Below are 44,794 nucleotides of genomic sequence, written 5' to 3'. Positions count from 1 at the left end.
CCTATGAAGTGATAAAAGAATAAATAGAGGCAATAATATGAAAGTTAAAACTACTATCGCAACCATGAGCATTTTATCTGCATTGTCATTTGGTGTTTTTGCAGCTGATTCTATTAGTGAAAATCAAGCAGCTAACTTACAGCCGATGGGGACTATTACCGTCAGCGGCCTGAATGGTGCACCTTCTGATATTCGCCAGGCGCTGTCTGAGAAAGCCGATGCAATGGGCGCTAAAGCTTACAAAGTGATTGAAGCTCGCGAAGAGAACAACTGGCATGCTACTGCTGAGATCTACAAGTAAGTTTAATTCTAAGAAATAAAAGTAAATGCCCCGTAATAAGGGGCATACTTTCGTAACCTGGTGGTTTATCCAATCTACTGAATATTCGCTTTCAGCATATTGAATAGAGTATCTCTTACAACAAGTTCGTGAGTTAAATCAGCACAACAACAGAATAATCCCTCGTCGTCTATCCGACGAACCCTTTTACCCCCGCTATGCGGGGGCTTTTTTTATCTGCTCTACTCTTGAGACTCAGCCTCATGTTCTGCTTTTTTACTCAAAGCACTCAATAGCTTATCGTGAATACCGCCAAAACCGCCGTTACTCATCACCAGGATGTGATCCCCTGGTTGAGCTGTTTTGACCACCATATCAACTAATGTATCGATATCAGCACTCCAATGCGCTGGCTGAATACAAGCTTCGGCAACTTCGACGACTTGCCATGGGATATGCTGTGGCTGGAACAGGAATACTTCATCAGCACGGCCTAATGAAGGAGCCAGTTCATTTCTACACATCCCTAACTTCATAGTGTTAGAACGCGGCTCCAGTACGGCCAGAATTCGCGCTGTTCCGCCAACCTTGCTGCGCAGTGCTGCCAGTGTCGCAAGTATTGCTGTTGGATGATGAGCAAAATCATCATAAACCGTGACACCATGAGCTTCACCGCGTAATTCCAACCGGCGACGGGCATTAATAAAATCCCCCAGCGCCCGACATGCATCTGCCGGTAGCACGCCCACATGGCGGGCAGCAGCAATGGCCATTAAGCCATTATGCATATTATGCTCTCCCACCAATGACCAACTCACTTCACCGACTAATTCATTGTCGAGGAACACTTCATAGACACTGGCATCTACTGCAACTTTACGTGCAAACCAGCTGCCTGTTTCACCCACCAGTTCCTGTTCGCTCCAGCAGCCCATCGCCATCACTTGTTTTAAGTGATTATCATTATCTGGAACAATAATCTTGCCCGTACCTGGAACTAAGCGCACCAGATGATGAAATTGCTTCTGGATGGCTTTAAGGTCATCAAAGATATCAGCATGATCAAACTCAAGATTATTCATCACCAACGTTCTTGGGCTGTAATGAACAAATTTGGAGCGCTTATCAAAGAAGGCGCAATCATATTCATCAGCTTCGATGACAAAGAATGGGCTATTCCCTAAGCGGGCTGAAACATCGAAATTACCCGGTACGCCCCCAATCACAAAACCCGGCTCATAGCCGCAAGCTTCCAGTATCCAGGCCACCATTCCGGCAGTTGTAGTCTTACCGTGGGTACCGGCGATTGCCAATACCCAGCGCTCCGGCAACACATGGTCATGCAGCCATTGTGGGCCAGACACATACGGAATACCTTGCTCTAATACTGCTTCAACACAAGGATTACCACGGGTCATGGCATTGCCGATAATGACGAGATCCGGTTTTGGATCTAATTGAGCAGGATCATACCCTTGGATCAAATCGATCCCTTGGTTCTCCAGCAGTGTGCTCATCGGCGGATACACGTTAGCATCCGATCCCGTCACTTCATGACCTAATGAACGGGCGAGCATCGCCAGGCCGCCCATGAAAGTGCCGCAGATACCTAATATGTGAATGCGCATAAATTTTCCGTATTAATAGCTTCGAGTTTGTCACCATTCTACCGCTCAGAATCAAAGAGAAGAAATGGAATTGCCTATGAATAATTCTTACCTTTGGGCTACACTGCTGCCATTAAGTGAGTTGTTCGTTAATAAATCGATATTTAACCGTAGATTCAGGGATTGTGTCATGAAAACGTTAGGCGAATTCATCGTTGAGAAACAGCTAGACTTCTCTCACGCCACCGGCGAATTAACTGCATTACTTTCAGCAATCAAACTCGGCGCAAAAATCATTCATCGCGACATCAACAAAGCAGGTCTGGTTGATATTTTAGGTGCGAGCGGTGTTTCAAATATTCAAGGCGAAGACCAGATGAAACTCGATCTGTTTGCCAATGAAAAATTGAAAGCCGCCCTAAAAGCGCGTGGCGAAGTAGCCGGTATCGCCTCAGAAGAAGAAGATGACATTGTTATCTTTGATGGTGGCCGCGCAGAAAATGCCAAATATGTGGTTCTGATGGATCCGCTGGATGGTTCTTCAAACATTGACGTGAATGTGTCCGTCGGTACTATTTTCTCCATCTATCGTCGCATCACCCCATTTGGCACACCAATTACTGAAGCAGACTTCCTGCAACCAGGCACCAAGCAAGTTGCGGCAGGCTATGTGGTGTACGGCTCGTCAACCATGTTGGTGTATACCACCGGTTATGGCGTCCATACCTTCACTTATGATCCATCGCTGGGCGTTTTCTGTTTGTCCGGCGAAAAAGTGCGTTATCCCGCAACCGGTTGCATGTATTCCATCAACGAAGGGAATTACATTAAATTCCCATTGGGTGTGAAGAAATACATCAAGTATTGCCAGGAGCAGGATGAAGCCACCCAGCGCCCATACACTTCGCGCTATATTGGCTCACTGGTTGCCGATTTCCATCGTAACTTGTTGAAAGGGGGGATTTATATCTACCCAAGCACCGCCAGCCATCCGCAAGGTAAATTGCGTTTGCTGTATGAGTGCAATCCAATGGCGTTCCTGGCAGAACAAGCCGGTGGGAAAGCCACTGATGGGGTTAATCGCATTCTGGATATCGTGCCGGAGAAACTGCACCAGCGCGCACCTTTCTTCGTCGGCACTAAATCCATGGTTGAAGATGCAGAAGGCTTTATCGCCAAATTCCCGGATGAAGAAGCTAAGTAACTATCGCTAATATTAGAAAGCAGCGGCCCACTAAGCCGCTGTTTTTTTATGCTACGACCGCCAGCTCATCACCTTGTAATTTAAATACTGCCATACTGGCTGACAGCGCATCGGCTTGTTCCTCTAGTGAACGCGTTGCCGCAGCCGCTTGCTCCACTAATGTGGCATTCTGCTGCGCCACCTGATCCATCTGAGCAATAGCGACATTCACTTGCTCAATTCCGCTACTTTGCTCATAAGAAGCAGCTGAGATTTCGCGCATCAATGCAGTTACGCGGTTCACTTCATCGGCAATCTCATGCATGGTTTTCCCTGCGGATTCAGCCATATCCGCCCCTTCCCGCACTCGATTTTGCGATTCAACAATCAAGTCTTTAATTTCTTTTGCTGATTGTGCGCTACGCTGAGCCAGATTGCGCACCTCGCCCGCCACCACCGCGAAACCACGGCCTTGCTCTCCGGCTCTGGCAGCTTCAACTGCCGCGTTAAGCGCTAAGATGTTGGTCTGAAACGCAATGCCGTCAATCACAGCAATAATATCGGAGATACGGCGTGAACTGGTGGTAATCGCCTGCATTTTATCAACCACATGGCTGACGACTTTACTGCCTTTACTGGCGATATCCGACACACTCATCGCCAGGCGATTGGCTTGATCCGAGTTTTCAGCATTCATTTTCACCGTCGAGGTCAACTGTTCCATACTGGCCGCCGTCTGTTCCAATGAAGATGCAGATTCTTCAGTGCGTTCCGCCAAATGGTTATTCCCAGCGGCTAATTCTCGCGATCCAATGCCAATTTGACCACCAACATCGCGCACATTACTGACAGAGGCCACCAGCGATTGCTGCATGGTTTGCAGCGCTCTTGCCAGCCGGGCCAATTCCGTATTGCCCTCACTGTTGATATTGTGAGTTAAATCGCCATCAGCTATATATTCCAACTGATGAATTGATTGCTCCAATGGCTGCAAAATGATGTATTTAAGCGCAAACCATGCCAACACCGCAGAAATTAAGGTGATTATGCCCGCAGCCACAATGATGGCTAATTTAATTTTGGCGGCACTATTGGCTTTATCAATTTGTAACTGGCCAGCATTCAACGCATAACTGCGAAAGGTTGCGACATCATTATTAAATGCTTTGCTGATATCGGTAATGCTCTTTTCCAGCACCTCGTAATACTCGTCAGCGTAACCGGCCTTAATGGCCGTCAACATGGGTATAACGCCCTTATCAACATAATTTTTATAACTTTTTTGGATATTAGTCGCCAGCTCCTGTCCATCTCCGCGCTCAGATACCGCGCTGACAAACCGTGCCATCTCCTTTTGCGATAATGCCAGTGACTCCTCGGCCTGCTTTGCAGTTTGCAAAGACTCATCAATCAAGCCTATCTCTAATTGATGAATGGCTAATGCCGCCTCAGTTCTGGCACTTAATGTGGCAGTAAAGCTATTTGATAATGATCCCAGCTCCTCCCCTTGGATTTGATTTATGGCCTGTAATGCACGTGAGCTTTCCTGGATTGAATTAATGCCAATTACACTGACAATTAATAAAATCAATGACATAAGGCTTAGCTGGGCAATAAGCCCATTCTTAATGGTAATCTTTTTTAACATCGGTTTTTTCCGGTTGTGTGCAAATGGTTAAGATTACAAAGTGTTAGCAGTACAGCGGACGGTCTTATTATTTGATTAAGTTATCGGCGCTAAGAGAGTCGTCTTGAACCATCACCGGAAAAACAGCTTAAAATAGATACATTTAGATAATGACAGTATTTTATCTCCCTGGAATAGCCTTGATTCAGGCAATCTCACCATCATCAAGCAGTGAAAAGGACAGGAATTCAGATAAGACTTGGCTATAATAGCCAGCACTCCATTTCTGGTTTGATAAAAGGAAACCGACATGAGCTTGAACCAAGTACCCGCAGGTAAAGACCTGCCAGAAGATATCTATGTTGTGATCGAAATCCCGGCAAACGCGGATCCGATCAAATACGAAATCGATAAAGAGACTGGATCTCTGTTTGTAGACCGCTTCATGTCTACTGCGATGTTTTATCCGTGCAACTACGGTTACATCAACAATACCTTGTCATTAGATGGGGACCCGGTTGATGTGCTGGTACCAACGCCATATCCGTTGCAGCCAGGCTCAGTGATTCGTTGCCGCCCAGTTGGCGTGTTGAAAATGACTGACGAAGCAGGCGAAGATGCCAAGCTGGTCGCGGTTCCACACAGCAAACTGACCAAAGAATACGATCACGTTAAGGACGTGCAAGATCTGCCAGAGCTGCTGAAAGCTCAGATCAAGCACTTCTTTGAGCATTACAAAGATCTGGAAACGGGCAAATGGGTGAAAGTTGACGGTTGGGAAGATGCCGCTGCCGCTAAAGCCGAAATCCTGTCCTCTTTCGAACGCGCTAAGAAGTAATTTTCTGTTTTATATAACAAAAAATACATAGCAAAAACACCGCCATTGTGCGGTGTTCAGACTGCTGACAAACCCTAAGGACTCGATCTTGCAAGGTGAAGGCAGGTAGAAGAGTAAAGCGTCCGCGCCAAGGACGGCGCGGCTCGAGCCCCCAGGGATGGGTTTACGGCGTCTTTACGATCTGCCTGTCTTCACCACTACAGGCACTTTGTCATTAACCTCAAACACCGCCATTGTGCGGTGTTTTTTTGCTTATCTAGCTTTGCGGCTTATCATTTTCTTCATGGCGCTTAAGCCAATCACCACTGTAAATCCGTGGTAATCCTTCAACCGGTAAACGGTAAAGATATATCCAGGCACTGCCGTAAGGCGTCTGGATCAATTCACGCCGATAATCCTTGGTATTACTTTTCAGTTCATCTAACTCATTCATAATAGATGAGTTAATCCGATAAACTTCACAATGCACAGTGCCATCTCCGGGAACCACTGCCGGATAATGACCTAAGTTGTACATATCAAAGCCTTCCAGGTCATGTTCGCCCAACAACTGGGCGTCCGTCATCCAGTGACTGTTACCTTGCTTGCGCCGTAAACTACCGTAGACAATAATTCGCATTGTTAGAACTCAAACTGATAAAGCACATCTAATGCCTGATCAATACCAGACACCGCTTCCAGATACAACCTGGGCATCAACCGATAACGTAATGTTAACGTAGCCAGCGAATCAAATATACCCACACCGTATTTTACTTGCAGATCTTTGGTGACATAGCCGCTCACCACTACTTGCGAGCTATCACCAACCCCTTGAGTATCCAGTGCCAGATTGCTGACGCCAAATGCCTCGCCGATTTTACCCACAAGTTTACCACTTTGCGCAACCCCCATACCGACCAGCATTGAGGTCATCAGACCGCTGTCTGCTCCTGAATTGCCCAACCCTTGTCCACGTAACAAGTAAGATAGTGCTTCTTGCTGTGACATCGCCGGATCTGAGAATATTTCCAGCCGTGGTGAATCCGCCATGCCAGTCACACGCACACCAGCGGTCACACCATCGGCAGTCGCATCAGGATTTCGGATAGCTTCAATATTGAGTAATGGCTGATCCGGTGGCCCGGAGAACAGCAATACACCTTTGTTAACAACCAGATCCTGCCCATAAGCGCGGAAGCTACCGGATGGGATATTAATTTGCCCATTCAAACCCAAGCCGCGCTGGTCTTGTATCATTTTTAAATCGCCCTGCAAGCGCGCTTTCAGGCCAAATGCATTCAGGCGAACATCATTGCCAACATGAATCACCAAGTTGCTGTTAATTGGAATCCCGGCCGAGCGCGGTGAAATAGGCTGCAAATCATTATTGAGCATCACTTCATCCGGCGAGACACCGACGGCACTTTCCGGCACTTCTTGCACCGTAATACGCGCCCACGGGATGTCCACCGAGCCATTAAGACTAAACAATTGCGGCGTGGCTTCAAAAACAATGTCCGGAGAAACATCAATCCGCACCATTGGTGGGACAGTGACCCGCAATTTATTACCTTTTGCTGCAATTCTGGCTCGCCAGGCATTGATATCACGCCAATCGGCATCACCGGACAGATTAAGTTGCCCTTGCGAGGTGCGAATTAGCCCCTCTAGTGTCGAGGTCATACCGTCGAAATTCATCACCAGACGCCCTTCGGTGATATCAAATGGCATCCAACTACCATCGACATCCACATTGTCCAGCGCCAGCCGCCCAAAGACCAACGGGCTTTTCGCATTACCGCCTAAACGGAGATTGGCATTTAATAAGCCAGAAGCTTTTTCACCATCACTCAGGATGGGATTGATCATTGCCAACGAGAAATTACTGATAGCAATGTTACCGGATAGATTACGTCGCCCCTCAGGGTCAGCCACCTGCACCTGCCCAGAGAATTGACCATTATTTACCAGTTTAATCAACCAGTCGGCCCGCACCTGCCCATTCGCCAAACCGCCATTTAAATTCAGTGTTTCAAAGGCGATCGGCAGTGGATTACCCTGTACCATTTGTTGGACTTTGACGCCATTGCCACTGAGTGATACCCGCACATCTGGCAAGCTACCACCGGCTTTCCAACTCACATCGGCCCGCCCTGTAAACACACCACTCATGGTGGTATCCGGGCCAAGGAACGGTTTTATCATCGCTAAATCAAAGCGATTAAGTACCACACTCGCCTGTCCACTCGGGCCTGCTTCAATCGCACGCGGTACACAAAGTTCCGCATTTGGATTAAGCCAGCAATGCGGCCCGATAGTGACCCGCTCAAGTGTATTTTGATAATCCAATGCGATGGCACGGCTTAAACGCCATTCACCTACCGGGGTATCAAAGCGCGTGTTATTGAGCGTTCCGCGCCAGCGCTCTTGCTGCCGGTCGAAGCTTCCCTCCAGCGCCAACTGGCCGGAAACCGGTTCACCCTGCATATTCAGGCGCAACTGATGCTGTTTTTCACTGCCACGGGCATCTAACGTTAGGAGGCTGACCACCAGATCGGCTTGCTTGAGCTGCTCGACCCTAATGGCTAGCTGACCTTGAATTTGATCTGTCGAGCGAACATCACCATCAATCTTGACCCGATTAATGGTCAATTCTTGCCATTGCAGGCGGCTCGCGGTGAGAGCGGCCAACAGTTGTGGCGCTTTAAGGTTACCGCGTAATTTCAGTGTGCCTTTGACAATGCCGCCCAACCCCGGCAACGCACCATCAAGCTGCGGCGCATCGACATTGGCATCAAGCAGCCAGTTGTCATTTAAATCACCTTTGACATCCAGCTTATTACGGCCTAATGCCAGATTGATACCCGGAATATGCCACTGTCCTGCTGCATTGCCGGTCAATGAACCGCGAGCAGTAACGCGATTCTGTTTCACATTGCCGTCCAACGTCAGCTCCGGCACTTGTAATTGCCAACTGCCGCCATGAATACTGCCGCGAGTCACAATCTTGCCATCCAGTTTTGCCGGCCACTCCGGCCACTGTTTGGCGGTATTAATCCCTGACAGAGTTAATACCGAGTTCCAACTGATCGCCTTGCTCCAATCCACCACACCGGTCAGATCGGTATTACCTTGCAGCGCTGCCAGACGCAAACGCGTCAGATTAAATTGCTCAACATTCCCTTTACCGTCCAATGTGAAGATAGCGGGCGGCAAGTCAGTACCTTTAAAGTCCGAGCGGATTGAGAGTGCGTAATCTGTCGCCTGCCCATTAAGCCGCATTCTGAGATTATCGAGTTGAAATTGAGGTTCGCCGCTCAGTGGCCAGCGCAGTTGCTGGCTTTGCAGGGTCAGTGCCATTGGCAACCCCGCCTGTGCCAACGCGGTTTCGGCTTCCAATTGCGCGCTCACCGGGCCGGACAAATTAAGTGCGACGTTGAGCTGTTCACGTAACGCGCCCCCCACCGTCAGCTTCACTTTTTCACCCTTCAGTGGCTCAATGTTCAACGCACTGTTGACGGTGATACTCAGTGGCCACGTATCTGCCAGCGTCGCCTCACCACGGGCAGACAACCCGCCTTGTGGCGATTTGATATCAAGTGTATCCAGTGTTATGCGGTTTTCTTGAGTGCTGGCTTGCAGTAACAGACTGGTGATAAGCACATCGGTGTCACCGGTTAGCCGCAGTTGTTGCCCTGAAATCTCTTTAATCTGTATATCCAGCGGCAAACGGAAATCGGGCAAATCGGGTAATAGTGGCTTGGCAAATAGCTCTTTTAAGGTTTCACCCAGCGGGGTTTCGGCTGGCGCGGGGGCCGCCGCTTGTTGTTCAACCGCTTCTTTGACGGCGATGGCGGTTTCCACTGCGGGCTTCGCCGCATCAGGGACGATAGCGGGCACTGTTTTCGGTAATGCAATCAATAACCCACTGATTTTAGTCGGCATCAAGTTCAATGCACGCTGCTGCCAATGCGCGCCAGTGCGGAATTCATTTAGCGAAATCGCCGTATCATCAATAGTGACTTTGACATTATTCAGCGATAGCAGACGTAAGGTGATGGGATACGGAGTGCTCAATTCGCCCATGGGTTCCGTGCTGGCAGATGCCGGGGCGGCAGGTGCCATGGCTTTGGTATCCACCACCACATCCACATCTTGTGCCGTCAGCGCATTAACACAGAGTTCACTGCGTTTCAGACATGATAGCTGCAATGACAGATGAAACTGCCCCGCTTTCACGGTAACACCCGGCATTTGGTATTGGATGCCTTTAAGTGTCAGATCACGCCAACCACCGCTGACACTGGCTATATCCAGGCCTGGCACCCAACGCGCGGCACTGTTGATCACAAAATGCAAACCACTGGTGGTGCCAAGTAAGCCCGCCAGAGTCCCCACCAACAACAGGATAATGAGCAAAAATGCGATACTGAGTCGCTTTACCCACCGCAGTTTCTTTACCGGTATCGGCTTCTCTGCCGGCACCTGTTCCTCTATTTGCGTCGGTTCTTTTATTTGCGTCGGTTCTTTTATGCGAGTCATAGTTCAGGCCCCAAACCGATGTAAAATTGCACGCCATGTGCTTCGTTATCACCAATAGGCTTCGCGATATCCAGTTTAATCGGGCCGACCGGGGAAGCCCAACGCACGCCAAAACCAGCGCCAGTTTTTAAATCACTTTTGCGAATATCATTTACCGCTTCACCGGTATCGACGAACACCGCCCCCCACCAGCGGCCAGTGACGTTATATTGGTATTCGAAAGAACCGGTCGCTAATTTAGAAGCACCCGTTAACTTACCTTCGCTGTCACGCGGCGAAATATCACGGAATTTATAGCCTCGAATACTGCGATCCCCACCGGCGAAGAAGCGCAGTGACGGCGGCACACGGTCAAAGTCATTGGTTTCAATCCAGCCTAAATTGCCGCGTACCACAAAGCGGTTCTTCTCACCCAAAGTGCGTATCCACACGTTTTGTGCCTGGAATATACCGAAATCAACATCAGAACCCCAGGTGGTATCGGACCAATCAATGGAATAGCGTTGGCTATCCCCCCAAACTGGCATAGCTCCACCACGCTGGCGGGTACGGTTGATACTCACCCCCGGATACAACAGCATCGTGGTGTCAGTCACACTGCCCTGAGTAAAGTGATCCAGACTCCAGCGCAGGTTGATCGCGCGCTGCCAACCGCTGGATAAATCCCAGAAACGAGCAACGTTGAGTGTCGTGGTATCTGATTTGGTGTCATTAAGATCAGTGCGTCTAAACCCACCCTGTAGCAGGTAATACTGCTCAAGTGGGTTTTTTAGCAGCGGAATGCGATAGCTGAAATCCAGTGTCTGCTCAGGAGCTGAGAGTGTGGTGCTCGTCGTCAGGCTGTGCCCGTAGGAGTTAACCCAAGGTTTACGCCAACTCGCCGTCAGGCGCGGGCCGACATCCGTGGCATAACCGCCCCCCAGCTCAACGGTATTCTCTGTTCGTGGGGTCACAACAGCATCAAGCGGCAATATTTTGGTTTTTTTCGCATCACGAAAATCGGGCGAAACCACCACGGAGTTAAACCAGTTGGTGGCGGACAGGCGGCGGTTCAACTCGGCCAACTCATCAGAGGTGTACAGCTCACCCTCATGAAATGGCACCAGATTTTGCAGATAGTCCTCACGGATTTGTGAGCCTTGGAAGATGACTTTACCAAAGCGGTAGCGCTCGCCGCTGTCGAAATCGATATCCCAGAATGCTTCGCGCAGTTCAGCAGCAACGCCCAACTGACTTTTGATCATATTGGCGTCGAAATAACCGCGGCGTAAAGCCAGGCCGGTCAGTGAACTTTTGAAATTATCAAAATCGCCATGATTGAGAATAGAGCCAATTTTAGGCGTATCCCGACGTACCAATGCCAGATAATCGGGATCGGTTTTCGCCCCACCTTGCAGCACGATATCCACACCAGCAATCAAAACCGGCTCTCCGGGAACCACTTTGGCGATTAACACCGAACGGGCGGGAGCTGGACGCTCTTGTAAATCAAAAGTGATGGTGGGATCGTAATAACCCAAAGCACGCAGCCCCTGACGGATGGCTTCATCCACCCTGGAACGAAATCGCCCATCAGCCGAGACTTCATCAGTGCCAATTGTCGATAAACGTGCCCTGACATTTCTTTCTAAATCCCCGCTAAGACCCTCAACCTGCAACCGCACATTGGCGGCATAGGCGACAGGTGTAGCGAGCAATACACATAAAAAACACAGAATAGGGTATCGTGGCACGCGTACTCCTAATAAATTCTACTTTCCTGTAAAAACGATCTTACGGGCCATTCAAAAAAGTGGACTCAAACACACTATCATCCCGCGTACAAAGACCGATTTAAGCTCATTACCCCTAAAACTCTACCTTAAGCCGCTACATTTAGGCGGAATGGGTCTTATTGTGTGCAAACTCGCAATCAGATACAACTGTCTATCACCATTCACTGTAAACATCTTGTTAGCAATTTACTGTAAACTTAGGATTCACTGTCAACATCGGAGTCTATTGTGGTGCAAAATTTTGATAAAACTGCCGTCATTGATGCGGCGAATGCTTTGCCGGGCCGACTGACACCGATGCCGGTCGCAACTCTCCATGTGGTGAATGGGCATTCCATGACACATGTCCCTGAAGGTATGGACGTTGCTATCTTCGCCATGGGCTGCTTCTGGGGTGTCGAGCGCCTGTTTTGGCAACAATCGGGCGTGTATAGCACCGCCGCGGGTTACAGTGGTGGATACACACCCAACCCAACCTACCATGAAGTGTGTAGTGGTCGCACCGCACACGCAGAAGTAGTTCGAGTTGTGTTTGATCCTGCCATCATTAGTTATCAGCAACTATTGCAGATTTTCTGGGAAAATCACGATCCCGCTCAGGGAATGCGTCAAGGTGGAGATGTCGGAACGCAATATCGTTCAGCTATTTACGTGTTGACCCCCGAGCAGGAAACACAAGCGCAAGAGAGTAAAACTCTGTTCCAACAGGCCATGACAAAAGCAGGTGACAACCGAGCTATCACCAGTGAGATTGCCGTTGCTCTACCGTTTTACTATGCCGAAGATGACCACCAGCAATATCTGTACAAAAACCCACATGGATATTGTGGCTTGGGCGGTATCGGCGTTTGTATGCCTCCTAATTTGTAAGGCTGGCGGCGCTCTCACCGCTGCTGCTATACTACTTCGGGCTGTTCATTTTCAGCCCGATAGCGACTTTCTGCCGTTATCTAGAAACTAATTGAATTAACCGAAATAACAGTATGGCCCTTCCTTACGATCGCCGGCGCTATCGTCGGTACGACACGGACAGATTATGTTAAACAGTATTTTACTGATTCTATTTTTAATCGCAGTGAGTGCCTTCTTCTCGTTATCCGAGATTTCCCTGGCAGCATCGCGCAAAATTAAGTTAAAACTTCTGGCAGATGAAGGCGATATCAACGCCTTACGAGTGCTTAAATTACAAGAAACTCCGGGGATTTTCTTCACCGTAGTACAGATTGGGCTGAATGCCGTCGCCATCCTCGGTGGTATTGTCGGTGACGCCGCGTTCTCGCCCTCTTTCAGGGTGATATTCGAACGCTTTATGTCGCCTGAGCTTGCCGATCAAGTCAGTTTCATTTGCTCATTTGTCCTGGTAACCAGCTTATTTATTCTGTTTGCAGATTTAACTCCGAAGCGCATCGGTATGATTTCACCTGAAGCAGTTGCTGTGCGGATCGTCAACCCGATGCGCTTCTGCCTGATGATTTGTCGTCCATTAGTTTGGTTCTTCAATGGGATGGCAAACCTGATCTTCCGCCTATTCAAGCTACCAATGGTTCGCAATGATGACATCACATCAGATGATATCTACGCTGTCGTGGAAGCGGGTGCATTAGCAGGGGTACTACGCAAGCAAGAACACGAGCTGATTGAAAACGTTTTTGAGCTGGAGTCCCGCACCGTCCCCTCTTCCATGACGTCACGCGAAAGTGTGATTTATTTTGATCTACGGGAAAGTGAAGACAGCATTAAAGAGAAAATTTCGACCCATCCGCATTCAAAATTCCTGGTCTGCGATGGTCATATTGATCAAGTGGTGGGTTATGTTGATTCCAAAGACTTGTTGAACCGGGTCTTGGGTAACCAGAGTCTGGTGCTAAGCAGTGGCGTACAAATACGCTCAGCGTTGATTGTGCCGGATACCCTGACCCTCTCTGAAGCGCTGGAAAGCTTTAAAACTGCCGGTGAAGACTTCGCGGTTATCCTCAACGAATATGCTTTGGTCGTTGGGATAATTACGCTGAATGACGTAATGACCACGCTGATGGGTGATTTAGTCGGTCAGGGGCAGGAAGAACAGATTGTCGCCCGTGATGAAAGCTCATGGCTGATTGAGGGCGGTACGCCAATTGAAGACGTCATGCGCGTGCTGCATATCGACGAATTCCCGCAATCGGGCAATTATGAAACTATCGGCGGCTTTATGATGTATATGCTGCGCAAAATTCCAAAGCGCACCGATTTCGTCAAATATGCCGGTTACAAGTTTGAAGTAGTGGACATCGATAGCTACAAAATCGATCAGCTACTGGTGACCAAACTCAGTGACCAGCCAGCACCGATATTGCCAAAAGCACCACATGAAAGCAGTGACGCATAACGGCTAATTTATGATGACTGAAACATTAGCGGCCCCGATTTAGGGGCCGCAATTAATTCGATCCGGGGGTGTCGCTAGATTTCAGTTTGCAAACGCATCACTTGCCGGTTAACTTCCGACATCACCTCGAAATGGCGTTTATCCCTAACTTTCGGGATTAAAATTTTGCCCTTATCAAACTCAAAAGCCCCCATATCCTTGATATACAACCGACCACGAAATAGCGTTTTGACATACATCGCGATTTTTGCCGGATTGTAACGTTGGAAGATCCTCATTGTTTTACTTTCCTCCCATAGCACTAATACGTACCCTCTGACGCCTTAGCGACCAAGATCACAGGTAGCGTAAGTTAATTGCAGAGTAATAGACCTAGAGTATGACGTTAAGTTCCCACAAAAATAGTCATTGATGCTGTATTTACATAATATTACAGTGTGATTAAGAGAAAATGAGAGTTTGTAACAGAATAACCATCTGGTAACTGTTGGAAATAATTATTTTAGACAAACAGGACAGACCTCTGATCTGCACCTATTATTGGGAAACTTGCCTGCTATCAGGGCTAAGTCATCATTCATAAGATCCACAAGGACATCCCATGATAAAAAATAGCCTGCTTATACTGTCACTGCTGTTAACCCCCTTGATGGCTAGCGCGCTCACCATTCAAGTTGGCCAGCGGGTTCCGCCAGTAGGTGTCAGCGATAAAGGTGAATTAAACTACGATAAGGCTACTGATCAGTTTAGCTATAAAAACTGGAATAGCTCGCAATTGCCCGGCAAAGTGCGAGTTGTCCAGCATATTGCTGGCCGCACATCAGCAAAAGAACTGAATGCGCCGTTGGTGGAAGCTATTAAACACGCCAATTTGCCACACGAACATTACCAAACGACGACAATCGTCAATACCGATGACGCCATCTTCGGCACCGCGGTATTTGTGCGTAATAGCATTGAAAGCAATAAGCGGGAATTTCCCTGGTCGCAATTTGTGGTCGACAGCAATGGGAATGCCAAACAGGCCTGGGGTTTAGCCGAGAAAGGATCCGCTATTGTGGTGCTGGATGAGCAAGGAAACGTTAAATTTGTCAAAGACGGTGCACTGACCGCAGAAGAAGTGCAGCAGGTCATCGACCAACTGCACCAGCTTGTGAAACAGTAAAACTAGAACAGAGACACCCTAAAGCCGGGGTTCAGGAAAGATTCACGTGGGATATAAGAAAGTGGTTTACCCTGCCAATCGTGAACTTGTGCCCCGGCAGCTATAGCGACAGCATGTCCAGCGGCGGTGTCCCACACATTGGTTGGCCCAAAGCGAGGATATAGTTGCGCTTTTCCTTCGGCGACCAGACAAAACTTGAGTGATGAACCAACAGCTACCGTCTGATGCTCGCCCAATTGCGCCAAATAATCTTCCAACTCAGCATCACTGTGGGAGCGACTGACGACCACCAGCGGCGGAACGGCATCACGCACCTCAATTTGCATGCGCCGGCCACACTCTTCTTTCCATGCATGGCCGTTTTCCGCGCTATACATCACTTCGCTCGCCGGAGCATAAACTACTCCCAATACCGGTACCCCTTGGTCAATCAGGGCGATATTGACGGTGAATTCACCATTGCGGCTCAAAAATTCTTTGGTGCCATCCAGCGGATCAACCAGCCAATAGCGCTGCCAGTGCTGGCGTACAGCCCAAGTCGGTGGATCCTCTTCAGATAACAGAGGAATCTCTGGGGTCAATGCCGCCAACCCGGTTTTGATAATTTGATGGGCTGCAAGATCCGCCGCTGTAACGGGGGAATCATCTTTTTTGTGGGCCACATCAAGGGGCTTCTCGCCCTGATAGACCGCCATAATCGCCACGCCTGCCTCGCGGGCCAACTGGCAAATTTGCTCTAACATCATCCACCCCTTGGTTTTATGAGTCATGTCGAATATTGATAGTGATTGTTCAATCAATAAGGGTTCCTGGAACTTGTCACTCACGCTATATTCATTTTAGAACGCAAAGCTAAAATAAAAATTAATCATCGCAACGCGTAATACCTGTTTGGCAGACTAATTATTTTCCTGCCAAATAGCCACCTTTGTCGGGTAACTCTCAATAAAATCAGGGAAATTAGCCTGCTGCAACTGTGAGCATCTCCGCGTTATCCAAAACTATTTTCTGCCAAACTTCACACTTTGCTATGGCGACCTATTAAATTTACATATTCTTTTGCGATACAGGTCGAATTGTTTTCTTAATGGAAAAACCACGATGGAGAAAGCCATGTTTAAGCGTCCGCTGACGTTATCCCTACTTGCCAGCCTGATTGCTCTCACAACCTCAACCGCGCAGGCCGCGACCGTTGATTTGCGAGTACTGGAAACCACCGACCTGCACAGCAATATGATGGATTTCGATTATTACAAAGACAAACCTACGGAGAAGTTCGGTCTGGTTCGTACGGCGAGCCTGATTGAAGCTGCTCGCCAACAAGCTACTAACAGTGTGTTGGTGGATAATGGCGACCTGATTCAGGGCAGCCCACTGGGTGACTATATGGCTGCCAAAGGGCTAAAAGCCGGTGAGATTCACCCTGTTTATAAGGCGATGAACACACTGGATTATGCTGTGGGTAACATCGGCAACCATGAATTTAATTATGGTCTGGATTATCTAAAAAAATCACTGGCGGGGGCTAAATTCCCCTATGTGAATGCTAACGTTATTGATGTCAAAACCGGTAAGCCACTGTTTCAGCCATATTTAATTGTTGATACCCCAGTAAAAGATCGCGACGGGAAAAGTCATAATCTGCGCATCGGCTACATTGGTTTTGTCCCCCCGCAAGTCATGATATGGGACAAAGCCAACCTTACCGGCAAAGTTACCGTCGATGACATCACCGCAACCGCTAAAAAGTGGGTACCGGAAATGCGTAAGCAAGGTGCCGACTTAGTGGTCGCCATTCCCCATTCCGGCCTTTCCAGTGACCCTTACAAAACTATGGCGGAAAACTCGGTTTACTACCTCAGTCAGGTGCCGGGAATTGATGCCATTATGTTTGGTCATGCCCACGCCGTTTTCCCAGGTAAAGACTTTGCCACTATCAAAGGTGCGGATATCGCACAGGGGACATTAAACGGCATTCCGGCAGTGATGCCAGGCCAGTGGGGTGACCATCTGGGAGTGGTTGATTTTGTGTTGAATAATGACCAAGGCCAATGGCAGGTAACTCAGGCCAAGGCCGAAGCCCGCCCTATCTTTGATAAAGCGACACAGAAATCGCTGGCCGCCGAAAATGCAAACCTGGTGAAAGTGTTAGCGGCCGATCACCAAGGCACTCGTGATTTTGTCAGCCAGCCGATCGGCAAAGCATCGGATAATATGTATAGCTATCTGTCGCTGATCCAAGACGATCCGACAGTACAAATTGTCAATAATGCCCAACGCGCCTATACCGAGCACTTTATTCAGGGCGATCCTGACTTGGCCGATTTACCGGTACTTTCTGCCGCAGCGCCATTTAAAGCTGGCGGCCGCAAAAATGACCCTGCCAGTTTTGTCGAAGTGGAAAAAGGCGAACTGACCTTCCGCAACGCCGCCGATCTCTATCTTTACCCGAACACATTGGTGGTAGTGAAAGCCAGTGGCGCGGATGTTAAGCAGTGGCTGGAGTGCTCCGCCGCACAATTTAATCAAATTGATGTGAACAGCAGTAAACCGCAATCACTAATTAACTGGGATGGTTTCCGTACTTATAATTTCGATGTTATCGATGGGGTTAACTATGAAATTGATGTCAGCCAGCCTGCTCGCTATGACGGCGAATGCGCGCTGATTAATGACAAAGCTGAGCGCATCAAAAACCTGACGTTTAATGGCAAACCTATTGATCCGAAAGCCACATTCCTGATTGCCACCAACAACTACCGCGCCTATAGCGGCAAATTTGCTGGTACCGGTGATAATCATATTGCATTCGCTTCTCCAGATGAAAACCGGGCAGTTCTGTCAGCTTATATCAGCGCGGAAACCAAAAAGCATGGGCAGGTGACCCCGCAAGCGGATAACAACTGGCGTCTGGCGACGCTGAATAGTCAGCAGCCACTGGATATTCGTTTTGAAACCTCACCAAGTGCCAAAGCAGCTGAATTTATTAAACAAAAAGCGCAATACCCAATGAAAGCAATGGGTACTGACGAGATTGGTTTCGAAGTCTACAAAATAGATTTACAGCAGAAATAGTCTCAGGCAAAGCGCTCAGATTGACGGTAACTCCTTCACTCACAGAGCTATCAGCAGTTTGTCATTAACTATTTGTCATTAACCAAAGGGCGACATCATGTCGCCCTTTGCTGTCACTGCACACGGAAATTACAGAATTTCCAACAGTTCCACTTCAAACATTAATGCGCTGAATGGTGGGATAGTCGCACCAGCACCACGCTCGCCGTAAGCCAGGTTATGCGGGATGTACAACTTCCACTTAGAGCCAACTGGCATCATGGACAGAGCTTCAATCCAGCCCGGAATAACACCGCTAACTGGGAACTCTGCGGGTTGGCCGCGTTCAACGGAGCTATCAAATACCGTGCCATTCACCAGGCTGCCAGTATAGTGTACCCGCACACGGTCTTGACGGGATGGGATCGGGCCATCACCCGCCTGTAATACAGAGAATTGCAGGCCAGATTCAGTGGTGGTGACATCATCGCGCTTGGCATTTTCTTCCAGGAATTTTTTCCCTTCTTTTACCAAATCCTGTTGACGCTCAACACGCACTTTATCAGCTTTTTCATGCACTTCCTGTAGCGCGCGATGTATCACATCAACAGGAACAGTAGGTGTATTCCCCTCTATTGCGTCACACAAACCTGCCAATAGTGCTTCTGGCCGTAAACCTTCCAGCCCGGACTCTTGCAATTGTTGCCCGATTTGTAAACCAATTCCGTAGCTTGCTTGCGCTTCAACGCTATCAAAAGAAGGGGTTGTCATGGATTTTCCTTTAGTCGCTAATCATGTCAAAGCCGCCAGCATAACAGCAGCAGGGGAGCGCGGTAAAATCTTGCTTCGCGAATGATGACTTTTGTCGTAGAAAAAGAAACAATAGCAGCAGGCTAACGGGGAATACCCCGTTTAGGTATCATAATATTCTGTCTTTTGGTATCAATCAGATAGCAGCTTAACCCAACTTCAAGCAAGAAGGGTTATACTTAGAAGCCTATGGGTAAAGTGCCATTTTATTATTTATGTAGTTTTACGTAGTTGAAGAGAGGTCACCATGGGCAGAATCGCGCCCAGGAGAAGGAAAAGCACTCGGGTTTATCAGCCACTGCTGCACACCTGGCTAAGTATCAGGCAAAGGATATTGCCGGATACTAAAAATGCTGATGATCACAATCTGATGTCTGAAGTCAGTGCGTCTGAACACATTTCTCCTGCCGAGGAGATCGCCTCTACTGAAAATAATGTGTCCCCTGAAACTGCCGCTACCGCCGCACAGGAAAAAGGGATTAAACGGCTACTACTGAAAATCTGGCACTTGCCGGACAGTTTTGAGTGGATGGAGCCATTACCTCTCTTTCACCGTCGCTGGGTCATTATCGCAACCACGGTATTGCTGCTGGCACTGTTGTGGCCGGTTTCCCGTGATAATACCAATAACGCATTCCCGGTGAGTGCACCGTCCACTGACGTGCCACTACAGGCCCAATTACAGGGCAATCTTGATGCTCCGCCACCTCCAACGGTGGCACCTCCAGTTGCACCTGAGGCGACGCCGCCGTTACAGGGAAATTGGCAGAGTTATCAAATTCAAGCAGGGAAAACGCTGGCACAGCTATTTCGCGATAATAATTTGCCGGTAAATGAAGTTTTTGCCATGGCGCAAGCCGAAGGTAATGATAAACCGCTCAGTAACCTTAAAGCCGGTCAGGAAGTCAAAATCATGCTGGATGCACAAGGCGTGGTTGCCGCTTTAGCTATTGAAACCACCAACAGTACGGAAGTGCTGTTTACCCGCCAAAGCGATGGCAGCTATCGTCGCATGCACTAATGGTAGCCATCATAACCACTTCTATCTAACGCCTTATTTTCTTTGATATTGTCATCTTACCTCCCCTCGAATTAAGTTGTTTTGGATGGTTTACGCCATCCACTAGCAGACGGCTATATTCAAAAATAGAGGGGATGATAATGAAATATAAATTACCTTTTGTGTTGTTACTAATGCCCTTTGGTGCATTCGCAACACAGCATTGCCCAGCCATTGATACTATCAAGCACAACAATGGAGTCTATACCGCAACCACTGCTGGTGTGGGTGAGTGGATCGGCGCCGTGCAAGGAGAGATTCCCCAGGACAGCGCGATTAAGAGTTTCAATGAAGCTATTTTGGTTCTCAATAGTGATGGCGGGGAAGATAATATTATTGATCAGGGGCGTTTCCAGAAATGTACCTATAACTTGCAAGCCGAAGGTAAGTTAATGGATATGTACTTCGATAACCAAACCTGGCGGGCATCTATCAGTGGAAAACCACATTGGCGGTATCAGCAAACTACTTTTCTTGAGATTTATAGCTGTTCGGGCGTGGCACCTGAACTGTGTGCATTTGATATTATGTTGCCAGCGGCACCCTAATGCCTTTTATCCCTTGACCAAAAAGCAAAACGCCAGCACAAGGCTGGCGTTTTAACAGGTTGACAGCAGCGTAACTTACGCTTCTGGAACCACAATCACGTTCAGTTTAGCGAATACGTCGCTGTGTACCTGGAAGTGAACTTCATGATCACCTGTGGTACGCAGAACGCCATTCGGCAGACGAACTTCGCTCTTGGCTACTTCAACGCCAGCTGCAGTAACTGCATCAGCGATGTCGCGAGTACCGATAGAGCCGAACAGTTTGCCTTCATCACCAGCTTTAGAAGCAATGGTGACGCTGACCAGTTCGTTAATTTTGGTTGCGCGAGCTTCAGCAGCAGCCAGAACGCCAGCCAATTTGGCTTCCAATTCTGCACGGCGTGCTTCAAAGAACTCTACGTTTTTCTTAGTTGCCGGAACAGCTTTACCTTGTGGAACCAGGAAGTTACGAGCGTAGCCCGCTTTAACGTTCACTTGGTCACCCAGGCTGCCCAGGTTTGCTACTTTATCAAGCAGAATAACTTGCATTACCTTATCCTCTCAAAGTCGTTAATGGACAGTGGCCGATTACTGATGACGATCAGTGTACGGCAACAAAGACAGGTAGCGTGCGCGCTTGATACAACGGGCGAGCTGACGCTGGTATTTTGCGCGAGTACCGGTAATACGGCTCGGGACAATTTTACCACTTTCAGTGATATAGTTTTTCAGCGTAGCGATATCTTTATAATCAATCTCTACAACGCCTTCCGCGGTAAAACGGCAGAACTTGCGACGACGGAAATAACGTGCCATTTGGCTAGTCTCCAGAATCTATAAATTCAATCTGCTCGGCATGCAGAACCAATTTGTTTAGCCCATTGCGGCCTTGATGGCAGCTAATGAAGCCTTCAACGGTTAACTGACTGCCGACCGTTATACTGTGAGTTAATGCTTGTGACTTTTGCCCGCTGACGATGATGGGCATTCTGCACCATGTTTGTCGGCTAAATCCGGCTTCCTGCTGTGTTGATCGGTGCTCAAGCACAAATTGACAATGCGGAATTCCAGAAGGACTTACTTTTCGAACCGGTGTCTTGCACACAGTGCCAGAGAGTACCAGACGATTAGTGGTCACCACGGCAATTACTCTTCAGAATCCCCAGCTTCAGAATCATCATTGGCTTCTGACGCGAAGTCGTGACGCTCACGGCGTTCGTCTTTCGCTTTAACCATTGGTGATGCTTCAGTTACCGCGTGCTTAACGCGCATAACCATGCTACGGATAACGGCGTCGTTGAAGCGGAAGTTTGTTTCCAGCTCATCGATCGCTTCCTGCGGCGCTTCAACGTTCAGCAGAACGTAGTGAGCTTTATGCAGTTTATTGATCGGGTAAGCCAGTTGACGGCGGCCCCAGTCTTCCAGACGGTGGATCGTACCAGCAGCATTAGTGATAGTTGCACTATAGCGCTCGATCATGCCCGGAACCTGTTCGCTTTGGTCAGGATGGACCATAAAAACGATTTCGTAATGACGCATCGATTATTGCTCCTTACGGATTATTCAGCCTCCTGATAGGGTCAACCGCGGCCCATGGAGGCAAGGAACGTATTTGTGTGCGGCTGAAAAATGACGCGTAACTATACTTGCGGGCGGTTTGAAACTCAAGGACTACCGGGGATTTATTCTTATTCTAACCATTACTCAACTAAAACCGCACTTTTTGTTCATTAAATAACCAATGGATGTAGATCCATTAGTCTACTAAATATTTCAATCAAATCATTAGCTCAACATAAATATCATTCACTTTTTTTGACAAAGTGAATCAATTGCCACGTATTTTTAAATGAACAAAAGCGACTAGAATTATTTACATCCACCGCAAAACAAGCGGCGCAGCTAACTGAAAGTTATTCAAAGTAAATAAATAAGATTTTGGAGTCACCTATGAAACATACACTTACCATCGCAGCCGCACTCGGCTTGGTATTATCAACCAGCACGTTTGCCGCCACAGAAATAACCGCTCAACAAGCTATGCAGCAACAGCGCGTCAGTATCGGTGCTCTGTCACTAGGTCACAATGTCATTTCTCCTGATGATGCCACTGCACAAATCAGTAAATTAGCTGATGAACGCGGTGCCACCTCTTATCAGATAATAGCGATGCATGAACCCGGCGATAACAGTTCGATGCACGTTAATGCCGTTCTCTATCGCTAAGACTCAATAGATAAATATAACACCAGAGAAACACCAATAAAAAAGAGAATGCTCATACCCATTCCCCCGCTTGTCGGGGTTTTTTTTATAGATATTGACTGAAAAAGAGTGTTCCTGCGCTCAACGCCGTTGGCGTAATCTTATGTCCAATCCCCGGCTCAGTAAGATAGGTGAGATGGCTATCACGTCTACTGACTCGCAATGCCTGAACCAAGCGCACACTCTCCGCCGCAGGTACCACATCATCCGCTTCGCCATGCCAAACCAATAAAGGCCGCTCGGCAATTTTTTCCAACTGGTGGGAAAGGTCGTAATCTGCCAGCGGTGCCAGACGACGTTCAAACTCAGCCGGGCTAAGCTCCCGCCCAGCGTCCAAAGGGGGAAACAGCGAATGCGCCAGCGAAGTAAAGTAGCCTGACCCCATAAAATCAGCAGCAACACTGATCCATGGGTAGCGAGCAAACGCACCTAACGCAGTCATCCCGCCCATTGATGCGCCCGCAACCCCCATTCGATCACCGTCAATCAATCCGGCCTGTTGATAATGCTGCTGAAGTCCGGGTAGCTCATCAATATTCGATTTGAGGATTTCCCAAAAGTGGGACAGTCGCTGAGTTTCATTGCCCGTAAAACGCGCACCATGCATATCGGCATCTGGCGCTATGGTGCGAAAACCGGCTTGGGCGAAAGCATAGGCGAAATAGGAATAGACTTCTTTTGACGAGGTGTAGCCATGGTAAAAGAAAATGGTCGGCAGCGGCTGCTGACGCTGACCCGCTGGGGCCGCATGGATGACTTCAATCCCATTAATGTTTTCCAGCGCCATCTCAATCATGGTGAGAATCCTTTGTTTATCAGGCAGCGAACAGGCTTATAACAGAGAGATGCAGTGTGCCAAAATGAAGATATAAAGTCTTAAATCAATTTCTTCCAAGATATTCCCTCATACTTGGGGTTGCAGCGTTACACTTGAGAAATAATGGGTTTAGCAGTGATGTCGTCGCTGATAAAGAGGCAAAAATGAATATAAAACGCGCAATGGTGTTCTTTTTGATCACACTGGGACTCTCAGCTTGCAGTGCTTTTCAGGTAACTCCGGTTCCGCCACCTGTGGCTCAGCCCTATGCCCAGGAAATCACCCGTGCACAGAGCCTTAATTTACAGAAAGTGGGCACCGTTTCAGCTCAAGTATTCGGCAGCCCAATGGATATCGAAGCTGAAATTAAACGCAGGGCCGATGCCAGTGGCGCGCCCTACTATTTGATTATCATGATGTCTGACAGTATTTATCCAGGTATTTGGTATGCCAACGCGCTGTTGTATAAATAACTAGCTGTATAAATGATTAGTTGTATAAATGATTTCGAGCTTATTTCATGCCGCTACCGCGACTGAGTAGCAGCGCGCAAACAGCTTCAGGTACCATGTACTGATCCCGATGATCGAGCGTCATACGGCACCAGGCATCGGCCAATGGCGGCGAGGCAAACCGCAGCAATTGAGAGGCACAACACAAGTCAAACAGTTGCTGCGTTATCGCCCGCCCTTGCTCTTCCTTGGGATTTTTCAGCCGCTGCTGCAATTGTCGCCATGCCCGGTCAAACAACCGATTTTGCCCTCGCACCGGATAAAACTCTTGCTGAAGCATTTCTATCGCGGAGGGGAGTTTGCGGAAGGTGCGCAGCACATCAAGGCACATAATATTGCCGGAGCCTTCCCAAATGCTGTTGACCGGCATTTCACGGTAAATCCGTGGCAGCTCACTTTGTTCGCAATAGCCAATCCCACCGAGGACTTCCATCGCCTCGGCGACAAACCCGCTGCCCAGCCCACAGACACGATATTTTGCCGCTGGCGTCAGCAGCCGACTGAACACCTGCTCATGAACCTCGCCGGTTTTTTCCCATGCACTGGCCAACCGCATCAATAACGCGGTATGGCCTTCTAAACGCAATGCCATACGGCTTAACACTTGCCGCATCAAAGGCTGGTCAACGAGTGCTTTACCAAAGGCTTGTCGCTGCCAGGCATGGTACAGCGCGACGGAGAAGGCTCTTCTCATCAGGCCATGACTGCCGAGCGCACAATCAAAACGAGTATACCCGCCCATTTTCAGGATTTGGCGAATGCCGTCACCTTCATCGCCCAATAACCACGCGGTCGCATTATCAAATTCAACTTCACTGCTGGCATTGGAACGATTACCGAGCTTCTCTTTCAAGCGCTCTAAGCGAATGGCGTTATAGCTGCCGTCTGGCAATATTTTAGGTAGGAAAAAACAAGATAGCCCCCCTTCGGCTTGGGCCAACACCAGATGCGCGTCACTTTGTGGTACCGAGAAAAACCATTTGTGCCCGACCAGACGATAAGCCTCACCATTGCCGCGAGCCTCCAGTGGCTCTGCCCTGGTGGAGTTACTTAACACATCGGAGCCGCCCTGTTTTTCAGTCATGCCCATGCCAATCAATAAACCACGTTTCTGGCTACCGACGACTTGATGCGAGTCAAAGCGGTCTGAGAGCAGTGTCGGTATCCAGCTTTGGAATAACGGCGGAAGTGTTTTTTGCAGCAGCGGAATGGCACCAAACGTCATGGTTATTGGACATAATGTCCCCGCTTCTACCTGAGCATGCAGGATGAAACGCGCCGCTCTGGCGACAAAAGAGCCTATCCGCGCATCTTCCTGCCAGGGCAAATTATGCACCCGATGATTAACCAACTCTTGCATTAACACATACCAGGCAGGATGAAAACGCACCTGATCTAATCGTTGCCCGGCGGCATCATAGCGCAATAACTCTGGTGGATTGGCGTTTGCCAGCCGCCCTAATTCCAGTGACTCCTGGGAGCCAAGTTGAAGTCCAATCCGAGCAAGATCCTCTCCATCCCAGCCAGCATGTTCCCGCATCACTGCTTCCCGCAAGGCCATATCAGACAGATATAAATTACTGTTAGATAACGGTTCTGGCTGGTTAAAAACCAAATGAGTCTGCCACTCCATACCTTCCTCCATTTCGGTACTTATTGCGAAATCGGCATTCATAAATCAGGGTTAAGTATGGTGCAGGCGGGGTTTTTTGCTGACAGACTCATCACAAACAGCGATTAATCCACTCTATATCGCTGATAGTGATGCGAAATTCTCTGTGTGAAAAATAAAAAACAAAAAGCCAACATCCGGAAATGTTGGCTTCAGACTGCTGACAAACTCCAACGACGCGATCTTGCAAGGTGAGGACAGGGAGAAGAGTAAAGCGTCCGCGCCAGGGAAGGCGCGGCTCGAGCCCCCAGGGAAGGGTTTACGGCGTCTTTACGATCTGCCTGTTTTCACCGATACGGGCACTTTGTCATTAACTTCAATATTAAATTTTTAGCGCTCGCTGACGTACCGCTTCAAACAAACACACACCGGTCGCAACCGACACATTGAGTGAAGAAACACTCCCGGCCATCGGAATGCTGATCAGTTCATCACAGTGTTCGCGGGTCAAACGGCGCATACCTTCGCCCTCAGCTCCCATCACTAATGCCATCGGGCCGGTCATTTTGCTTTGATACAATGTATGGTCTGCTTCACCGGCAGTCCCGACAATCCAGACATTGTGTTCTTGTAACACTCGCAATGTACGCGCCAGATTAGTGACTTTAATCAATGGCACGTTTTCAGCAGCACCACTGGCGACTTTCTTGGCGATGGCATTCAGCTGCGCCGAGCGATCCCGTGGCACGATAACCGCATGGACGCCCGCAGCATCTGCACTGCGCAAACACGCGCCCAGATTATGGGGATCAGTAACGCCATCGAGCACCAACAGGAAGGGGGTTTCTACACTTTCCAGCAATGCTGGCAAGTCATTTTCCTGATACTGACGCCCTTCACGGACTCGCGCCACGATACCCTGATGGACACCACCTTCAACCTGTGAATCCAGCCACTGGCGGCTGGCAACCTGAATCACCAAACCGGCAGCTTCCAGTTCGGCAATCAAGGGCTGTAGGCGACGATCGTCACGACCTTTCAGAATAAAAACTTCCAGAAAACGTTGTGGATCATTGTCTAACAAGGCTTTAACGGAGTGAATGCCGTAAATAATTTCGCTCATGATGCTCTTTTATAAATAATTAAATATAAATGAATGCGGGCGACCAGGGCCGCCCGACAATCAACAGGCCATTATTGGTCACTGCTGGTTTTTTTCTTCGCGCGCTTAGCCTTGGTGGCAGCAGCAATTTTCTTGGTCTTGGCGGATGCTCTTTTCGCTTTAGCTTTGGCCTTTTTCTCGGCCAACACTTTGTCATCTAACTTAGCGGCGGCATCTGCCGGACGGAAAGCACTATCTGGCTCAAAGTTTGCCGGTTTTTTAGCGCGACGAGGGCGTTTCTGCCCGCTTCCTGCTGGCGCGCTATCACGCCGTGATGAACTCGATGAACTACCACGACCACCACGGCCAGTGGAGGTATCGCGCATCGTGCGCTGACCATCGGCTTTCTTGGCTTTATCACGCGCCGTTTTGCCTTCACCACGCGGTTTACGGGTACTGGAAACCAGAGCAAAATCAATTTTGCGCTCATCCATGTGTACCGCCTCAACCCGGATTTCCACGGTATCACCCAACCGGTAAACCTGACCTGAGGATTCACCGATCAAACGCTGACCAATGTTATCGTAACGGTAGTAGTCATTATCCAAACTGGAGACATGTACCAAACCATCAATAAACAAGTCATCCAGACGGACGAAGAAACCAAAGCCAGTGACGCTGGCAATAATCCCGGTGAAGACTTTCCCCACCTGATCCTGCATAAAATCACACTTCAGCCAGTCTGCGACATTACGAGTCGCTTCATCAGCACGGCGTTCAGTCATTGAGCAATGTTCGCCCAATTGCAGCATATCTTCGTACTCACTGTGCCAGCCGCCGGTTGGTGTCCAGCGCTCTTTCACATTACCGTGCTCTTTGGCAAGCTGGTACTTAATAGCCCGGTGCATGGCCAAATCGGGGTAACGGCGAATAGGTGAGGTAAAATGACCATAAGACGCCAACGCCAAACCAAAGTGACCACGGTTTTCCGGATCGTAAATCGCCTGTTTCATCGAACGCAGCAACATGGTTTGCAGCATTTCATGATCCGGACGATCCGCAACTTCATCCATCAGCACCGCATAATCTTTTGGCTGTGGTTTCAAACCACCACCCAGTGTCAGACCCAGCTCACTGAGCACACTACGCAGCGCTGAAATATGATCATCACTTGGGCGGTCATGCACGCGGAATAGCGCCGGTTCGTTATGTTTTTCCACAAACCGCGCGGCGGCGATATTCGCCAGAATCATGCACTCTTCAATCAACTTATGCGCATCATTACGCACTGTCGACTCAATACGCTCGATACGCCGTTCAGCGTTAAAGATAAACTTGGCTTCTTCGGTTTCGAATGCAATACCACCACGCTCAGCACGAGCCTGATCCAGCGCCTTGTACATGGTATGCAGTTCTAACAGATGCGGCACCAGCGGCTTATATTGCTCGCGCAGTGATTCTTCACCATCAATGATTCGCCATACTTTGGTGTAGGTCAGACGCGCGTGGGAGCTCATCACCGCTTCGTAGAACTTATACGACGACAGTTTACCCTGTGCGGAGATAGTCATCTCACACACCATACACAGGCGATCTACCTGTGGATTCAGGGAGCAAAGGCCATTTGACAGCACTTCCGGCAGCATCGGGACAACTTGTGACGGGAAGTAAACCGAGTTACCACGACTGCGAGCTTCATCATCCAGTGCAGTGCGCGGGCGCACATAATAACTGACATCCGCAATCGCCACCCACAAACGCCAGCCACCACCGCGTTTTTTCTCGCAGTAAACAGCATCATCGAAGTCGCGGGCATCTTCACCATCAATAGTCACTAAGGGCAGATTGCGTAAATCCACTCGCCCTTTTTTCGCTTCTTCCGGCACTTGCTCTTTCAGGTCAGCAACTTGTTTTTCAACTTGTGGCGGCCAGGTATGCGGGATCTCATGAGTGCGCAGCGCGATATCTACCGCCATGCTGGTACCCATGTTCTCACCGAGCACTTCAACAATCTTACCCACCGCTTTAGTACGACGGGTCGGACGCTGGGTCAACTCGACCACCACCATATACCCCATACGCGCGCCATTGATGGCATCAGGTGGGATCAGAATATCAAAACTCAAGCGGCCATCATCCGGCACCACAAAACCCGTACCCGCATCAGTAAAATAGCGCCCGACAATCTGGCTGGTTTTCGGTACTAACACGCGCACGATACGCGCTTCACGCCGACCTTTGCGGTCAGCGCCAACAGGTTGGGCCAATACCACATCGCCATGAATCGCGGTTTTCATTTGCTCGGCTGAGAGGTACAGGTCGTCTTTACTGCCTTCGACCCGTAAGAAACCAAAGCCATCACGATGACCAATAACAGTCCCGCGCAATAAGTCCAGGCGCTCCGGCAAGGCGTAGCACTGACGACGGGTAAAGACCAATTGCCCATCGCGCTCCATGGCGCGCAGACGGCGACGCAGCGCTTCTAGTTGTTCTTCACCTGATAAATTAAGTTCATTTGCCAACTCTTCACGGCTGGCTGGTGTTTCGCGCTTCGCGAGATGAGCCAAAATGAATTCCCGGCTAGGGATGGGTGACTCATATTTTTCTGCTTCTCGTTCCAAGAATGGATCTTGTGACATTGCGGTTCCTCCGTTGTCAGCAGCAGCTTGCTATACGTGTTTTATTATAAGAATTACTCAACAAGTAATAGCTTGTAGAGCGGGGTATTATCTTGAACCATATCGGCTAAAGTATAGTTATCCAGCTCGTTAAGGAAACTTTGTACCGCCTGATTAAGCACTTGTTTCAAGCGGCAAGCGGGGGTTATATGGCAAAAATCACTACTGCAATTGACCAGAGAAAGTGGTTCTAACTGGCGCACAACGTCACCAATTCGAATTTGGTCAGCCGGTTTACCTAACCGTATGCCGCCATTCTTCCCCCGTACAGCGGTTACCAACCCGACACGACTCAACTGATTGATTATTTTAACCATATGATTGCGAGACACGCCATAGACCTCGGTCACCTGAGAAATGCTGGTCATTTGGCCTTCAGGTAGCGAGGCCATATAAGTAAGCGCCCGCAAACCATAATCAGTAAAACTTGTTAACTGCACGTATACCCCTGAGTATCAGTTTACCCGGCTTAAACCCATCTAAGATGACACGTTTTGGATAGGTTAATAAGTGCGATTCTAAGTGCTATTTAGAAACTTATAGATGAATGATAAACCAGCCACAAAGCTTGCGACTAATCATTTAGATAAAGGGCGGGTTTTTTGATGTAAAAATGGCTGGCCGAAGATAACTTTCAGGTGAATCTGAGACAATGAACCGGACATAAGCCCGGTTCATTAGCGTCTGAATTCTGATTATTTAGCTATTTGCTAATGAATCATGCATCAAATGGGTCGCGCAGGATCATGGTTTCTTCACGATCCGGGCCGGTAGAAATAATATCAACCGGAACACCTGTCAGCTCTTCTACACGCTTGATGTAGTTCAGTGCTGCCTGTGGCAACTTGCTGTGTTCTTTTACGCCAAAGGTCGTTTCTGACCAACCTGGCATAGTTTCGTAGATTGGCTCGATACCTTCCCAGCCTTCAGCAGCCAGTGGAGTGGTTTTAACTTCGCGGCCATCTGGCATGCGGTAGCCAACACACAACTTCACTTCTTTCAGGCCATCCAGCACGTCCAGTTTGGTCATGCAGAAGCCAGACAAGGAGTTGATCTGCACAGCACGACGCACTGCAACGATATCCAACCAACCGGTACGACGGCTACGGCCAGTGGTCGCGCCATATTCGTTACCTTGCTTACGCAGGAACTCACCTGTTTCATCGAACAGCTCGGTCGGGAATGGACCTGCACCAACACGAGTGGAGTAGGCTTTCACGATACCCAGTACGTAATCGACATAACGTGGACCCAGGCCAGAGCCTGTCGCAACGCCACCAGCGGTGGTGTTAGATGAAGTCACGTACGGATAAGTACCGTGGTCGATGTCCAGTAAGGTGCCTTGAGCGCCTTCGAACATGACGAGTTCACCTTTCTTACGCGCATCGTCCAGCAATTCAGAAACATCAACTACCATCGCGGTCAGAATATCGGCGATAGACAATACATAATCCAGTACTGTTTGATAGTTAACCGCTTCTTCTTTGTAGTAGTGCACCAACTGGAAGTTATGGTAATCCACAATTTCTTTCAATTTGGTTGCGAAGGTTTCTTTGTCGAATAAATCACCGACGCGTAGACCACGGCGGGCAACTTTATCTTCATAGGCAGGGCCGATACCACGACCGGTAGTACCGATTGCTTTTGCACCACGGGCTTTTTCACGCGCATTATCCAAAGCCACATGATACGGCAGGATTAATGGGCATGCTTCGGAGAGTAACAGTCGCTTACGTACCGGCACACCTTTATCTTCAAGCGCTTTCATCTCTTTCATAAAGGCGTCAGGTGCCAGTACAACACCGTTGCCGATGATGCTGGTCACGTTTTCACGCAGAATGCCTGAGGGAATTAAATGAAGAACGGTTTTCTCACCGTTGATAACCAAAGTGTGGCCAGCGTTGTGACCACCTTGATAGCGCACAACATATTTAGCCCGTTCAGTCAGCAGGTCAACGACCTTGCCCTTACCTTCGTCACCCCATTGGGTGCCCAGTACGACGACGTTCTTACCCATCTCAAAAATCACCAGGTTGCTTAAAAAAGGATTCTAACATCTCACTCGGCTGCTTTCAGTACTTTTTAACACATAACTGCACAATTTTTGTGCTTACATTTAGCCACCCATGCGGCTACGCAACATGTAGTAGATAACGACGCCCGCAACCACTAATCCTCCGCCAAAACGACGTAAAGTGGCATCCGGTAATTGGGTCATTGCCAGAATCATTTTGCGCCAGGCTTTGGGGTAAAGCATCGGGCCAAGCCCTTCCAACACCAAAACCAACCCCAATGCTAACAAGATCGTTGAATTCATCATCTGTCTCAATCAAATGAAAAGGACTGCCCCAAATAGAAAAGGCCCGCGTGAACGGGCCTTGCTGTTACGGTCAAAACGAGCTGTCACAGCAGTCGTTATGGACGTTTGCTTGAGTTATCCGGCGATTTCATATAGCGGAAGAAATCACTATCCGGGCTCAGAACCATCACATCATTGCCACTGCTGAAGCTGTTTTCATACGCACGTAAGCTACGAATGAATGCATAGAAGTCAGGGTCTTTACTGAATGCATCAGCAAACAGACGAGCCGCTTCGGCATCACCGCCACCACGAGTAATACGCGCCTGACGCTCTGCTTCTGCCAAGGTACGAGTCACTTCATAGTCAGCTGTTGCACGCAACTTCTCTGCCTCTTCCTGACCTTGTGAACGGTGGCGACGGGCTACCGCTTCACGTTCAGCACGCATACGCTGGAAGATAGCGTCAGAGACTTCAGCCGGTAAGTTGATTTGCTTGATTCGCACATCAACAACTTCAATCCCCAGTGCCGCCATGCTGTTCGGGTTAACCGCTGGCTGTTTGCCACGGGTTTCCTGTTCAACACGCGCTGCCGCAGAGGCAATAGCATCATCTGCTTCGGTAGTCACGGCTTCATCATCCACACTACCGGTGTTCAGCGCATCACGAACATCTGAAGTCAGACGACCACGAGAGTCGGTTACGATGTCGCGTACATTCAGACGACCAATCTCAGAACGCAAACGGTCACTGAATTTACGTTTCAACAGCACTTCAGCCTGAGAGACATCACCACCGCCGGTGGCCAGATAGTAACGGCTGAAATCGCTGATACGCCATTTCAAATATGAGTCAACAATCAGGTCTTTCTTCTCGTTGGTCACGAAACGGTCGGCCTGGTTGTCCATGGTTTGAATACGGGCATCCAACGTCTTCACTGTTTCGATAAATGGTATCTTGAAGTGTAAGCCTGGTGCATATACCAAAGGCTTGTTATCACTATCACGTAATACCTTGCCAAAGCGCAGCACGATCCCGCGTTGACCTTCTTGTACTACAAACAGCGAAGCGTAGAGTGCGACTAACACCACAACGACGATAAGTAAAAAAGACTTACGCATTGGTTATTCTCTCCCTACGCGAGTGGAAGTATCACGCTGAGCATTCGCCCGGCGCTGATCCATGATAGAGCCACTGGTTGAACTGGTATTCGAGTTACTTGCACCAGATTCCTGGCTGCTATTAGCAGCAGAAGGTGAAGTCAAGCGAATCAGGCTGCTGTCCTTGCTACCCTCTGATTTATCTGCACCTTGACCGCGCATCAGCTGATCCAGTGGCAGCACCATCAGGCTATTGCCTTTATCATTAGCCAATACTTTGCGGGTATGACCAAGGACTCTTTCCATGGTTTCGATGTACAGGCGTTCACGGGTAATTTCCGGTGCAGCCTTATACTCAGGTAACAATTTCGCAAACCCAGCAACCTCACCTTGCGCTTCCAACACTTTACGCGCGGCATAAGCACGGGCATCTTCTAACAGACGCTGCGCCTGACCATTCGCACGAGGCTGGACTTCGTTGGTGTACGCTTCTGCTTCACGAATATATTGTTGTTCGTTTTCACGAGCAGCAATCGCATCATCAAATGCCGCTTTAACTTCTTCCGGCGGACGTGCTGCCTGGAAGTTAACGTCCAGCAGGGTGATCCCCATGTTGTATGGACGAATAGTTTCTTCCAGTACACGCTGAGTATCGCTACGAACGATAGTACGGCCTTCGGTGAGGATTTTGTCCATGGTGTATTTACCAATAACACCACGTACTGCGCTGTCAGTTGCCTGACGCAAACTGTCATCCGGATTAGTCACGCTAAACAGGTAAGCGGCCGGATCAGTCACGCGGTACTGCACGTTCATTTCGATGCGAACGACGTTTTCATCAGAGGTCAACATAACACCAGATGCCGCCAATTCACGTACAGATTCGACGTTAACCGGGGTGACTTCATCAATAAAGGTCGGTTTCCAGTTCAAACCAGGCTGTACAATGTGGCTTAATTTACCCAAGCGAGTCACAACACCACGCTCAGCTTCTTTAATTGTATAGAAACCACTTGCCGCCCAGATAACCACAACTGCAACCACAGCGATACCAACGATACGACCACTGAAACCAGGGCCTTTTGACGCACCATTGTTATCATTACCGCCGTTACCGTTGCCGCCACCTTTACTGGTGAGGCTACTCAGTTTTTTGCTCAGTTTCCGGAAAATATCATCCAGATCCGGCGGCCCTTGGTCACGACCACCTTTATTATTGTTATTTCCGCCAGAGTTGCCGCCATTATTATTGCTGCTCCCCCACGGATCGCGGTCCTGTCCGTTATTACCGGGCTGATTCCACGCCATGTTTTAGCTCCATTCTTCTATGATTGGTTTTCTTCAGGCCAAGAGCACATGCCAAAGAAGCTGGCTCTTAATCTCACAAGAAAGGTCAAGTCACTCATTAATTAACCGTGCTTGGTTCACTAATAATATAACTGACCAACTCCTGCTCTTGTTTACAGAGACGACGCCAATCAACGATAGGCATTCTTACCACCATACCGACGTTCCCGTCCTCGTCTATCCACTCTTTTTCAATTGCCTGAAGCTGGTAAAAACGGCTACGTAAACGGCCTGCCTGAGGCGGCAAACGCAGTTCAAAGTGTGCGATCTCACCTGAAAGACGCTCCGTTAACGCTTGAAAGAGCAACGGGATACCTGCGCCGGTTTGGGCTGAAAGCCAAACTCTGACTGGCAGATTTTCTTCGTTGCGATCAATTCGCGGGACGAAATCATCCAACAAATCAATTTTATTCATTACTAATAATGTAGGGATTTCATCCGCTTCTATTTCTGCCAATACAGAATCGACTGCGGCCATATTCTCGGCCACCCGAGGATCAGCTGCGTCAATAATGTGTAGCAGTAATGAAGCTTGCCGCGTTTCTTGTAATGTTGCTTTAAAAGCAGCAACCAGATCGTGCGGCAAATGCCGGATAAAGCCTACCGTATCCGCCAACACTGTATCGCCCACATCAGCCACATTAATACGGCGTAAAGTGGGATCCAGCGTGGCAAATAGTTGGTCAGCCGCATAGACATCAGCTGCCGTAATTTTGTTAAACAGGCTAGATTTACCGGCGTTGGTATATCCCACCAAAGATACCGTCGGAATATCAGCACGGGTACGCGCACGCCGCCCTTGCTCTCGCTGTTTTGCCACGCGCTCCAAACGGCTTAAAATCAAGCTGATACGGTCACGCAGCAAACGGCGGTCGGTCTCCAACTGGGTTTCACCTGGCCCTCTTAGGCCAATCCCCCCTTTCTGACGCTCAAGGTGCGTCCAGCCGCGTACCAAACGAGTCGCAATATGGCGCAATTGCGCTAATTCGACCTGTAATTTACCTTCATGGGTACGGGCCCGTTGGGCAAAAATATCTAAAATCAGGCCAGTCCGATCAATAACCCGGCACTCACACAAACGCTCAAGATTTCGCTCTTGCGCTGCGGTAAGGGCATGATCAAACAGGACAACAGACGCACCACTGGCTTTCACCGCGTCAGCAATTTCTACTGCCTTTCCCTCGCCCACAAAAAACTTAGGGTGCGGTGCTTTGCGACTACCGGTCACAATTTGCAAAGCTTCTACGCCCGCAGAAGATACCAGCGCTTCGAACTCACGCAGATCCTCTGAGTTTTTGTCTTGCGAGAAATAGATATGAACCAGTACGGCCTGCTCACCGCCTTCATAACGGTCAAACAAACGAGCAACCTCTCAAACGGATCAGAACCGCTAGTGCGGAGAACATAAGCCCGAATCCGTTGCTTATGTTCCCCGTCATGGTTGACCAGCAATGCGCTTTATTCAGCGTCATCGCTATCCTGCTGCGGCTGTTGCGGCGCAGATGGATTACTACCATGATAATTATTAGTGCTACCACTCGGATTATTGCTGTGATGCGAAACCGGGCGAGAAGGCACTACAGTAGAGATGGCGTGCTTATAAACCATCTGGCTGACTGTGTTTTTCAACAGAATGACAAACTGATCAAAAGACTCAACTTGGCCCTGCAGTTTAATGCCATTCACTAAATAAATAGAAACCGGAACCCGTTCACGACGCAATGCGTTCAGGAACGGATCTTGCAAAGATTGCCCCTTAGCCATTCTATATTTTCCTTATTTGCTTGTTGTTATTAACTAAGAACCTATCGGCTCGAAAATAAACTGCGTAAAAAAAATCCGCGCGTTGAGTACTAATCAATTGTACACAATCATTCAACCTATGCACTAACAACCTGTATTACAGAGTCTAAAGCCTCTCCCGGCTTATCACTGTCGAGCCACTGGACTGAACCCCAGCCCCGCAACCAGGTCATTTGGCGCTTTGCCAGTTGACGTGTCGCACAGATTCCGCGGTAAACCATTTCGTCGTAATCAATCTCACCGGACAGATAAGACCACATCTGCCGGTATCCCACACAACGAATGGCTGGCATATCCGTATGCAAATCACCACGGTCAAAAAGCGCCCTAGCCTCTGTTTCAAACCCGGCATCCAGCATCTGACGAAAACGTAATTCAATCCGCTGGTGCAACAGTTCCCGGCTAACAGGCGCAATCGCAAATTGGTGAACCCGATACGGTAAGGTTTCACCTGAAATTTTAGTCAGTTCTGTTAGAGTTTTACCTGAAATAAAAAAAACTTCCAGTGCTCTGGAGAGCCGTTGGGGATCATTAGGATGAATTCGCGCCGCAGCCACGGGATCTATCTCAGCCAATTGCTGATGTAATGCCTCCCAACCCAGCAATGCTGCCTGCTGTTCAATACGCTGGCGCACTTGCGGGTCTGCTGACGGCAATGGAGATAACCCATCCAACAGCGCTTTAAAGTACAACATCGTGCCCCCCACCAGCAGCGGAATACGCCCGGCTGCGGTAATGTCGGCCATCTCTTTTAATGCATCTTTACGGAAATCGGCGGCAGAGTATGATTCTGCTGGATCGCGAATATCAATTAACCGATGTGGTGCTAATGCCAGTTCCTCGGCACTGGGTTTCGCCGTGCCAATATCCATGCCGCGATAAATCAGGGCTGAGTCGACGCTAACCAGCTCGACAGGTAGCCGCTGTCTCAGTGCAATGGAGAGCGCTGTTTTGCCTGAGGCGGTAGGCCCCATAATAAATATTGCCGGTGGCAGGTCTGGATTTTCAATATCATTCATGTTTCAGGGTTGCCAATGCGGCCTTTATATCAATAGGTTGTAATAGCCCTGCTGGCGGTGATTTTACCAACTGCGGGCAAAGACGTTCAACATCCGTCAATAACTGTATCGCTTGAGACACATTCCATACCTCATGTTCGCTGCCAAGATGGCGAGAAATCCATGTGGCGAGAGCATCTGGCGATATCTCTTCATGTTGCGACAGATAGCCTAACAGTTCCGGTATCAGTTTTTGTAAATTTTGTTGGCGTAATGGTAAAGATACTGCCCGTAAAGTCGCTCTTGTGTGCTCAACGGCCAATTCTATCCCCATGGTCGCTAACAACTGCTGATGGCGCTGGCAGGCAGTAACCTCATTTTTATCTAATGTAAGTTTTAATGGAATCAGTAATGGCTGAGGCCGTAGCCCTTCTACAGGCGGATTCAATTGAGCTTGTTTTAACCAACGCTCGGCAACCGTTAGTTCAAGTAATGCTATGCCCTGCTTATATTCAATAAGAGCATAGCAAGGCGGAAATACGGTGAGTACCCGGCCAAAACTGTAATTATCGCCATGTAGCGGCTCATCCGTCGGTATCTGGCGCGCTGCTGGGGCTGGCACGACCGGAGGTTGACTGGCTGCCGCTGGTTTACTCACTACGGCTGGCTGTACCAGTTGACGATATAACTCACCTTGCTGTTTTTGGTAAGGTTCGCCCGCGTGATAAGTGGGAGTTCGCTCGCGGGCTATTGAGCGCTCTGTAGTAGCGGTTCGCTCAGGAGACGACGCTCGGACAACTGGCGCGCTTTTCGCCGGCTCCGGTTGTGCATATTTATTAACCCCTGCCGCCACGCGATTTTCTGGCTGCCAACGCGGAGCCTCGATTTCTTCACCATCTTCATTGATGTTCAGCACCGGGGTCGCCGTTTGCTGTAATACCGTGGTGACCGCTTGATAAATAAAGTCATGCACCAGCCGCGCCTGATGGAAACGCACTTCATGCTTAGCCGGATGCACATTCACATCGACCTGATGTGGGTCAATATCCAGATACAATACATAGGCGGGCTGCTGGTCGTCTTTGAGTAAATCTTGATAAGCCTGGCGGATCGCATGATTGATCAGCCGGTCGCGCATCATGCGGTTATTGACGTAGCAATATTGCATTTCACTCAGTGTACGGCTGGCGGCAAGATCAGCGACCCAACCGCGAATGGTCAAATCACCGTGCTGCCAGGAAATCGCCAGCGCATGCTGCAAAAATGCCGGGCCACAGATACTCGCCAACCGGCGTTCATGCTGGGAAGGATCAGGGGCAGCACGATATTGGCGCATTAACTTACCGTTATGGCTGAGATTGATGGCTACATCGAAGCGCGCCAGTGCAATGCGCCGCACCACTTCATCAATATGACCAAACTCGGTTTTCTCAGTCCGCATAAATTTGCGTCGCGCTGGCGTGTTATAAAACAGATCCAACACTTCCAGCGTGCTACCAACCGGATGAGCCGCAGGTTTGATGGTCACGGCCATATCACGCCCTTCGGCATAAGCCTGCCAGGCTTCATTTTGTTCAGCGGTGCGCGAGGTCAAAATCAGACGCGAGACTGAACTGATACTGGCTAATGCCTCGCCGCGAAACCCCATACTGAGGATGGCTTCCAAATCTTCCAGCGAACTAATTTTACTGGTGGCATGGCGCGCCAGTGCTAATGCCAAATCGTCTTTACCAATGCCACAGCCATTATCACGGATACGAATCAGTTTTGCGCCACCACGCTCGATATCAATATCAATCCGGCTGGCACCCGCATCCAGACTATTTTCTACCAACTCTTTCACCACCGACGCAGGCCGCTCTACCACTTCACCGGCGGCAATTTGGTTAGCGAGCTGTGGTGGTAGAATCTGAATTGGCATAGCAGTTCCTTTCGCTTACGACTGTGGAATAGTCAGGGTTTGCCCAAGTTGGACATTACCTGACTTTATCTTATTCGCCCGTTCAATCTCACTCATCGACACACCATATCTGGCGGCAATAGCCGACAGCGTATCGCCGCGTTTTACCTGATGCTTAACCGGCTGGCTTTTACTCGGCTTCGCTTTAGCCACTGCTTTTGGCGCGGTGGCCGCGACTGTTGCACCCGATGCCGGGACTTTCAAACGCTGCCCCACCCAGACCACATCATTTTTCAGAGTGTTATTTTGCCGCAACACCGCCATGCTGACGCCGTATTGACTGGCAATACCGGATAAAGTTTCGCCGCGTTGTACTTTATGAATCTGACTTTTATTTTTCGTAACGGCACCCGCCGCTGCCGGCTTGGTAGCAGATACCCTGCCACTTTGCGCAGTGCTGACCACCGGCTCTGGCTGACTAACACCTGAACGTTGTGAAGAAGAATCAACCGCCGCCGTTTCAATGAGCGGGCGGTTTTCGACCTTTGGGTCGGCTTGTAGCGGATGCGCGAGGAAATAACTGCGCAAACCTTTATAAATGGCTTGAGCAATTTTCTCCTGATACGCGCTACTGCCAAGCAGCCGCTCCTCCGTACTGTTACTGATAAAGCCGGTTTCCACTAACAATGACGGAATATCCGGTGAACGCAACACCCCTAGACTGGCGTGTTCCGGCCGACGTTTATGAATGTCACCCACTCTTTGCAGCTCATTGAGCACTTTGGTGGCGACGTCATAGCCCACCCGCTGTGAGTGGCCAAATTGCAGATCAAGCACTGCCTGACTCAAATAAGGGTCAGAGGCGGTATTGGCCAGTACATCACCCGCACCGCCGAGTAGTTCAGATTGCTTCTCATGCTGCTCCAGCCAGTTACCCATTTCACTGTTGGCGCGGCGATTCGACAATACCCAAACCGACGCCCCGGTTGCGCTGCGGTTAGGTGCCGCATCAGCATGAACAGATACCAACACGTTAGCACCCTGCTTACGCGCCACATCGGAACGGCCCATGACCGAAATGAAATAGTCGCCATTACGGGTCAACACGGGTTTAAACATTGGATCACTGTTAAGCAGAGTTTCAAGCCGACGGGCGATGGCGATAGTGACATTTTTCTCTTTCAAGCCATTTTGCCCAATAGCGCCGGGATCCTGACCACCGTGACCAGCATCAATAGCGACCACTACACGGGAGCTGTTCGCCGCACTGGATGTTTTAATCGGACGCGAAGTATTCGTCGTGACACTTTCGCTGCTCACCACCACGGTGGGTTTATTGTTAAACGGATTTTTAGCCACCGAATTGGTGTTTACGCTGCTCACCCGCGATGCAGTATTGGTGTTCGACGCCTGCGATGTTAAACGGCCAGCATTGGGGCTGGGCGTATTAGTTTGATTCAGTGGTGTATTGTTCTGGCTTAAAACAGGTTGCGTTTGTCGGACAGGGGCGCTAGCTGCTGCTGACATAGTAATTACGACGGTGTAATTGTTGCCCGACTGCTGAGTCACGGCGCGCGTTTTAACTTTTTGGGTCAGTTCCAGTACCAGACGGGTACTTTGCGCATCTTTCGGGGTGCTGGAGCGAATTCTTTTCAGCAGATTCTGCCCACTGAATTCCAGCGGTAATCCGGAAAGATTGCCACTTTGACGAACATCAAGCACCACCCGCTCGGGTGAATTCAGGGAAAAGAAGGCGTAAATCGGCTGCCCATCGAAACTGAGCGTTACCCGACTTTCTGTCGGGCCGTTATTCACTTTAATATCAGTTAGCTTCGCGGCAAATGCAGAAGGTAGGGTGAACAGCCCCACAATAACCAACATGACAGCAGTAAATGCTCGTTTCCAGCGCGTTTTTTGCGTTAAACCATTTATTTGCGTTAAACAATTTAGTCGCGTCAAGCTATGCGTCATTATCAAATTATCCTTGCACAGCAGCTAAACGGCGCAATACATCAGCACCCGCATCAGAAATAGCCACCAGACGAGCCTCTCGCCCTTCGGCCTGATAAGCCAGATGCAGCTCGACATCGGCCTGAGGCAAAAAACCAGCGCCTTGCTGAGGCCATTCCACCAGACAAATTGCCTGCTTATCGAAATAGTCACGAATACCCATAAACTCCAGCTCCTCGGGGTCAGCCAGACGATACAGGTCAAAATGGTAAACCGGCCTTGGAGTCAAGGCGTAAGGTTCAACCAAGGTATAAGTGGGGCTTTTAACATGCCCTGAATGGCCAAGGGCCTGAAGGAAGCCGCGGCTAAAAGTGGTTTTTCCGGCACCTAAGTCACCGAATAGATAAATAACGCTGGCACCCTCGAAGGCATGAGCCAAAGCGCCTCCTAGTGCAACGGTCGCTGCCTCATCGGGCAGAGGTAAAACGAGTTCTTTCATTCTGTGATATCTATTTTGCTAACTCAGGATTAACGTACTTCGGAATAACTGACAGCAAATCTGTAGCCAGTAAACCCCGGGTGCCTTGAACTTCAGCCAGTGTGTCGGCGGCAACGCCATGTACAACACAACCTGCACAGGCAGCATCATACAGCACCAGCTTTTGTGCTATCAAACTCCCAATAATACCGGACAGAATATCCCCCATACCACCGGAGGCCATACCGGCATTACCGACATCAGCAATCGCCATCTCGCCTTGTTCACTGGCAATAAGAGTACCAGCCCCTTTCAAGACCACCACACCACCATATTGTTTAACGATGTTACGGGCAGAAAGTAAGCGGTCACTCTCAATATCAGCGACGCGGCAACCAAGCAGACGTGCAGCTTCGCCAGGGTGAGGGGTCAACACCCGATTCTGACGCTTCAGCGGATTTAATGCCAGTAAGTTGAGTGCATCTGCGTCCCATAATGCTGGTTTATCACTTTGTTGCAATAGATTCAGAGCATTCCTGCCCCAATCTGACTGCCCTAACCCCGGCCCGACCACCAATACATCAGCCCAACTCATACTTTGTTCGAGGGTTTCATCCGTTAATTCCTGCACCATCAACTCAGGGCGTGCAGCCAGAATCGGCGCGACATGCTCAATGTGAGTAAGTACTCGCACCAGCCCGGCACCACTGCGCAAAGCGGCTTCTCCTGCCATGCGAATCGCGCCACCGAATCCTTTATCGCCCCCTACCAGCAATAAGCGGCCATGCTCACCTTTATGCGCACAGGGGCGGCGCGGTTTCAGCCATTGCGGCAGGTGATCCGCCGTCATACGCTCAATTTGTACCGGCTGAGCAGCTAACCATGGCGTTAACCCCAGATCATTGCAGTGCAAATGCCCCACCCAATCACGAGCTTGCCCGGTGAGTAAGCCGGGTTTCAGTGTGACAAAAGTTAGGGTGTGATCGGCGCGAATAACTGAGCCTGGAGCCGCACCGCTATCAGCACTCAGTCCAGACGGAATATCCAGAGCAATTTTTGCTGCACGATGGCGGTTTGCTGTGTCAATCAGCGTCGCATAAACCCCCTGTGGTGCGGCTCGCAGGCCAATACCCAATAAACCATCAATAATTAAATCGATATGTTGTGGCCATGGTATATCAGGTTGATTAATCACACCGCCGGCGGCCAGCCACTGAGATTGCGCCTGATGGGCTTCAGCGGGTAAAGGCCGATTACCAGGGCAAGCAATCAGAGTAACATTCAAACCCGCGGCCAATGCCCGGCTGGCAACAATGTAGCCATCGCCACCGTTATTACCGTGACCACACAAAATTAGCCAGTGGCGCGCGGCGGGATATTGCTTTCGCGCCAGTTCAAATGCCGCATCTCCAGCTCTCACCATCAGGTCAAATAAGGATAGAGAGAAGTGTGCCGCCGCAATCGCCTCATTCTGGCGCACCCAGTCCGCAGAAAAAACAGAGTGTGGTAAACTGGCTCCGATTTGTTTCTTACTATGGTCCGTCATGGCACACCCCCTCGATCTGAATCAGTTAGCCCAACATATCAAGCAATGGGGGCAATCGCTAGGTTTCCAGCAAGTCGGTATCTGCGATACAGATTTGTCAGCAGAAGAACCGCGATTACAAGCCTGGCTTGATAAACAATATCATGGCGAAATGGCCTGGATGGCCCGCCACGGGATGCTGCGCGCGCGCCCCCATGAATTATTACCCGGCACTTTGCGGGTGATCAGCGTGCGAATGAATTATCTGCCAGCCAAGGCCGCATTTGCCAGCACATTAAAGAATTCAGAACTCGGTTATGTCAGCCGTTATGCCTTAGGCCGTGATTATCATAAATTGTTACGCCAACGCCTGAAAAAGTTGGGTGACATGATTCAGAATTATTGTCTGGAGCAGGCGGCCGGCGATATCAATTTTCGCCCGTTCGTCGATTCTGCGCCAATAATGGAGCGTTCCCTGGCGGCTAAAGCGGGGATTGGTTGGGTTGGTAAGCACTCACTAATTTTGAATCGTGATGCTGGCTCCTGGTTCTTTCTTGGCGAGTTACTCATTGATCTGCCGCTGCCGGTCGATAAACCGCAAGAAGAACAATGTGGGCGCTGTGTTGCTTGTATTACCACCTGCCCGACAGGGGCTATCGTCGCCCCCTATACCGTTGATGCGCGCCGCTGTATTTCCTATCTGACGATCGAGTTGGAAGGCGCAATACCGGAAGAGTTCCGCCCGCTGATGGGTAATCGTATTTATGGTTGTGATGATTGCCAGCTAATCTGCCCGTGGAACCGCTTCTCACAATTAACCGATGAAGAAGATTTCAGCCCGCGTGCCGTATTGCATACGCCACAGCTATTGGATCTATTCGCCTGGAATGAAGAGAAGTTTTTACGGATCACAGAAGGTTCCGCCATCCGGCGAATTGGTCATCTGCGCTGGTTGCGCAATATCTCGGTCGCGTTGGGCAATGCGCCCTACCTCGATAATATTGTCTTGGCATTGGAAGCGCGTCGCGGCATTGATCCCATGTTAGATGAACATATTGAATGGGCCATCTCACAACAATTGAAAAGACGGTCTACACTGATTGGGGATGTTCAATCACCGCAGAAAAAACGGCTGGTGAGAGCGATTGAAAAAGGCCTGCCACGCGATGCCTGATACTGCTTTTGCCTGATGTTGGATGACATTGAGCAGAGTTTTTTTCAACTATTTTTATAATGAATAAACTCAGAGTTTTCCTGTGCATAAAAATAAAAACACCTTGTCAATCAAGTGCAAAAAAAAGCACAAGTGATCGGCATAACGTTTTTATATAAAAATATATGTAACTAAATCAGATGATTATAAAACAGGAAATTAAAGTGGTTAAATTATGAACTGAATACAAAAACAGCAGAATCTGTGGATAACTCTGTTGAAGAAGTTAATACAATGTATGTTAAATGAGGTGCAGCGCGTGACTGGGCTGTGGATAATTAAGACAGAATTGAATGAAAAAATTTGGAGCGGGAAACGAGACTCGAACTCGCGACCCCGACCTTGGCAAGGTCGTGCTCTACCAACTGAGCTATTCC

40 protein-coding genes are annotated in these 44,794 nt (G+C 49.2%); 12 read left to right on the top strand and 28 right to left on the bottom strand.

Annotated features, from left to right (window positions below; genetic code table 11):
- Window positions 1–37 precede the first annotated feature (37 nt).
- The gene (gene yhcN, locus HU019_RS13835; protein ID WP_005175416.1) at window positions 38–301 is read left to right on the top strand and encodes a peroxide/acid stress response protein YhcN; all 264 of its coding nucleotides are present in this window, start codon (window positions 38–40) and stop codon (window positions 299–301) included.
- 221 nt (window positions 302–522) lie between these two features.
- On the opposite strand, the gene mpl is transcribed toward yhcN, so the two are convergent.
- Window positions 523–1,908, bottom strand: coding sequence for a UDP-N-acetylmuramate:L-alanyl-gamma-D-glutamyl-meso-diaminopimelate ligase (mpl, locus tag HU019_RS13830; RefSeq protein ID WP_174849108.1), 1,386 nt, complete (start codon window positions 1,906–1,908; stop codon window positions 523–525).
- A 169-nt stretch (window positions 1,909–2,077) separates the two neighbouring features.
- Here mpl and fbp point away from each other — a divergent pair, with 169 nt between their 5' ends.
- The gene (gene fbp, locus HU019_RS13825) at window positions 2,078–3,091 is read left to right on the top strand and encodes a class 1 fructose-bisphosphatase (RefSeq protein WP_004875434.1); all 1,014 of its coding nucleotides are present in this window, start codon (window positions 2,078–2,080) and stop codon (window positions 3,089–3,091) included.
- Window positions 3,092–3,137: 46 nt separating this feature from the next.
- Here the strand turns inward: fbp and HU019_RS13820 are convergent, their stop codons facing one another.
- A complete protein-coding gene (locus HU019_RS13820; RefSeq protein ID WP_174849107.1) occupies window positions 3,138–4,718 on the bottom strand; it encodes a methyl-accepting chemotaxis protein in 1,581 nt (526 codons plus the stop codon).
- A 289-nt stretch (window positions 4,719–5,007) separates the two neighbouring features.
- On the opposite strand from HU019_RS13820, the gene ppa reads away from it, so the two are divergent.
- On the top strand, window positions 5,008–5,535 hold the full coding sequence (ppa, locus tag HU019_RS13815) for an inorganic diphosphatase (RefSeq protein WP_002210169.1): 528 nt from the start codon (window positions 5,008–5,010) through the stop codon (window positions 5,533–5,535).
- Between the two features lie 256 nt (window positions 5,536–5,791).
- Here ppa and HU019_RS13810 read toward each other — a convergent pair whose 3' ends face one another.
- The 3 genes from HU019_RS13810 to tamA form a co-directional block, all read right to left on the bottom strand.
- Window positions 5,792–6,154, bottom strand: coding sequence for a gamma-glutamylcyclotransferase family protein (locus HU019_RS13810; protein ID WP_019080701.1), 363 nt, complete (start codon window positions 6,152–6,154; stop codon window positions 5,792–5,794).
- 2 nt (window positions 6,155–6,156) lie between these two features.
- Window positions 6,157–9,969: an autotransporter assembly complex protein TamB gene (gene tamB / locus HU019_RS13805; RefSeq protein WP_174849135.1), complete on the bottom strand. Its 3,813-nt coding sequence runs from the start codon at window positions 9,967–9,969 to the stop codon at window positions 6,157–6,159.
- Window positions 9,970–10,055: 86 nt separating this feature from the next.
- Entirely contained in the window at window positions 10,056–11,792 is a 1,737-nt protein-coding gene (gene tamA, locus HU019_RS13800; protein ID WP_174849106.1) for an autotransporter assembly complex protein TamA, read from the bottom strand.
- A gap of 273 nt (window positions 11,793–12,065) precedes the next feature.
- Here tamA and msrA point away from each other — a divergent pair, with 273 nt between their 5' ends.
- On the top strand, window positions 12,066–12,704 hold the full coding sequence (gene msrA / locus HU019_RS13795; protein WP_174849134.1) for a peptide-methionine (S)-S-oxide reductase MsrA: 639 nt from the start codon (window positions 12,066–12,068) through the stop codon (window positions 12,702–12,704).
- A 166-nt stretch (window positions 12,705–12,870) separates the two neighbouring features.
- Window positions 12,871–14,202 carry a polyamine export protein PaeA gene (paeA, locus tag HU019_RS13790; protein WP_174849105.1) on the top strand — a complete coding sequence of 444 codons (1,332 nt, stop codon included), beginning with the start codon at window positions 12,871–12,873 and terminating at the stop codon, window positions 14,200–14,202.
- 74 nt (window positions 14,203–14,276) lie between these two features.
- Here paeA and HU019_RS13785 read toward each other — a convergent pair whose 3' ends face one another.
- Window positions 14,277–14,480, bottom strand: a complete 204-nt coding sequence (locus HU019_RS13785; RefSeq protein WP_011815437.1) for a DUF1107 domain-containing protein — start codon at window positions 14,478–14,480, stop codon at window positions 14,277–14,279.
- A gap of 323 nt (window positions 14,481–14,803) precedes the next feature.
- Between HU019_RS13785 and HU019_RS13780 the strand changes: the two genes are divergently transcribed.
- On the top strand, window positions 14,804–15,367 hold the full coding sequence (locus tag HU019_RS13780; protein WP_174849104.1) for a YtfJ family protein: 564 nt from the start codon (window positions 14,804–14,806) through the stop codon (window positions 15,365–15,367).
- 2 nt (window positions 15,368–15,369) lie between these two features.
- On the opposite strand, the gene cysQ is transcribed toward HU019_RS13780, so the two are convergent.
- Entirely contained in the window at window positions 15,370–16,110 is a 741-nt protein-coding gene (cysQ, locus tag HU019_RS13775; protein WP_174849133.1) for a 3'(2'),5'-bisphosphate nucleotidase CysQ, read from the bottom strand.
- 358 nt (window positions 16,111–16,468) lie between these two features.
- Between cysQ and HU019_RS13770 the strand changes: the two genes are divergently transcribed.
- The gene (locus tag HU019_RS13770; protein ID WP_174849103.1) at window positions 16,469–18,442 is read left to right on the top strand and encodes a bifunctional 2',3'-cyclic-nucleotide 2'-phosphodiesterase/3'-nucleotidase; all 1,974 of its coding nucleotides are present in this window, start codon (window positions 16,469–16,471) and stop codon (window positions 18,440–18,442) included.
- Window positions 18,443–18,571: 129 nt separating this feature from the next.
- Here HU019_RS13770 and HU019_RS13765 read toward each other — a convergent pair whose 3' ends face one another.
- Window positions 18,572–19,192, bottom strand: coding sequence for a peptidylprolyl isomerase (locus tag HU019_RS13765; RefSeq protein ID WP_174849102.1), 621 nt, complete (start codon window positions 19,190–19,192; stop codon window positions 18,572–18,574).
- A 286-nt stretch (window positions 19,193–19,478) separates the two neighbouring features.
- Between HU019_RS13765 and HU019_RS13760 the strand changes: the two genes are divergently transcribed.
- Both HU019_RS13760 and HU019_RS13755 read left to right on the top strand, forming a co-directional pair.
- Window positions 19,479–20,252: a LysM-like peptidoglycan-binding domain-containing protein gene (locus HU019_RS13760; protein ID WP_174849101.1), complete on the top strand. Its 774-nt coding sequence runs from the start codon at window positions 19,479–19,481 to the stop codon at window positions 20,250–20,252.
- A gap of 140 nt (window positions 20,253–20,392) precedes the next feature.
- Window positions 20,393–20,839, top strand: coding sequence for a DUF3757 domain-containing protein (locus HU019_RS13755; RefSeq protein ID WP_174849100.1), 447 nt, complete (start codon window positions 20,393–20,395; stop codon window positions 20,837–20,839).
- 75 nt (window positions 20,840–20,914) lie between these two features.
- Here HU019_RS13755 and rplI read toward each other — a convergent pair whose 3' ends face one another.
- The 4 genes from rplI to rpsF are packed head-to-tail and all read right to left on the bottom strand — an operon-like array spanning window position 20,915 to window position 22,357.
- The gene (gene rplI / locus HU019_RS13750; protein WP_005175476.1) at window positions 20,915–21,367 is read right to left on the bottom strand and encodes a 50S ribosomal protein L9; all 453 of its coding nucleotides are present in this window, start codon (window positions 21,365–21,367) and stop codon (window positions 20,915–20,917) included.
- Window positions 21,368–21,406: 39 nt separating this feature from the next.
- Window positions 21,407–21,634, bottom strand: a complete 228-nt coding sequence (rpsR, locus tag HU019_RS13745; protein ID WP_002210155.1) for a 30S ribosomal protein S18 — start codon at window positions 21,632–21,634, stop codon at window positions 21,407–21,409.
- A 4-nt stretch (window positions 21,635–21,638) separates the two neighbouring features.
- Window positions 21,639–21,959, bottom strand: a complete 321-nt coding sequence (gene priB, locus HU019_RS13740; RefSeq protein ID WP_020282467.1) for a primosomal replication protein N — start codon at window positions 21,957–21,959, stop codon at window positions 21,639–21,641.
- Window positions 21,960–21,964: 5 nt separating this feature from the next.
- Window positions 21,965–22,357: a 30S ribosomal protein S6 gene (gene rpsF / locus HU019_RS13735; RefSeq protein ID WP_002210153.1), complete on the bottom strand. Its 393-nt coding sequence runs from the start codon at window positions 22,355–22,357 to the stop codon at window positions 21,965–21,967.
- A gap of 411 nt (window positions 22,358–22,768) precedes the next feature.
- Between rpsF and HU019_RS13730 the strand changes: the two genes are divergently transcribed.
- The gene (locus HU019_RS13730) at window positions 22,769–23,044 is read left to right on the top strand and encodes a YdgH/BhsA/McbA family protein (RefSeq protein WP_005156389.1); all 276 of its coding nucleotides are present in this window, start codon (window positions 22,769–22,771) and stop codon (window positions 23,042–23,044) included.
- Between the two features lie 85 nt (window positions 23,045–23,129).
- Here the strand turns inward: HU019_RS13730 and yjfP are convergent, their stop codons facing one another.
- Entirely contained in the window at window positions 23,130–23,879 is a 750-nt protein-coding gene (gene yjfP / locus HU019_RS13725; protein WP_174849099.1) for an esterase, read from the bottom strand.
- Window positions 23,880–24,064: 185 nt separating this feature from the next.
- Here yjfP and bsmA point away from each other — a divergent pair, with 185 nt between their 5' ends.
- Window positions 24,065–24,373 (top strand): biofilm peroxide resistance protein BsmA, encoded by a 309-nt coding sequence (gene bsmA, locus HU019_RS13720; protein ID WP_174849098.1) that lies wholly within the window; start codon window positions 24,065–24,067, stop codon window positions 24,371–24,373.
- Between the two features lie 40 nt (window positions 24,374–24,413).
- On the opposite strand, the gene HU019_RS13715 is transcribed toward bsmA, so the two are convergent.
- From HU019_RS13715 to nnr, 15 genes are all read right to left on the bottom strand, one after another.
- Window positions 24,414–26,057: an isovaleryl-CoA dehydrogenase gene (locus tag HU019_RS13715; RefSeq protein ID WP_174849132.1), complete on the bottom strand. Its 1,644-nt coding sequence runs from the start codon at window positions 26,055–26,057 to the stop codon at window positions 24,414–24,416.
- A gap of 349 nt (window positions 26,058–26,406) precedes the next feature.
- Window positions 26,407–27,147, bottom strand: a complete 741-nt coding sequence (gene rlmB, locus HU019_RS13710; protein ID WP_004392482.1) for a 23S rRNA (guanosine(2251)-2'-O)-methyltransferase RlmB — start codon at window positions 27,145–27,147, stop codon at window positions 26,407–26,409.
- Window positions 27,148–27,218: 71 nt separating this feature from the next.
- Window positions 27,219–29,765 carry a ribonuclease R gene (gene rnr, locus HU019_RS13705; RefSeq protein WP_174849097.1) on the bottom strand — a complete coding sequence of 849 codons (2,547 nt, stop codon included), beginning with the start codon at window positions 29,763–29,765 and terminating at the stop codon, window positions 27,219–27,221.
- Between the two features lie 53 nt (window positions 29,766–29,818).
- Window positions 29,819–30,244 carry a nitric oxide-sensing transcriptional repressor NsrR gene (gene nsrR / locus HU019_RS13700; RefSeq protein WP_005156409.1) on the bottom strand — a complete coding sequence of 142 codons (426 nt, stop codon included), beginning with the start codon at window positions 30,242–30,244 and terminating at the stop codon, window positions 29,819–29,821.
- A 278-nt stretch (window positions 30,245–30,522) separates the two neighbouring features.
- Window positions 30,523–31,821 (bottom strand): adenylosuccinate synthase, encoded by a 1,299-nt coding sequence (locus HU019_RS13695; protein WP_174849096.1) that lies wholly within the window; start codon window positions 31,819–31,821, stop codon window positions 30,523–30,525.
- Window positions 31,822–31,920: 99 nt separating this feature from the next.
- Window positions 31,921–32,121, bottom strand: coding sequence for a DUF2065 family protein (locus HU019_RS13690; protein WP_004713662.1), 201 nt, complete (start codon window positions 32,119–32,121; stop codon window positions 31,921–31,923).
- Window positions 32,122–32,219: 98 nt separating this feature from the next.
- On the bottom strand, window positions 32,220–33,224 hold the full coding sequence (hflC, locus tag HU019_RS13685) for a protease modulator HflC (protein ID WP_050075649.1): 1,005 nt from the start codon (window positions 33,222–33,224) through the stop codon (window positions 32,220–32,222).
- 3 nt (window positions 33,225–33,227) lie between these two features.
- Window positions 33,228–34,511, bottom strand: coding sequence for an FtsH protease activity modulator HflK (gene hflK / locus HU019_RS13680; protein ID WP_174849095.1), 1,284 nt, complete (start codon window positions 34,509–34,511; stop codon window positions 33,228–33,230).
- A 97-nt stretch (window positions 34,512–34,608) separates the two neighbouring features.
- Window positions 34,609–35,910 carry a ribosome rescue GTPase HflX gene (gene hflX, locus HU019_RS13675; RefSeq protein WP_050075647.1) on the bottom strand — a complete coding sequence of 434 codons (1,302 nt, stop codon included), beginning with the start codon at window positions 35,908–35,910 and terminating at the stop codon, window positions 34,609–34,611.
- 98 nt (window positions 35,911–36,008) lie between these two features.
- Window positions 36,009–36,314: an RNA chaperone Hfq gene (gene hfq / locus HU019_RS13670; RefSeq protein ID WP_004392473.1), complete on the bottom strand. Its 306-nt coding sequence runs from the start codon at window positions 36,312–36,314 to the stop codon at window positions 36,009–36,011.
- Between the two features lie 116 nt (window positions 36,315–36,430).
- Entirely contained in the window at window positions 36,431–37,372 is a 942-nt protein-coding gene (gene miaA, locus HU019_RS13665; protein ID WP_050075646.1) for a tRNA (adenosine(37)-N6)-dimethylallyltransferase MiaA, read from the bottom strand.
- The gene (gene mutL / locus HU019_RS13660) at window positions 37,365–39,272 is read right to left on the bottom strand and encodes a DNA mismatch repair endonuclease MutL (RefSeq protein ID WP_174849094.1); all 1,908 of its coding nucleotides are present in this window, start codon (window positions 39,270–39,272) and stop codon (window positions 37,365–37,367) included. The genes miaA and mutL overlap by 8 nt, the downstream gene beginning before the upstream one ends.
- Window positions 39,273–39,287: 15 nt before the next feature.
- Window positions 39,288–41,132, bottom strand: coding sequence for an N-acetylmuramoyl-L-alanine amidase AmiB (gene amiB / locus HU019_RS13655; protein ID WP_174849131.1), 1,845 nt, complete (start codon window positions 41,130–41,132; stop codon window positions 39,288–39,290).
- A gap of 97 nt (window positions 41,133–41,229) precedes the next feature.
- On the bottom strand, window positions 41,230–41,700 hold the full coding sequence (tsaE, locus tag HU019_RS13650; RefSeq protein ID WP_174849093.1) for a tRNA (adenosine(37)-N6)-threonylcarbamoyltransferase complex ATPase subunit type 1 TsaE: 471 nt from the start codon (window positions 41,698–41,700) through the stop codon (window positions 41,230–41,232).
- A 10-nt stretch (window positions 41,701–41,710) separates the two neighbouring features.
- Window positions 41,711–43,225, bottom strand: a complete 1,515-nt coding sequence (gene nnr, locus HU019_RS13645) for a bifunctional ADP-dependent NAD(P)H-hydrate dehydratase/NAD(P)H-hydrate epimerase (RefSeq protein WP_174849092.1) — start codon at window positions 43,223–43,225, stop codon at window positions 41,711–41,713.
- On the opposite strand from nnr, the gene queG reads away from it, so the two are divergent.
- Complete coding sequence (gene queG, locus HU019_RS13640; RefSeq protein WP_174849091.1) at window positions 43,224–44,378, top strand: tRNA epoxyqueuosine(34) reductase QueG; 1,155 nt, start codon at window positions 43,224–43,226, stop codon at window positions 44,376–44,378. The genes nnr and queG overlap by 2 nt on opposite strands.
- Window positions 44,379–44,794 lie beyond the last annotated feature (416 nt).

Origin of the sequence: Yersinia artesiana, assembly GCF_902726545.1 — a bacterium.
Taxonomy (GTDB): Bacteria; Pseudomonadota; Gammaproteobacteria; order Enterobacterales; family Enterobacteriaceae; genus Yersinia; species Yersinia artesiana.
This window is presented reverse-complemented; position numbering and strand designations above follow the sequence as displayed.

Coding starts and splice junctions, on each gene's coding strand:
- yhcN (WP_005175416.1), top strand. CDS start 38: ATGAAAGTTAAAACTACTATCGCAACCATGAGCATTTTATCTGCATTG.
- mpl (WP_174849108.1), bottom strand. CDS start 1,908: ATGCGCATTCACATATTAGGTATCTGCGGCACTTTCATGGGCGGCCTG.
- fbp (WP_004875434.1), top strand. CDS start 2,078: ATGAAAACGTTAGGCGAATTCATCGTTGAGAAACAGCTAGACTTCTCT.
- HU019_RS13820 (WP_174849107.1), bottom strand. CDS start 4,718: ATGTTAAAAAAGATTACCATTAAGAATGGGCTTATTGCCCAGCTAAGC.
- ppa (WP_002210169.1), top strand. CDS start 5,008: ATGAGCTTGAACCAAGTACCCGCAGGTAAAGACCTGCCAGAAGATATC.
- HU019_RS13810 (WP_019080701.1), bottom strand. CDS start 6,154: ATGCGAATTATTGTCTACGGTAGTTTACGGCGCAAGCAAGGTAACAGT.
- paeA (WP_174849105.1), top strand. CDS start 12,871: ATGTTAAACAGTATTTTACTGATTCTATTTTTAATCGCAGTGAGTGCC.
- HU019_RS13785 (WP_011815437.1), bottom strand. CDS start 14,480: ATGAGGATCTTCCAACGTTACAATCCGGCAAAAATCGCGATGTATGTC.
- HU019_RS13780 (WP_174849104.1), top strand. CDS start 14,804: ATGATAAAAAATAGCCTGCTTATACTGTCACTGCTGTTAACCCCCTTG.
- cysQ (WP_174849133.1), bottom strand. CDS start 16,110: ATGTTAGAGCAAATTTGCCAGTTGGCCCGCGAGGCAGGCGTGGCGATT.
- HU019_RS13770 (WP_174849103.1), top strand. CDS start 16,469: ATGGAGAAAGCCATGTTTAAGCGTCCGCTGACGTTATCCCTACTTGCC.
- HU019_RS13765 (WP_174849102.1), bottom strand. CDS start 19,192: ATGACAACCCCTTCTTTTGATAGCGTTGAAGCGCAAGCAAGCTACGGA.
- HU019_RS13760 (WP_174849101.1), top strand. CDS start 19,479: ATGGGCAGAATCGCGCCCAGGAGAAGGAAAAGCACTCGGGTTTATCAG.
- HU019_RS13755 (WP_174849100.1), top strand. CDS start 20,393: ATGAAATATAAATTACCTTTTGTGTTGTTACTAATGCCCTTTGGTGCA.
- rplI (WP_005175476.1), bottom strand. CDS start 21,367: ATGCAAGTTATTCTGCTTGATAAAGTAGCAAACCTGGGCAGCCTGGGT.
- rpsR (WP_002210155.1), bottom strand. CDS start 21,634: ATGGCACGTTATTTCCGTCGTCGCAAGTTCTGCCGTTTTACCGCGGAA.
- rpsF (WP_002210153.1), bottom strand. CDS start 22,357: ATGCGTCATTACGAAATCGTTTTTATGGTCCATCCTGACCAAAGCGAA.
- HU019_RS13730 (WP_005156389.1), top strand. CDS start 22,769: ATGAAACATACACTTACCATCGCAGCCGCACTCGGCTTGGTATTATCA.
- yjfP (WP_174849099.1), bottom strand. CDS start 23,879: ATGATTGAGATGGCGCTGGAAAACATTAATGGGATTGAAGTCATCCAT.
- bsmA (WP_174849098.1), top strand. CDS start 24,065: ATGAATATAAAACGCGCAATGGTGTTCTTTTTGATCACACTGGGACTC.
- HU019_RS13715 (WP_174849132.1), bottom strand. CDS start 26,057: ATGGAGGAAGGTATGGAGTGGCAGACTCATTTGGTTTTTAACCAGCCA.
- rlmB (WP_004392482.1), bottom strand. CDS start 27,147: ATGAGCGAAATTATTTACGGCATTCACTCCGTTAAAGCCTTGTTAGAC.
- rnr (WP_174849097.1), bottom strand. CDS start 29,765: ATGTCACAAGATCCATTCTTGGAACGAGAAGCAGAAAAATATGAGTCA.
- HU019_RS13695 (WP_174849096.1), bottom strand. CDS start 31,821: ATGGGTAAGAACGTCGTCGTACTGGGCACCCAATGGGGTGACGAAGGT.
- HU019_RS13690 (WP_004713662.1), bottom strand. CDS start 32,121: ATGAATTCAACGATCTTGTTAGCATTGGGGTTGGTTTTGGTGTTGGAA.
- hflC (WP_050075649.1), bottom strand. CDS start 33,224: ATGCGTAAGTCTTTTTTACTTATCGTCGTTGTGGTGTTAGTCGCACTC.
- hflK (WP_174849095.1), bottom strand. CDS start 34,511: ATGGCGTGGAATCAGCCCGGTAATAACGGACAGGACCGCGATCCGTGG.
- hfq (WP_004392473.1), bottom strand. CDS start 36,314: ATGGCTAAGGGGCAATCTTTGCAAGATCCGTTCCTGAACGCATTGCGT.
- miaA (WP_050075646.1), bottom strand. CDS start 37,372: ATGAATGATATTGAAAATCCAGACCTGCCACCGGCAATATTTATTATG.
- mutL (WP_174849094.1), bottom strand. CDS start 39,272: ATGCCAATTCAGATTCTACCACCACAGCTCGCTAACCAAATTGCCGCC.
- amiB (WP_174849131.1), bottom strand. CDS start 41,132: ATGTTGGTTATTGTGGGGCTGTTCACCCTACCTTCTGCATTTGCCGCG.
- tsaE (WP_174849093.1), bottom strand. CDS start 41,700: ATGAAAGAACTCGTTTTACCTCTGCCCGATGAGGCAGCGACCGTTGCA.
- queG (WP_174849091.1), top strand. CDS start 43,224: ATGGCACACCCCCTCGATCTGAATCAGTTAGCCCAACATATCAAGCAA.
- nnr (WP_174849092.1), bottom strand. CDS start 43,225: ATGACGGACCATAGTAAGAAACAAATCGGAGCCAGTTTACCACACTCT.